Here is a 57,671-nt window from a genome sequence, read left to right as displayed (position 1 = left end):
TACCACAAAATCGGCTCCTTGTTGTTTACACCAATCAATAGTTTCAGGGCGTGATGCCGTTGCGATAACCGTTAATCCTGCAATTTTCTTCGCCAGCTGAATCGCAATCGAACCTACTCCGCCGGCGCCTCCAATAATTAAGATGGATTTTCCTTTGTCTTTCTCTGCATTAATTCTGATTCGGTCAAACAAAATTTCCCAAGCCGTTAAAGCCGTTAACGGAATTACAGCCGATTCTTCAATGGATAATGATTTTGGCTTTCTGCCTACAATTCGTTCATCAATAATCTGATATTCGGCATTGCTTCCTTGTTTGGTGATATCTCCGGCGTAATATACTAAGTCACCCACTTCAAATAAAGTGACTTTCTCTCCTACCGCCTGCACAATTCCGACAGCATCCCAGCCGATAATTTTCGGAGTTTCCAAAACGGTATCTTTCGCCGAACTCTGACGAACTTTAAAATCGACCGGATTTACGGAAATCGCATCGATTTTCACTAATAAATCGTGTGCTCCGGGTATTGGTTTCGCAGTTTCAAATTCAATGAAACTGTCTTTTTCTTCTATAGATAATGAGGTTTTAAATCCTATTGCTTTCATTGTTTTAAATTTTTAGTTTAAAATATAGTAACAAAGATAGTTGCTGTTTGGATTTTAATGTTGGTATAAATTGGGACTAAATCTGTATATTTTTTTCAAAGATACTATGAGGCTAAGTTGCTAAGAAGCTAAGTTTTTTTTTGTTTCACGCAGATTTAAAAAGATTTAAGCAGATAAGTGCAGACCTTTTTTAATCTACTCAAATCTGTAAAATCTGCGTGAAAAATATATTAAACCAATTAAAAAAAATTGTTCTCCCACAGATTCTGCACATTATACAGATATTTCCAGTAGTAATCTGCTCAAATCTGCAAAATCTGCGTGAAAAATATATTAAACCAATTAAAAAAAAATGTTCTCCCACAGATTCTGCACATTATACAGATATTCCCAGTAGTAATCTGCTCAAATCTGTAAAATCTGCGTGAAAAATATATTAACCCAATTAAAAAAAAATGTTCTCACGCAGATTTAGCGGATTATGCAGATATTTCCAGTAGTAATCTGCTCAAATCTGCAAAATCTGCGTGAAAAATATATTAACCCAATTAGAAAAATTTTGCTCTCCCGCAGATTTAGCGAATTATGCAGATATTTTCAGTATTAATCTGCTCAAATCTGCAGAATCTGCGTGAAAAATATATTAAACCAATTTAAAAAAAAATTCTCCCGCAGATTTAGCGTATTATGCAGATATTTCCAGTAGTAATCTGCTCAAATCTGCAGAATCTGCGTGAAAAATATATTAACCCAATTAAAAAAAAATGTTCTCCCTCAGATTTAGCGGATTATGCAGATATTTCAAGTATTAATCTGCTCAAATCTGCAAAATCTGCGTGAAAAATATATTAACCCAATTAGAAAAATTTTGCTCTCCCGCAGATTTAGCGGATTCTGCAGATATTTTCAGTATTAATCTGCTAAATCTGCAAAATCTGCGTGAAAAATATATTAACCCAATTAAAAAAAATGTTCTCACGCAGATTTAGTGGATTCTGCAGATATTTTCAGTATTAATCTGCTAAATCTGCAGAATCTGAGAGAGAAAAATATTTAAATAAAGTAAATTTGTTTTATCAAAATTTCCTAAAATGAATATCAGAAAAGCCAAAAAATCCGATTCCAAATATATTACACCTATATTATTATTAGCAATGGAAGATATTGTCTATAAATTTTTGGCTAAGAAAGATTACGCTTCCGCGAAAGACTTTCTGGAATATTTCATCGAAAGAGAAAACAATCAATACTCTTATCAAAATTGTTTTGTGGCTGAGGAAAATGACGAAATCATTGGTGCAGTGAATGTTTACAATGGTTCTGATATAGAAACCTTACGAAATCCGATTGTGGAATATGTGAGATCGCATTATAATCCTGAATTTGATCCGGAGTTTGAAACACGTGCTGGTGAATTTTATATCGATTCATTAGGCGTAAATCCAAATCATCAGGGAAAAGGAATTGGTTCTAAACTACTTGTTTTTCTGATTAATGAATATGTCCATCAAAACCAACAAACTTTAGGATTATTGGTAGAAGAAGATAATCCGTTGGCAAAAAACCTTTATTTGAAACTCGGATTTAAAATTGTGGGCGAAAAAACTTTGGTTGGCAAAAAACTGGAACATCTTCAAATAAGTCCCATTTAGTATTCGGCTCTGCCAAAGAAAATCTGTATTTTTAATCCAAAACAAACCACAATGAACCTTAATACTGTATTTGAATCCAATTATAAAAAACTGGGATTTCTGATTCTGAACCAGGAAACAGTCGAAGAAATTAATAGCGACGAATACAAAGCGTATATAAAGGTCTTGTATCTGCCGGAAGAGTATCAGATTACTATCGATTTTAAACAATACCAGACCAAAAGTCCTTCTCTTTTTTTCATCAACAGCAACCAATATCTGCAGATTAATAAGGAAGGAAAAAAGCAGGGTTATTTTATGTACTACAATCGTGATTTCTATTGCGTACAGATTCATGATGCAGAAGTAGCCTGCGACGGACTGTTATTCAATAATATATTCGAAATGCCGATGACCACTTTACCGGATAAAGAGGTTTCGTTTATTGAAGGCATTTTCAATCAGATTCAGGATGAGTTTGTTTCACCCGATTCTTCGCAGGAAGAAATGATTCGAACGTATTTGAAACAGCTGATTATTAAAGCAACCCGAATCTGGAAAATTCAGCAATTGGGTATTTTAAATGAAGAACCTTCAAAAGAAATGGATTTTTTCAGGGACTTCAGCCGATTGGTCGAAATTCATTTCAGAACCAAACATACCGTTGCCGATTATGCAGATATTTTGGGGGTTGCTCCCAAAACACTTTCAAACAAATTCAATCGTCTGAAACTGACACAGCCAAACGATATAATAAAAGACCGCATTATTTTGGAAGCTAAAAGGCTTTTAGGGTATTCTTCTTTAAGTGTAAAAGAGATTGCCTACCAGCTCGGATATGAAGATCCGGCCTATTTTAACCGACTTTTTACCAACAAAGTCGGCGACACTCCGTCGAATTTCAAAAAAAAATACCTTCAAGGGAAAAATGTACAATTAGAATAGACTTTTATCCATTTTAAGAGGCTTATTACCGCCATATCTTTGTCCTATCAAATTATAAATGATAAAACAATAAAGATATGAAACGTAAAGCACAAGCCGTTTGGAACGGTGACATCAAAACTGGAAAAGGAACTCTTACTACAGACAGTACCGTATTAAACAATACTCAATATTCTTTCAACAGCCGTTTCTCAGATGGTATCGGAACTAATCCTGAAGAATTATTAGCAGCCGCCCACGCTGGCTGTTTTACCATGAAATTGAGCTTAGACTTAACTACAGCTGGATTCTCAGTTGATGAATTATCCACTCAATCTACCATTACATTAAACGACGGAAAAATCACACAATCTCTTTTAGTACTAAATGCTAAAGTTCCTGGGATTTCTCAAGAAGAATTTTTAAAAATCGCTCAGGGCGCCGAAAAAACGTGTCCAATAAGTCAGGCTTTTTCTTTCGAAATTGTTTTACAGGCCAATTTAATCAACTAAACATCAAAATCTTATAACAAATAACATACATTATGAAAACAATACAATCAATACAAAGAGGTATATTTATAGTTACATTATTAACTCTAAATACAATAGCTATGGCACAAGAAAGACCATATAAAGGACAAAATGACCCAAAAATATTTACAGAGGTCCGCAGCTTTTTAAATGCATTAAACTCAGGTGACGGAAAACCATTAGAACAATTATCTGTCGCAGATGCCAGAAATGTTTTAGTAGGTGCTCAGAAATCAGTTGAAGTGAATTATTCTGGTATCGAAGAAACTGAAAAAGTAATTTCACAAAACGGCTTAAAAGTAAAAATTCATATCACGAAACCTAAAGGAGCAAAAGCAAATGCGCCAGTATTCATCTTCATCCATGGCGGCGGATGGGTTTTAGGAGATTATCCTACTCATAGAAGATTAGTGAGAGATTTGGTTGTAGAAAGTGGTGCTGTTGCAGTTTTCCCAGATTATACGCCATCTCCAGAAGCTAAATATCCCGTTGCGATTAACGAAATTTATGCCACAACACAATGGGTAGCTGAAAATGGAAAAGAAATTGGCGTAGACGGTAAAAACCTAGCCGTTGTTGGAAACAGTGTGGGTGGAAATATGACAGCTGCAATTACTTTAATGGCTAAAGATAAAAAAGGCCCAAATATTAAATTACAAGTTTTATTATGGCCCGTAACAGATGCAAATTTTGAAACTGAATCTTATAATTTATATGCCAACGGACGTTTCTTGACTAAAAACATGATGAAATGGTTTTGGGACAATTACCTTCCTGATACTGCTAAAAGAACAGAGAAATATGCTTCTCCTCTGCAAGCAAGTTTAGCAGAATTAAAAGGCTTACCTCCTGCTCTAGTTCAAACTGCTGAAAATGATGTTTTAAGAGATGAAGGAGAAGCTTATGCCAGAAAGCTTAATGAAGCTGGGGTTCCTGTAACCTTAACCAGATACAACGGTTTGATTCACGATTACGGACTTTTAAATCCGATTGCCCATGTACCAGCAATTCAAACAGCCGTACAACAAGCAGCCATTGTAATCAAAACGACACTGAAATAAGAATTTCAAAACAAATTAAAAAAGGGATAGACGGCCATCTATCTCTTTTTTATGCATTTTGTCGTTTATTTCAAACAATTTGGCGATGATTCTGTCGTTATTAAAAAAACAACTTGACGATTTTTATCCTTATTAAGATAAAATTTGCTTAAGAAAATTGCAATAAAAATTAATGATCAGAATGAAAAACATCACCATATTAGAAGCAGGTTTAATTTTAAGAATAGTTTTAGCCATCACAATGCTTTCGGCCGTAGCAGACCGATTTGGAGTTTGGGGCGCACCAGGTTCTCACCAAGTCGCTTGGGGAAATTGGGATAATTTTGTTTCCTATACGCAAACACTCAACCCTTATGCAAACCAAGCCACTGCTGAAATTTTAGGAGGAATTGCCACTTTCTTTGAGGTTTTACTTAGCCTTCTTCTTTTATTTGGATTCAAAACCAGACTTGCCGCTTTGGGAACTGCTTTTTTATTGTTCTTTTTTGGATTTGCTATGGCCGTTTCCATTTCTGTAAAAGCGCCTTTTGATTATTCAGTTTGGACGAGCGTTGCAGCCGCACTTTTACTTGCTAATATTGGGAAAACTGCTTTTGCGGTTGACAATCGCATATAATTTTTGCTCTATTCAACTTTGTCAAAGTTTAAACTTTGACAAAGCTTCCAGCCAACCCAAAAACACAAACCCAAAACAACAAACATTTTTAAGGTATATTTAAGGTCATAAAGCTGTTTCGAACAAATTTGTATTCGTAAATTAGCAAATACAAAAACACACTTTAAATGACAATACTTACCTTTACCCTGATTATGATTCTAGGTGCTTTTTTAGCAGGCTTTATCGGTTCATTATCAGGCTTAGGAGGTGGAATTATAATCATTCCCCTTCTTACTATTCTACTCGGAGTCGATATTCATTATGCCATTGGAGCCGCTTTGGTTTCGGTAATTGCAACTTCTTCCGGCTCTGCCGCTGCTTATGTAAAAGAAGGTATTACGAATATGAGAATGGGAATTTTTCTTGAAATTGCCACTACAATTGGTGCAGTTTGTGGTGCATTACTTTCTACCGTTGCCCCTACTTCGTTTATTGCCGTTTTATTTGGACTAACATTGATTTTCTCGGCAATCAATTCGCTTCGTAAAAAAGAAGAACATATCGTTTTAGAATCTAGTCCATTGGCAAAAAAACTAAAATTAGATGGAACTTATCCTGCTCATAATGGGGAAATCATTAAATACGGAACCAAAAATGTGATTGGCGGTTTCAGCATGATGGGCGTTGCCGGAATGATGTCTGGTTTACTCGGAATTGGTTCTGGTGCCTTTAAAGTAATTGCAATGGACAATATTATGCGTGTTCCATTTAAAGTATCTACAACAACCAGTAATTTTATGATGGGAGTTACCGCAATGGCAAGCTCTGTAATTTATATTCAGAAAGGATATATCGAACCTGGAATTTGTATGCCGGTTGTAATTGGCGTTTTGTTTGGAGCTATGGCTGGTGCCAAAATATTAGTACGAACAAACCCGAAAAAATTGAGAATCTTTTTTGCCTGCTTGATTTTTGTTTTGGCAGTAAATATGATTTATAACGGACTAAATGGAAAAATCTAATATGGTACAAGAAGAAAAATTTGGAGAAAAGGACTTTCAAACTATCATCGGGAACTTACTTCGTTATGGCGTTTGGATTTCATTATCGGTAGCTTTTATTGGAGGAATTGTTTATTTAATGAACCACGGAAGCCAGATTGAAGATTATTCTGTTTTTAAAGAAAATGACCGAAATATATTTGAAGTCATCGCTGCAGTTTACAACGGAGCCATTAGCGGAGACGGCGCATCTTTAATCTTTACAGGGATTATTTTTCTGTTTTTAACTCCGGTATTACGTGTTTTACTATCACTTTTTTCATTTTTATTGGAGAAAGATTATTTATATGTAGGCATTACTTTAATCGTGATTGTCATTATCATCATCAGTATCTCATTCGGTTTTTCTCATTAGAGAATTGTGGATTTTACATTGATATTGACATTGAAATTTTATAGCATTTATGGAAATAGGAATAGACAGTTTTGCTTCGGCAATGTATGGCGATAACAACACGCTAAGCAGTGTTGATGCCATGGAGCAGTTATTGCAGAGAATCGAATTTGCAGATCAGGCTGGTCTTGATGTTTTTGGAATTGGAGAACATCATAAAAAGGAGTTTCTAGATTCTGCAACTGCGGTTATTTTGAGCGCTGCAGCGGCAAGAACAAAAAACATTCGTTTAGCAAGTGCTGTAACCGTTTTAAGCGCAGCCGATCCTGTTCGGGTTTATCAAAGTTTTGCCACGCTAGATTTGATTTCGAAAGGAAGAACGGAAATTGTTGTTGGTCGTGGATCTGCTATTGAAGCTTATCCCCTTTTCGGATATGATTTGAGAGATTATGATGCTCTTTTTAAAGAAAAACTGGAATTGCTTTTACAAATTAGAGATAATGAGTTTGTAACTTGGGAAGGAAAATTTCGTCCTGCTCTAAATGATCTGCCAGTTTATCCAAGAGCTTTACAGGAAAAAATGCCAATCTGGCTTGGTGTGGGCGGAACGCCAGAATCTTTTATAAGAGCGGGTTCGCTTGGTCTTCCTTTAATGGTTGCTGTTATTGGCGGGCAAACCCATCGTTTTAAACCATTAATAGATTTATACAGAGAAGCAGGAAAAGCGGCAGGTTATAAACCTAATGAATTAAAAGTAGGATTACACTCGCCTGGTTATGTTGGAACAACAACAGAAAGTGCAATTGAAGAATATTATCCCGGTTATGCTGAATTGTGGACGAAATTAGGATATGAAAGAGGCTGGCCACCTGTAACAAAAGGTAAATTTGACGGATTAATCGACGATTTAGGCGTTTTGATTGTTGGAAGTCCGGAAAGAGCTGCTGAAAAAATCCTTCGCCACAGTGAAGCACTTGGAGGCGTTGACCGTTTTACCTTCCAAATGGACAACGCAGGATTGACACATAAACAATTGATGAGCGCCATAGAATTAATTGGAACAAAACTGATTCCGTTGATTAAAAGAGGATAAAAAAATCTCGCAAAGTCGTAGAAACGCAGAGAAAATTAAACCATATAAGTCATATAAGTTCATTTTAGACTAATGTTAAATTATCTTATCTGCTTATGGTAAAAAACTCTGAAGCTTTGCCTCTTTGAACCTTTGTACCTAAAAAAAAGCATCTGCCATATATATTGACAGATGCTTTTTTGTATTTTGTATTTTTTCAGCTAAACTAAATTTACTTAGAGTTTATAAGTTACACCTACTCTAAAGTTTCTTCCCGGTTCAGCCTGCCAGTAGTAAGCTTGCAACCACTCATAATAAGAACCGCTGTATAGATATTTATCCAAAATATTAAATACATTTGCCGTAACTTTTACTTTTCCGATTTCGTAAGATAGGCCTCCATCTAACTTAAAGTAAGAAGGTAATCTTTCAAGGCCTTCGCTCCAAGTATCTGTCTCACGCCCATCAAGGAAAGTTCCTCCAATTGAAGCTCCTAATCCTTTTATTTTACCAGATTGAACAGTGTAATTCAACCATGCATTTGCTGTATGTTTCGAATATCCGGGAACAACATCACCTACATTAATTCCACTTACATTAGATTTCGTGACAGTAGATTCTGTAAAGGCATAATTTGCGATCAAGTTAAGACCACCAAATATTTTTCCTCTTAAATCAAATTCAAAACCTTGAGCTCTTTTTTCTCCTAAAACAATTTTAGTTGGAAATTGTGGAGTACTCTGTGGATCTGATGTTAATTCATTTTTCTTTATAATATTATAAACGGATAAGGTAGTATTCCATGAACCATCAAACCAATCTTTTTTGATACCAAATTCGATGTTGTTACCTGTCAATGGTTTTAATTCTCCATCTCTTACAACTCCTGATTGAGGTGTAAAAGCTTGATCATATAATCCGTAAACCGCAAAATCATTAGTAATAGAATAACTTAAACCTGCACGAGGTGTTATATGGCTGTCCTCGTTTGGTTCTGTCTCATAGCTGCTAGTCTGGCTAATCCATGTATACCTTGCTGCAAGAGTTAATCTTAATTTATTATCAAAAAAACCAAGTTCATCCTGAATGTAACCGGCTGCATATTTTGTACCATAAAGTCCTACAACTCTTTGGCTAAGTGGCGTATCATGATCAAATTGTGGGAAACCGTTTGATGGAGTTCCGTAATTTGGGTTATAAATATTAAAAGGATTAGCAGCCGTATCAAGATCATGAGATTGTCCCCAATCTGCAGCATAATCTTTATCTCCTAAATCTATTCCTCCTAAAACTTTATGACTTACCGCTCCAGTACTAAATTTACCATTTACAAAAATCTGTCCTAAAAACATATTACTATCCGCATCCCAGATACCCACATTCCTAATAATTTCTCCGTTTGCAATATCTCCATTTGCAGTCGTTGCCGGTCCTACGGCTGATGGCCATGAACTGTATCCCTGTTGAATATATTTGAAGTAAGAAGTTTGTGCTGTTAGTTTCCAGTTATCATCAAATTTATGTTCAAATTGTAAATAACCACTATGATCTTGAATATTGGTATCAGGCAAACCTGGTGCTGTCATTGTAAAATTACGTGGCATAGTAGCGTAGCCACCTGCTTTTGGTCCAAATACATAATAAGAACCAACCTCAGTCATATTTGCATATTGAAAGTTATATTCAAATGTCAATTTTGTTTTGTCATCGAATTGGTATGAAATTACCGGTGCAATTACATAACGGTCATTATGTTCGTAAGGACGGAACGAACCTTTCTTTTGCGCAGCTCCGTTAAAACGATATAATAATTTTCCTTTTTTATCTAATTTCCCATCAAGATCTAAACTTACTCTGTAGAAATCATAACTTCCTACAATAGCACTGACCTCACCTTTTGTTATTCCCGTTGGTTTTTTAGTAACCACATTATAAAGTCCGCTTGGATCACCGCTTGAAAGCATGAAACCTGCTGGTCCTTTTACAAATTCTATATGATCTACAAAGCTCATGTCTTCAGTTAATGGTCCCCAATAAGAAGAAACTACGTTAAAACCATTTCTAAACGCCTGAATTTGAGAACCACGCATCGTAATATTAGTATACAAATCTCCCCAGTGCTCTAAACGAACCGCACCACTCACGTTACGAATAACTCCATCACTCATACTTGTAATCTGCTGATCCTTTAAGGTTTGACCACTAACAATCTGTACGTTTTGAGGAATCTCCAATACTGGAGTCTGAAGACGCAGTGACATTGAAGGTTTGTCTTGTTTATATTTATTTTTTGTAATAACTACCTCATTAAGATCTTCCTGGCTTTCAGAAAGCGAAAAGTTTTTACTCGTAGTTTTTTGTGAAGTAACAACAACCTTATCTTCTAATGCCTGAATACCAACACCACTGATTACAATTGTATAAGTACCCGGTTTCACTCTTGTAATTTCATATTGACCAGAAACTGTTGTAACATCTGAATATTTTGTTCCTTTTAATGCAACAGCAATATTTTCTGCGGGCTTATTACCACTTAAAGTAATTTTTCCTGCCACTTTTCCAAACTCTTGTGCCATCATGTTAAATGAAGTCAAAAGCAAGGCAAAAAAATACACTTTTTTATTAAAAACTATTTTCATTTTGGTTTATTTTAAATTAAAGTCCAAAAGTATATTCAAATCTTATCTTTTTCAAATTATTTTTAATCATTCTAAATAAATATAACAATTTATATGCATTTGACACGAAAAACTCTTTTACGTACCATTTTTTAAAGTTATTTCATCATAATATTAATCTACATTAAGCGGTATAACGAATTCTCTTTCTATCTTTATATTCCAAAATCAAAAACAGATTTAACTAATAATTTACTGATATGAAACAAGATACAATAAGAAAAGTAGCTATTGTAGGTTACAATAGAATTCCGTTTGCACGCGCCAATACCGCTTACGCAAATGTTGGAAATCAAGAAATGATGACAGCCGCTCTTAACGGACTTATTGACAAATACAATCTAAAAGGTAAATTATTAGGAGAAGTCGCTGGAGGTGCTGTAATAAAACACACCTACGACAATAACTTAATTCGCGAATGTGTAATGAAAACAAGCCTTGATCCTGCAACTCCTGCGTGCGATTTGCAGCAAGCATGCGATACAGGAATTGAAAGCGCCGTTTATATTGCCAATAAAATTGCTTTAGGACAAATTGAATCTGGAATTGCTGGTGGTGTAGACTCCATCAGTGATATGCCGATTGCCGTGAGTGAAAAACTTAGAAAAATTTTGTTGGAAGCCAGACAAGCCAAATCGCTGGGTGGAAAAATTAAAACCTTTTTAAAACTTCGTCCAAAAGATTTAAGTCCGTTGGTTCCAAAAAATGAAGAATCCCAGACAGGACTTTCAATGGGCGGTCATACTGAAATTACAGCAAAACACTATAAAATTTCAAGAGAAGATCAAGATGAATTCGCATTAAAAAGTCATTTGAATATGGCAAAAGCATATGATGAAGGCTTTTTTGATGATATGATTACTCCTTTTAACGGATTAGAAAAAGACAATAACTTAAGAAAAGATTCTACGATTGAAAAATTAGCCAAACTAAAACCCGCTTTCGATAAGGTAAATGGTACTTTGACAGCAGGAAACTCTACTCCTCTTACAGATGGGGCTTCTTGTATTCTGCTAGCCAGTGAAGAATGGGCAAAAGAACAGGGACTTCCTATTTTGGCTTATATTACTTTTGCAGAAATCGCAGCTATAGAATACGTTAAAAATCAGCAGAATTTGTTATTGGCTCCTGTATTTGCTGTTTCTAGAATGCTGGAAAAAGCAGGTTTAGCGCTTCAGGATTTTGATTATTATGAAATTCATGAAGCTTTTGCCGCACAGGTTTTAGCGACTTTAAAAATTTGGGAAAGCCCAGAACTCAGTGAATCTATCGGTCTAAAGAAAACGTTAGGCACTATCGACAGAGAAAAACTGAACGTAAAAGGAAGCAGTTTAGCAGCTGCGCATCCGTTTGCGGCAACTGGAGGTCGAATTATTGGTGTAATGGCCAAACTACTAAATGAAAAAGGTTCAGGAAGAGGATTAGTTTCTATTTGTGCTGCCGGTGGTCAAGGTGTCACCATGATAATTGAAAAATAAAATAAAGTCGATTAAATTTTATAAATCTGTTGAATCTGCTAAATCTGCGAGCAAAAATTACTCTCGCAGATTTAGCAAATTAGCAGATTTTTTTTCACAAGAAACCCGACAGGTTTTTGAAACCTGTCGGGTTTAAATACGTAAAAATATCTAAATCCTAAAAAGCAAATTCCTCAACAGAAGACAAGGCCTTTGGTAATGCATTTGCTGCGAAATCTGGAATTGCTGTTCCTTCTACACGGAAAGTTGTAACATCTGTCATTCCTAAAAAACCTAAAACAGCTCTTAAATAAGATTCTGAAAAATCATAGCTTTTGTAAGGCCCCTCAGAAAATATAGCTCCCGAAGCAATAGAAAGATATACTTTTTTATTGGTGACCAAACCTTTCGGACTTCCATCTGCATAACTAAATGTTTTTCCTGCTCTTGCTACCTGATCAATCCATCCTTTTAAAACCGCTGGAATTCCAAAATTGTACAACGGCACACCAATTACAATTATGTCCGATTCTAATAGCGTTTGTATCGCATCATCTGAATGCTTTAAGACTTCTGTTTGTTCTTGAGTATGAGCTTCTAATGGTGTATAAACGGCATTAATATGAGAATTGGTTAAATATGGTAATGGTGTTTTAGTCAAATCAAGTGTCTTTACTTCTGTATCAGAATGAATTACAGCTAACTTTTCAATAATTGCATTGGACAATTGATTGCTGTAAGAGTTCTCTCCGTTGGTACTTGTAATTATTTGTAGAATTTTTTGGCTCATAATTTACTATTGTTTGTTTTACGATACAAACTTATCTACATTTGCTATCTATTTTATAGTACTATCCTCAAGGATAGCGCTATCCTTGAGGATAGTAACAGTATATATATGAAAACAAAAAGCGAATTAACAAAAGAAATGGACTGTCAGCCAGAAGAATGTCTTGCTGCATTACTACCAGTAAGAGATGCTTTGGAGGTTTTAAGCGGCAGATGGAAACTCCCAATTTTGATTGCTTTATCAAACAGACCGAAACGATTTAAGGAAATTTCTAAAGATATAAACGGAATTACAGACAAAATGCTCTCCAAAGAACTTAAAGATTTGGAGATAAACAAATTAGTTATAAGAACTGTTTATGATACATTCCCACCCACTGTAGAATATGCCAGAACAGAACACAGTCACACCTTATACAAAGTCATTAGTGCATTAAACGAATGGGGCACTTTACATCGTAAGGAAATTATCGGAAAATAAAAAAACTCCAAGCTTATAATGCTTGGAGTTTTTTTGTTTTATAAAATTCTGGTACTTAATCTTTCTTATAGATTCTTTCCTGTCCATCACGATAGATTCTTTTAATTGCAGTAACTGTGTTATTTTCGAAAACAATTTTTATACGGTAATCATCAGTTCCATCTACTATAAATAAATCAGATTCCAATGGTGTCAGCAAAAGTGTGATGATGTTGTTCCACCTAAAATAGAGATTATTATTTTCAAAAACCAATTCAGATTTTCCAAATTTACCCTCATAAGACTTTAAAAGTGTACTATCAATAACAAAAGGTTTCTGTCTATTTTTGACAACTGGAACAAACCAATTAAGATCATTTGCATTATCTTTATTTTGTTCTGATACATTTTTCAATGCTAATAAATGAGCAGTGCTTATCGCTTCTTCACTTTTACATAACACATCGGGCATAACTCCTTTTCCTTCAAAGTCGTTATTAGTAATTGGGTCTTTGACCTCTCCAAACGGAATATTTACAGAAAAGCCGTTAGCCAATACCGTTCTGGTGATAGGATGGGCACCTCCAGCCGTTTTTTCGCCAACAATAGTAACGCGTTTTAAATTTTGAAGAGAATAACTCATCCATTCGGCGGCAGAAAAAGTACCGCCACTTGTTAAAATATAAATTGGAACTGCATCTAATCGTTTTCCAGGAACAGATGGCAATAACCACATTTCTCTTTCCACTTTCTTTCTGTTTTCTTCAAAATAATAGTATTTATAAAGCGGTAATTCTTTGTTTGAGAAAAAATAACTGCTGATGAATTGTCCCATTTCCATAGCGCCGCCGTTATTTTTACGTAAGTCAATTAATAATGCATCTGTATTATTAAGGAATTGCATTAATGAAGCAGCAGTTTCACTTGCAATTGCCGGATCTTCAAAATAATTAAACTCCAAATAACCAATATTCCCTTCCAAAATTCTAGCTTGCATAAAGCCAAAATTCTTCTTTTTAGCTTCGATTAATTCTGTTGCTTTAATCTTTTCCTGTGTCTCTTTTTCTTTGATTTTTTGCTGGCTTTCTGCCCAAGCAGGTTCATACATAACCCTAAAATGCAAATCTTTACTCGCTTCTATTAAATCCGCACTAAGCTTTGAAGCAAATTCATTTGGAAGCAAAATATTTTTATAGTTTCCTTTTTTTAAATTTTCATTCAGTTTTTTACTGATTTCTCCAATTGTTTTGGGTCTTATGTAAAATTCTTCCAGTTTTTTAGATAATGAATCTATAACCTGCTTTTTATCTAAATCTGATAAATTGATTTCTTTCTTTTGAGCTGTTGCATTTTCTGAATATAAACCAATCAAAAATACAAACAACAACAGTGTAATATTTTTTTTCATTTTTATGAAGTTTTACAATTTGAAATTATTTTATGAAGAATTCGATCAAGCTGTTCAATTTCTTCCGCAGACAAACCATCGAGTGCCGTTTTCCGGTTTAAATTAAAGACAGGAGTCAGCAAATCTATTGTATGCAAACCTTTTTCGGTAATTACAAGCTTTGATTTTCTTTTATCTAATTCATTTTCTTCTCTAACCAGATAATCTTTTTTAACCATTAATTCAATAATTCTAGTAACAGAAGCATTGTCCTTAAAAATGAGTCTTGCCATCTCGATTTGAGAAATATTTGAATTATCATTCAGGATAATTAATACCAAACACTGATCAACTGTAATATCACTCACTATTTTTTGAATGTTTTTCTGGCAAATTTTCCTGTACTCCTTTATAGTCTGTTCAATAGTATAAAGTACGGTACCAGTTGGTGTTTTCTTCTTCATTTTTATGCAATTAATTGATATATCAAATATAATTATTTATTTGATATATCAAACAAATAAAATAAACAATTGCACAAAATAGATTAAGCACTTCAAAGATTTTTCATTTTTACTGAGACTTTTTAGAGCATTTGAAGTACAATCAAAACACTACAAAAACTTTACAGAAAAATTATAACTATCAAGTATTCTTGAATGCAGCAATGCCATCATTTTGTCATTATTGAAACATAACACCTGAATAACAAACAATTACGCACAAAAGAATTAAATTTGAGTACCCAAATCAAAAAAATCCTGAATAAATATGAAAAAAAATCTACTACTTAGAATCCAAAAACTACTTAGGCAATTATTACTTATTGTAATATTATTTATTTCCTCACTATCCTACTCACAATATATTACCCAAAACCTTGCTCCTACTGCAGTAATAAGAGAAGGACTCGCTTTGGAACAATCTTCTGATGGAAGAATTTTTATAGCAGAAAGAGGCGGTATCGTAAAAGTATTCCAGAATAGTGTGGTTTCAACTGTGTTTACCGTGACAACTGTAACTGACAACGAACAAGGTTTACTCGGACTTACATTACATCCGAATTTCACTTCGAACGGATACATTTATGTTTTTTATTCTATAAATGATGCCAATGTAATTCGTCATAGAATTGAACGAATTAAGATTGATGCCAACAATCAGGTTGTTAGCAGGCAAGAAATCTTGCTTTTGGAGCCAATTGGTGGCGGATTTCATAATGGCGGTGACTTAAAATTCTTTAATGGTTACCTATATGTCACTGTTGGTGACAGTCAGCTGAATACCAATTCTCAGAACTTAGATACTTATAAAGGAAAAATTCTTCGTCTGACAGAGGACGGAGAACCTGCTCCTGGAAATCCTTACTATGGAAGCGGTTCTATACAAAGACAAAGCATCTGGGTATATGGCTTTAGAAATCCGTGGAGATTAGTTGCTAATGAAACTGCCAACAAACTTTTTGTTTTAGATGTAGGAACTTCATGGGAAGAAGTAAATGAAATCAGTAATCCCACTATTCGTAATTATGCCTGGGGACATCCGCAGGGAGGCGACGGAAAACAAACCGAAACCAATTTATTTACGAATCCAATCTTTACATACGCAACTGGAAGTATTGGAAATGCCTTGACTAATGGCGTACTTTATAATCCAACTATATCACGTTATCCAAATCTTCAGGGAAAATTTATCATTAAAGATTTTGTCCGAACAGAAATCAGATCATTTGACCCAAATATTGCCGATCCAGTTTCAACCGTCTTTTTTACCGCTCCACAACAGCAGGCGTTGGGAATGATGTTAGGAAACGATGGATACATTTATTATTGTGCTTATGGAAACAACGGTTCCTTAATCAAACTCGACTATATTGAAACTGCTGCCCCAACAATAGTAAACCATCCACTCTCTCAGTCTATAATGGAAACCAATCCTGTAACTTTTACAGTTTCGGCAAGTGGAACTGGTTTAACTTATCAATGGCAGTTTAACAATGTTACTATTAACGGAGCAACTGGGGCAAGTTATACCATTCCAAACGTGACCAATTCAAATGCTGGAAATTACAGAGTTGTGGTGACCAATTCAGCAGGAAATGTAACAAGTAATCAGGCTATTTTAACTGTAACCCCATTTAGCAATGTTCCAACAGTATCCATAATTTCTCCATTACCAACATTAAAATGGAATGCTGACGATATTGTTTATTTTGAAGCCACAGCAAACGATATTGAAGACGGAGTACTTCCCGCAAGCGCATTTTCATGGAGCATGGATCTTTTTCACGAAGACATTCCGGGAGCAGGACATTCCCATCCAGGAGCAAGTCCGCAAGGTGTGAAATCTGGAAATTTCACTGCTTCCAATCAAGGCGAAAAAACGCCAAATGTCTGGTATCGTTTTACCGTAAAAGTAACTGACAGTAATGGATTAACCGCAACAAGTTTTGTGGATATTAAACCTAATTTGGTTGATGTAACGACAACAAGTTCTCCAGTTCCTCTGAATTTAGAATTCAATCAAAAACCTGTTACCGCGCCTTCTACAAAACAAGTTGTAGCCAATGCTGCTTTACAAACGTTAAATGCACCAACTCCTCAGTATGTAGGCAATATTCGCTACGATTTCGATCATTGGAGTCAAGGCGGAACTGCTAATCAAACTTTTAAAGCGCCAGCGACAGGAACAATAACTTACACTGCATTTTACACTCCAACTGTACTTCAAAATGCTCCTTACCAAGGAATAATTGCTCAAATACCAGGTATTATCGAAGCTGAAAACTATGATATTGGTCCAGAGGCAATTTTCGATATAAATGCCGGCGGTGACACTGCCTACAGACCGGGCGACCGAGTTGGAACTGAAGCCTGCAACGAAGGTGGATTTAATCTGGCGTATGTTGTAAAAGATGAATGGTTGAAATATACTGCGAAAGTAAATACGACAGGAAATTATACTATAAATCTGAGAATTGCTACTCCCTACAATACAAGAAAACTACATTTAAAAGTAGATGGCATAAATGCAACCGGAACTGTCAATATACCTAATACAGGAGGTTTTCAGAACTGGCAGACGGTTGCAATTCCAAATATCCCATTGACACAAGGAACTCATGTAATTATGTTATACTTTGAAGAAAATGACATCAATGTAAATAAAATGGAGTTCGTACTTTCTGGAAGTACCACTGCTCCTATTGCCGATTTTGAATTCAGTCCGCAAATGGGCTGTTTAAATACTGCTGTAAATTTCACATCGGTTTCTGTTGGTACTGTTGATTCTTATTCCTGGAATTTTGGCGCAGGCGCACAACCACAAACTGCAACGGGAAATGGTCCTCATGCTGTTATTTTTTCTACTGAAGGAACTAGAAACGTATCATTAACTGTAACAAATTCAAATGGTAACAATACGAAAACGGTTGCTTATATGGTAGAAAACTGCAATTTAGGCGTTGAAAATCCGAATGAAGAATCTAACGAAATTATAGTTTATCCCAATCCGTCAAAAGGAATATTTCATTTGTCAAAGGAATTGGAATGGACTATTTATTCTGTCACAGGGAGTAAAATTAAAGAAGGCACAGGAAATGTTATTTCCATTTCTGAACATCCTTCCGGAATCTATTTCATAAAATCAGACGCAAGCAATAAAGCCATGATAATCAGCAAACAATAATTTTATTTTATAAGATTTTTATAGTATATTAGAGTCTCTAAAGTATAATTGCTTTTTAAAGTTTTGTATCCATTCATTTTAAAACAATAAAAATGATGAAATCAAAAATACCTGAAGGACCTCTTTCTGAAAAATGGAGTACTTATAAAGCGAAAGCCAAACTGGTAAATCCGGCAAATCGAAAAAAGCTTACTATTATAGTCGTTGGTACAGGTCTTGCAGGTGCTTCATGTGCGGCATCTCTGGCAGAACAAGGCTATAATATTAAGTCTTTTTGTTTTCAAGACTCTCCCAGACGTGCCCATTCTGTCGCTGCACAAGGTGGTGTAAATGCAGCTAAGAACTACAAAAACGATGGAGACAGCACTTTCAGAATGTTTTACGATACCATTAAAGGCGGTGATTTCAGATCGCGTGAAGCCAATGTCTATCGTTTAGCCGAATGTTCTGCTCATCTTATTGATCATGCTGTAGCGCAGGGCGTTCCTTTTGCAAGAGAATATGCTGGTTATTTAAACAATCGATCCTTTGGAGGCGTTCAGGTTTCCCGAACCTTTTATGCAAGAGGACAAACCGGACAACAGCTTTTATTGGGCGCTTATCAGGCTCTGGAAAGACAGGTTGCTTTAGGAAAAGTGGCACTGTATACTCGCCACGAAATGCTTGAATTAGTTGTTATTGATGGCAAAGCCAAAGGCATAATAGCGCGAAATCTCGAAACAGGAAAACTAGAACGTCATGTGGCTGATGCCGTTGTACTGGCTTCTGGTGGTTACGGAAAAGTCTATTATTTGTCTACTCTGGCAATGGGCTGTAATAGTTCTGCTGTTTGGAGAGCACACAAAAAAGGGGCTTATATGGCTGGTGTGAGCTGGATTCAGTTTCATCCTACTTCACTCCCGCAGCATGGTGAAAATCAGTCCAAACTGACTTTAATGTCAGAATCACTTCGAAATGACGGACGCATTTGGGTTCCTAAAAGAGCAAATGATGAAAGAACTGCCAATTCCATTCCCGAAGAAGAACGAGATTATTATTTAGAACGCCGTTATCCTTCTTTTGGAAATCTAGCGCCAAGAGATATTTCTTCCCGTGCCGCCAAAGAAAGAATCGATGCTGGACATGGCGTGGGTCCAATGAAAAATGCTATTTATCTCGATTTCTCTGATGCCATAAAAGCTCAGGGAAAAGATAAAATCGAAGCTAAGTACAGTAACCTTTTTACCATGTATGAAAAGATTACTGGAATAAACGCTTATAAAGAACCAATGTTAATCTCTCCTTCTGCACACTTTACAATGGGCGGATTATGGGTCGATTATGAATTAATGACCACAATTCCAGGTTTATTTGCTTTAGGCGAAGCCAATTTTGCCGATCATGGTGCCAATCGTCTTGGTGCAAATTCATTGCTTCAGGCTTGTGTCGACGGTTATTTTATTGCACCTTACACGATTCCAAATTATTTAGCTGGCGAATTAAACGCAACAAAATTTGATATTTCACATCCTGCTTTTGAAGAAGCTGAAAATACTGTCAGAAGACAATTAGATCGTTTTTTGCATACCAACGGAACACTTTCAGCAGATTATTTTCATAAAAAAATCGGTCGTCTTCTCTACGAAAAATGTGGTCTTTCCAGAAACAGAAAAAATCTCGAAGAAGCCATAATTGAAATTAAAGAATTGAAAGCTTCATTTGAAAAAGACCTCAGAATTACAGGCGATAACACTTTAAACAGTGAACTGGAAAAAGCTGGCCGAATTGCCGATTACATAGAATTAGCCGAATTAATGTGCTACGATGCCTTACAACGTGAAGAATCCTGTGGCGCACATTTCAGAGAAGAATACCAAACTACAGATGGAGAAGCCGTAAGAAATGATGAAGAATTCTGTTACGTTTCGGCTTGGGAATGGAAAGGACAAAATAAAGAACCAGAACTTCATAAAGAACCTTTAGTCTTCGAAGCGGTAGAACTTGCGGTTAGAAGTTATAAATAAGTTAGGAGTTAAGGGTTAAGAGTTATAAAGAACTAAGGGCAACAACAAACAACAAACATAAGTACCATGAAACTTTATCTAAAAATTTGGCGACAGTTTGATACTTCATCAAAAGGAGAAATGACAGATTATGAAATTGATGGAGTTTCAGAACATATGTCTTTTCTTGAGATGTTGGATCTCCTAAACGAAAACCTAATTCAGCAAGGCGAACGAGTTATCGAATTCGATCACGATTGCCGGGAAGGAATTTGCGGACAATGCGGTGTTATGATTAATGGAAGAGCACATGGGCCTTTAAGAAATACCACAACCTGTCAGCTTCATATGCGAAGTTTTAAAGATGGTGATACAATTTATATTGAACCCTTTCGCGCCAAAGCTTTTCCCGTTTTACGCGATTTAAAGATTGACCGAAAAGCATTTGATACTATTATTGCTTCAGGAGGTTTTATAGGAGCCTCGACAGGACAAGCACCGGAAGCCAACAGTATTCCTATTTCTTATGAAACCGCAGAAGAAGCTTTTGATGCCGCTGCCTGTATTGGTTGTGGCGCCTGTGTAGCTTCCTGCAAAAATGCCAGCGCCGCTTTGTTCGTAGGAGCCAAAATAACGCATTTGGCTTTGCTGCCACAAGGAAAAGTAGAAGCTCCCAAACGTGCTCTTAACATGGTCAAACAAATGGATCTTCAAGGTTTTGGAAACTGCTCCGATACAAGAGCCTGTGAAATTGAATGTCCACAGGGAATTTCGGTTCTCTCTATTGCCCGAATGAATTTGGAATATATGAAAGCTTTGACTTTTAGGAAATAGCTATGTATGATTTGTCATTTCGACTGAAAGGAGACCCGAGCAATAGCGAATAGGCGAAGCAAATCACACCAGAAACTCTACAAAGATTGGCGATTCTCTTTGTGTAAATACGAGTGTGATTTCTCCTTTCAGTCGAAATGACAAAAATATGAGAAAAAAAAATTTGTGTCTTCGTGCCTTCGTGGCAAAAAAACTACACTGTAAAATAAGGTGTCAAAATATCTTCAAAATTATACAATCCTTTTTCCTTCTCTTTAATATTTTCGGCAACAAAAATAACTCCGTTTCCAAAAGCTTCTCTCGAAATAGATTCGTGAATTAAACGTACGGTCTGAAAAGGGAATCCAAAAATAACCTCATGTTTTCCAACAATTCCACCCGCTCTAACCGAATTGATATTTTCTTTATCAATATCTAAAGCTTCAGCAATTTTTACCGCTGTTCCAGAGGTTCCCTGCTTGGTTTTAAAATGTTCTTCATTTACTTCGATATCTACCCAAGGCGCTATTTTCTTTAAAAATTTAGATGCAAACAATAAAAAATTAACTCCTAAAGTAATGTTCGGCGACCAAAATACGGTTGTTTTCTTGGCCAGTTTCTTTAAAAACGCCAATTCTTTGTCTTTATAATGTGAAATAGCCGAAATGATTTTTACATTTTTCTTTGCTGCAACTTCTCCATAAGTATAAATTCCTTCACTAGAAGAAAAATCAATAATAACATCGACAGGGTGTTTTTCCAATAACTCATCAATAGAAGTTTTGGAACTAGAATAGATTAAGCCGGGTTCGTCTGACTGCACTCCAAAAAATTCTGGAACTGATCTATGTTCTAAAACGGTACTTTGTCTTAAAACCCATTCCAAGCAGAATTTTTTATTTTCCAATAATATTGAAGCTACTGATTTTCCAGTTTTTCCGAATCCGATTAATCCTATTTTCATAAGCATTTGTTTTTTAAGTGAGCGTATTTTGCTCGTTAGAAAATTGATATCTAAGTGGTAAATATCATTTGAAATTTTAATTCATGACAGCAGTTTTCAAACTACCTGTCTAGTAAAAATAGGAAAATCATAACAGAATTACGAATTAAAACTATATTTTATAACATAAAAATCAATTCTTAGTACGATTTTTTCTATTAAAGCATAATTATTATCGAAAAACTTCTCTTATAATATATAATCTATTTTGTTAGAATTTAGTCTCAAATTTCCAATAATTCTTTTGTAACTTTTTGGTTGAAAACACTGTTAAAAAAAAGAATTTCATACTATACAAGTAAATATATTTTCAGTAGATTTATCACCTGATAGCCCCCAAAAATATCAGTAAGTAATGGCCTACAACAACAATGAACTGCTTCGTTTTTTAGATGCGCAGAACAAATTATATCTGACCGCTCTAGACGAAATTAAAAATGGTAAAAAAGAATCTCCTTGGATGTGGTTTGTATTTCCTCAGATAAAAGGAATGGGTTCCAGCGACACCTCTAAATTTTACGAAATCAAAAATGCAGACGAAGCAATTGCTTTTCTCGAACATCCCATTTTAGGAAAACATCTGGTTGAAATCACTTCCGAATTAATCAAAAAAGAAGAAACAGTCGAGGAAATTTTTGTAACTGATGATATTGAAAAACTAAAATCTTCGATGACTTTATTTGCCAGTGTCCAGAACAGTGAACCGCTTTTTCAGGAAGTTTTGCACAAATATTTTGATGGATCTTCTGACTTTCATACTTTGCAATTATTATACAATAACCTGTAAAATGGGCATGAAATAAGAGTTTACGAATAAACTTTTCAAAAAAATAAAGTTGGTTTTAGAATATTTCAAAATCAGATATCTATCTTTGCAACACTGTTGCGTTTTTAATGCCACTAAAAAACCAGCTGTTTATTTGGAGTGAAGAAGCGATTTTTAATTATCAATTTCCTTATGTCTATTGTAGTATTGTCCGCAATGCTATTTCAGACTATGCATTCCTATGAACATGTTTTTAAACAGTTTGCAGAAAAACCTTGTGAGCATCATACCAATGCCAATCAAAAAGAAATTACGCATAGCCACGATGTAGATAGTAAATGTCATGTTTGTCATTTTGCATTCAGCATTTATATTCCGAATACATTTGAAGCTGTAATTGTTCAGAAAATACAAATTGAAACCAAAGCTGTATTAGCTTTCACTCAAGCTGTCTCTGCATTCTTCAAAGGCAGTTTATTTGCATTAAGAGCGCCTCCTGCTGTTCTAGGTTTACTTTGATTTATACATTTTGTAAAAACTCTCTTTTTATTCCGTTTGTTTGAAAAAGAGTTATTAATGCATTTACGCTTTAGCGAATAAACCGATGTAAACCTCCATTCAAATCTCAAATTCTTTTGATGCACTTTAGACATGCGTCATGAAATACTTTTATTTAAAAAAATTAATCCAAATACGAAAATATGCTTACAGCTGAAAATCTCACCAAAAAATATGGTGATTATACTGCTTTAAATGCCCTAAATTTAACGATTAAAGAAGGCGAAATATTTGCTCTTTTAGGACAAAATGGCGCTGGAAAAACCACTACAATTAATTTATTTCTAGGTTTTATAGAACCTTCTGAAGGAACTTTAACCATCAATAATATTCCGGTTACCTTAAACGCAAAAACTACCAAAGAATTTGTGGCTTACATTCCGGAAACCGTCATGCTTTATCCAAACTTATCCGGTTTAGAAAACCTTAAATTTTTCTCTTCGCTGGCAGGTTTTAAATACTCAAAAGGAGAACTGACTTATTTCTTAAACAAAGCAGGTTTACAAGTTAAAGCTCATGATCAAAATTTGGGCGGTTATTCTAAAGGAATGCGTCAAAAAGTGGGAATCGCGATTGCTATTGCTAAAAGAGCTAAAGTACTTTTGCTGGACGAACCTACAAGTGGTTTAGATCCAAAAGCTTCCAACGAATTCTCTCAGATTTTAAAAGAACTTTCGGCAGACGGAACGGCTATTTTAATGGCCACTCACGATATTTTTAGAGCCCGTGAAGTGGCTTCACATATCGGAATTATGAAACAGGGAAATCTTGTAACGGTTATCGAAGCGGATAAAATTTCGGCCAACGAACTGGAAGATTTGTATTTACAAACCGTTTAGAAATGAAAAACACACTTTCTTTACTTTTTATAGTAAGTACCATTTCCGTTGTAAAAGCACAAAACGGCGGAAAAGTAAGAGACAGCATTTCTAAAGATTCTTTGGTATTAGAATCCAAAAGAAATGAATTGCAGACTGTTGAAATTATTGGGCGCTCAACGCGAAAGTACAACAGCGATTATTCTTTTTCTGCAACCAAAACAGCAACATTAAACAAAGATATTCCGCAGTCCATTTCGACCATAACCAAAGAATTAATTGCCGATAAAAATGCCATTTATCTCGCTGATGTTGTAAAAATGACAAGCGGTGTAATTCCGGCGAGTTATTACAATCAATATACCATTCGAGGCATCAGCCAGAATGAAGAAGGACAGATTATTAACGGAATGCGAACAAGACAATATTATTTCCTACAGCCCTTAACGAGTAATATTGAACGTGTTGAAGTTATCAAAGGGCCTTCGAGCGCCACATTTTCGTCTGTAGATCCTGGAGGAAGTATCAATATGGTGACCAAAAAACCTTTAGCAACTGATCGAAAAGAAGTCAGTCTTTCTGTTGGAAGTTTTAGCACTTTACGCGGAACTTTAGATTTTACAGGACCTATAAATGAGTCCAAAACACTTTTGTATCGTGTAAACGGAGCGTATCAGGAAGCAAAATCGTATCGTGATTTGGTGAACAATAAATCGTTCCTGTTTTCGCCTTCCTTCAGTTATATTCCAAATGAAAAAACGGCTATCAATACCGAATTAATTTTGAGCAACATGACTGGAGTTTTAGATCGCGGACAACCTATTTTCGGCGCTGTAGCCGGAAAAACAGATTTAAACAAAACGCCAATCAGTTTAAATTTGGGAGCTTCAGGAGATTTTTTCAAATCAAAAGAAATGATTTTGATGACCAATTTTGCGCATAAATTTTCTTCGAAAGTGGGTTTCAATGCTTCTTATATGAAACAGACTTGGACAGAAGATCTTCAAGAACACCGCACCACAAATGCTTTTGCCGTTGATATAAACAATCAGCCTGTGACAAGTCTTGCGATGATGCAATATGTACAGCGCCATCAATATTGGGATATTGACAATTTAAGTGCTTATTTAAATTTTGATTTTAAGACCGGAAAGCTCAATCATAAACTATTGACAGGATATGATCTCAGCAGCTGGAATAAAAACAAAGGAGGCGGACAAAATGCAGCAAGAGGTTATTTGTTAAACGATGGTACTGTAGCTAATTCTTTTGTTCCTGCAAATGCCTCTAATTATCAAACCGTAACTGTTAATGGTGTTGTACTGCCAAAACCAAATGTCAATTTCTTTGATTTAAACAATCCGTCTTATGCTTTACGAAATACGCAGGATTATATTTTAAATGTTCGTACAGCACTTCCATCAGCATTAACTACAACAAATGCTGTGTACATTCAGGATCAGATTCAGTGGAATAAATTCATTTTTTTATTGGGATTAAGAAACGAATGGTTCGAAGACATTACGAATTATGAAACTAATAATGAATTAACTGTTAAAAAAACGGCATTACTTCCAAGAATTGGGATTACTTATGCAATAAACGAGGCAATTAACTTTTACACGACCTATCTTGAAGGTTATCAACCACAGTCTAATACAGTCACTTTAATGCCTCAAACAGGAAGTCTGCCTGGAGGAAGTTTATTTAAACCATTGAAAAGTGATTTAAAAGAGTTTGGTATGAAAGCCGTTTTCTTCAATAAAAAAGTAAGTTTTAACGCAGCCGTTTACGAGATTAATCAGCGAAATATTTTAATGAATGCCAATGATCCTGTAAACCCTGACTTACTGGTTACAAGAGGTTCCGAAAGAAGCCGTGGTTTTGAATGCGATCTAGCAGGATATATTACTCCAGACTGGCAGATAAATGCCTCTTACAGCTATATTGATGCTGAAATTACCAATGATGCCAATGTTGCATTAATTGGACAGAGAAAACAAAATACGCCAAAAAACAGTGCTAATCTCTGGACACGCTACAACTTTAATTCTGATTCGATTTTGGATGATTTCGGAATTGGTTTTGGAATGCAGTATCAAAGCAGTAAAGTGCCTTGGTTTACAAGAGATTTTACGCTTCCCGATTTTACCATTTTTGATGCCGCTATTTATTATAAACCAAACGGAAGCAATATGCAGATTGCCTTAAACGCCGGAAATCTTCTAAACAAAACCTATTGGCTGGGCGCACAAAATTATTTGAGATTGTTTCCGGGAAGTCCGCGAAACGTAAATCTTACCGTAACTTATAGATTTTAATTGATATGAAAATAGTACAATCAGAAATCCTGATAGCCAGACATTTTAGAAAATCTATTTTTAAAAATCCTGCTATCTATATCATAACTGCTTTCATTGGCATTTTGCTTTTATATGCGGCTTTTACAGGCTGGGACAATTACAAAAGCCAAAATGAAACGAGCGAAAAATACCAACACGAATCTCGTGAAGACTGGTTAAAAAATCCAGATAAGAATCCGCATCGAATGGCGCATTACGGCAATTTTGCCTTTAGAAAAAGCACGCCTTTGAGTGTTTTCGAATTCGGAATGGAACCTTTTTTCGGAAATGCTATTTTCCTTGAAGCGCACAAACAAAATACTGCCAATTTCTCTGAAGCCGGTTTTTCAAACAGCATGCTTCGTTTCGGAGAAATCAGTATTGCGATGGTTTTACAGGTTTTATTACCGTTGCTAATTTTCTTTTTAGGTTTTAATGCCATTGCTTACGAACGTGAAAACGGAACTTTAAAAATTCTTTTAACGCAGGGAATCAACTGGAAACAGCTTTTAATTGGAAAAACTTTAGGAATTGCCAGCGTAATCATGCTGCTCTTTGTTCCAACCATTATCGTTTTAGTTTTGGTCTGGCTGTTTTTACAAAACTTTTCTATTACAGCAGACGAAACAGTAAAAATGCTTTTGTTCATCCTTTTTCATTTGGCTTATCTCCTATTCTTCTGTGTGATTGCGGTTTTAGTTTCGGCGATAAGCAAAACTTCTAAAAAAGCATTGATTACGCTTATTGGAATTTGGCTGTTATTTACCGTTATTCTGCCAAGAACTACACAGGCAATCGGCGCTTATATTTATGAAGCTCCTTCTAAAATCCAGTTCAACAGTGATATCGAAAAAGATATTTTAAAAGAAGGCGACAGTCATAACCCGAATGATCCGCATTATAAAGCGATTAAAGATTCCTTGCTTTTGGTTTATAAAGTCGATTCGGTACAGCAACTTCCGTTCAATTATTCGGGATTTATTATGACCGAAGGCGAAAAAATAAGCTCGAGAATTTATAACGAACATTTAGCGGCACTTCTAAAGATTTATAAAAAGCAAAATAGCTTTTCTAAAACCGTTTCTTTTTTGAATCCGTACATCGCCATCAAAAATCTATCGATGGGATTATCGAATACCGATTACGAATCGTATATCGATTTCCAAAAACAAGCCGAAGATTATCGTTATGCAATGGCTCAGAAAATGAATGCTTTGCAGATCAAATACATCAGCAATACAAAATCGGATAAACCAAAAATTATAGGAAAAGAACATTGGGCAGAAGTCGATGAATTTCATTATGAACCAGAAAAAATTGGAACGGTTCTCAAAAACGAAATTGTCTCTATCATTTCAACTCTGCTGTGGATTGCTGCACTTTTTATTTTGATTAGAATCGCGTCCCATAAACTTAAAGCTATTTAATTATGTTGTCATTATTATTCAAAAATTTCATTCGGTCAAAAGGGACTAAAATTGGATTGCTTTTTCTGTTATGCATAGGTTTTATAAGTCTTTTAATTGGAAAACAGTTTCAGGATAAGCAAGAAAAAAGTATTCAGGAAGCAACGATTTATCAGAAAGAACATATTGCCAGAAATGCAGCGTTTCATAAGGACGAAATAGGACTTTTGTTATATTATATTAAGTTCTCTTTAGTCAATAACACATTCCCCATAAACAGTTTAGCCATTGGCCAGCGCGATGTTAATCCTTCCATTCAAAATGTTACCATTCGTGGTTTAGAAGGTCAGAAATACGATACAGAACTTAATAATCCGAACAATCTTTTGTCTGGAAATATCGATTTTAGTTTTGTATTGGTCTATTTATTTCCGTTGCTGATTATTGCTTTTTCTTATAATGTTATTTCCGAAGAAAAAGAAAGCGGTACTTGGAAAATTGTGGCAACGCAGAGTCAGAATACTTTCAAATATATTCTGCAATTGTTTTATGTTAGGATTTTGAGCTTGATTGCTTTGTTTACGGTTTTGCTATTTACTGCTGTTTTGTTCTTAAACATTCCGTTAGATCAATCTTTTTTTGTTTTCTTCGGAATCGGAATTCTTTATATATTATTTTGGTTTGTGGTTTGTTTTTTCATTGTTTCGCTGCAAATGCATTCTAATGTTAATGCTGTTTCATTGCTTACCATCTGGCTGTTTTTAATCATTATTGTTCCAGCAGGAATTAATGCTTTTATCGTAAATAAATACAAAATTCCAGAAGCTTTAGAACTAACTATAACACAGCGAAATGCTTACCACGAAAAATGGGATACAGATAAAAATGAAACTATGGAGAAGTTTTATAAACATTATCCGCAGTTTAGAACCTACAAATTGGATGAAAAAGCAGAATTTACCTGGCTTTGGTATTACGCCATGCAGCAAATGGGCGACGACGAATCGGCAGTGCAGTCTAAGGAATTGGAAACTAAGTTGGAACAACGAAACCGCACCAGTGAATTGATTGCGCAGTTTATTCCAACGCTTCATACGCAGATTCAGTTAAACGAAATTGCCAAATCGGATTTACATAACCAGCTTTTGTTTTTGAAAAAAACGACTCAATTCCATGAAAAACTTCGTTTGCATTTTTATCCAAAAATTTTTAAAAATGAAGCGGTTGATCAGCAAAAATGGGAGAATTATAAAGTTGAAACATTTAAAGATGCAACAGAAATCAGCTTTTTAAAAGCGTTTATGCCTTTATTGCTTTTCATTTTTGTATTGATTGGTTTCGGATGGAGGAATTTTAATCGTCTAGCTGCTTAATTTTTTTACCGCAAAGTTTTTTTTTAACCGCAAAGAGCGCAAAGGTTAACGCAAAGGTCGCTAAGTTTTTCTTTTAGGCTTTGTTAATAAACTTTGTTTTGAGAGTTCGCAAAGATGGTAAAACATAGCCAATGGTTTCAACCATTGGAACGCAAATATTTTTTTCTTTTCCTATTATTTTAGCCACAGATTTCACAGATTAACACAGATTTAAATCATTTTAATCCTTTAATCTGTGGCTAAAAAAATTCGCAAAGTTTTCTACACAAAGCTTTGCATCCCGATAGCTATCGGGATTACGTTTTTATAAAACCCAACATATCAAAAAAAACTTGCTCCCGATAGCTATCGGGATTGCGATAAAAATCAACGTAACACAATTTTAGTCACAGATTTGTCATTTCGACCATAGGGAGAAATCACACTAGAAATTCCGTTGCTATTGTCGCCAATCTTTATAGATATACGTGTGCGATTTCTCCTTCGTCGAAATGACAAAACTTTATCTTAATTGATACTTTCTAAACCTATTCTGAATAAAATTTCTTCAAACATTCATTAATTTTATTTTATTTAGAATTAATATAAATAAACTTTTATATTTGCCACTTTCTTAGCAGATACAAGTAGTTTTTAAAATTTACTTAATATTGCTTTTTCTAAGTAAATTTCGTTTAATGAACCAAAATAACAGTTTCGAATTAAATCTTTTCAAGTCCTTTAAAGAAGGCGACGAGACTGCTTATACTTTTTTTTACGATAAATATTTTAGAAGAATCCAATCGTTCAGCGTTCAGTTTATTTATGACCAAGACGAAGCTGAAAATCTCGCTCAGGAAGCCCTGTTACACTTATGGCAAAACAAAGAAAACGTTGAATCGCTTAACGGAATTCAGGCTTTCTTGTTTACCTACGCCAAATCGAAATGCTTGAATTTAATTCGTCACAATAAAGTGAAAAACAAATTCAAGAATGACCTCCTTAACCACAAAGAAAGAGAATTGGATATCGAAGTTTTAAATTCTCTTCAATTTGACACTCTAGAATTAACAGAATTAGAACGTATTATTCTGGAATCTATCAGCGAACTGCCTCCAAAAACCCGCGAAGTTTTTATTAAAAAACGCTTCGAGAATAAAAAAAATGCAGAAATCGCCGAAGAAATGGAAGTGACTTTAAAAGCCGTAGAAGCCCATATGACAAAGGCTTTGAAGATTTTAAAGACCAAATTATCCGATTATTTATTCCTGATTTTTATCCTTATTTACAATAATTAAGAATAAAAGGTAGGGTATTTTAATTCTGAAGTGTACTAATAATAGCGAGAAATTTAAAAACGCATTTATGACATCGGAACTCATTTATAAATACTTATCTAATGAAGCTTCAGAACAAGAAGTTGAACAACTTTTTGAATGGATTGAAGCCTCAGAAGAAAACAAAAAGCAATTTATAATTTTAAAAAAGACTTGGGCCTTAACAGCACTTTCTGGAACGATTTCACGTGAAGTTCCTGTTGTTGCATTACAACCAAAAAATAAAATAAGAACGTATTTTAAATACGCGGCCATTCTTGTTGTTTTATTTGGTTTAGGAAAACTAGCTTTTTATTTTAATGAAAGAACAACTGTTTCTAAAGAAATTGTTCTGGAATTAGGCGATGGCCGTTTAGAATTTTTTACCGAAAAAAATCTGAATACATTGGTAAATGATAAAGGCGAACTGGTTGCCAGAAAATTTCCCGATCAGATTGTTTATTTCGGAAAAGTTCAGGACAAAGACGTTTTATACAATACCTTAAAAATTCCGTACGGAAAAACTTTTAAACTTAAACTTTCAGATGGCACTCTGGTAAGTTTAAATTCCGGCACTACTTTACGTTACCCTGAACAATTTGGAATAAATGGAAAAAGAAATGTTTATTTAACCGGTGAAGCATTTTTTGAAGTTGCTAAAGACAAGCAACATCCATTTATTGTACATTCTGATCAGACAGAAATTGAAGTTCTTGGAACGCGTTTTAATGTAAGTGCTTATCCTGAAGACAAAACCGTAAGCAGTGTTTTGGTTGAAGGAAGCATTAAAATGTCTGAAAAAGAAAATCCTTTAAATACTGTTTTGCTAAAGCCTTCCCAAATGGCTATATGGCAGAATCAGTCTAAGAAAATTACAACGAAGAACGTTGAAACTTCTTTTTACGAAGCTTGGACACAAGGTGAACTTGCCTTCAACAACACCCCATTTTCTACGATTACAAAAATAATTGAGCGTACCTACGACGTTGAAATCATCAACGAAAATGCTGTTTTGGCCAAACAGAATTTTACCGGCTCAATTAAAATCAGTGAGTCTAGTGTCGAGAACATTTTAGATCTTCTAAAACGTGACACGCCTTTTAATTATTCTATTGAACAAAAAACAATAACCATTACACCTATTTTCCATAACTAAATAAAACATGACTTTAATGATACCTAATAACTTAAGAAAAATTCTGTTTTTCTTAGCCCTCCTTATATCCAGTTTTAAAGGTTTTGCGCAAAACAAAACGATTACTTTACATGTCAAAAACAAACCTATAAGCCAAATTATCAAATCGATTGAAGCGCAAACTGATTTTAGAATCATTTATAATGCTAAAAAAATAGATGCAGAGCAATTAGCCGATATTGATGTGGATAATGCTTCGTTGGAAACGACTTTAAAAAAGTTATTAAAAGGCACAAATATCTCCTATTACATTCAGAAAAAGCAAGTTTTATTAACCGATGCTACGCCTGTTGACCGATCGAATGCGGATGTTCAGGAAACCGATCGAATTATAAAAGGAACCGTTTACAGCGCAAAAGACAGACAGCCGCTTCCGGGAGCCACAATCCGTATCAAAGGAACCGGAATGGGCGCTATAACTGATTATAACGGAAAATTTGCTTATGAATTAAAAGGAAACAACATTAAAGATCAGGTTCTTGAAGTTGGTTTTTTAGGAATGGAAACGCAGTCTATAAAGGCAGAATATAAAAAAGATTTTGTTTTCTACCTTCAGGAAGTAACCGATGAATTGAATCCTGTTATAGTTACTTCTTCTTATGGTACCACAAAACTAAAAGAAGAAATTGTGGGAAGTATTTCTACGCTGCAAGCCAAAGACATTGCTGTAGAACAAGCTTCTGAAAGTTTTGACAAAATGATTACTGGTCAAATTGCGGGTGTATTAGTTGAAAATACTTCTGGAGTTGGTGGTCCTGTTAAAATTAATATTCGTGGACAAGGTACTTTATCCTCTCTTAATGGTGCTATTACAGGTACTTCCTCTCAGCCCTTAATTATTGTTGATGGTGTTGTAATGAGTGAAGAATACGCTATTGACAGCGGTGATTTTGACGGAAGCGGTATGTATTCTGAAAATCTAGCCAATCCTTTAATGAAAATTGCACCAGAAAACATTGAAACTATTTCTATTTTAAAAGATGCCGCTGCCGTAGGTATTTATGGTGCTGATGGTGCAAATGGTGTAATTTTAATTACAACCAAAAAAGGGAGAAAAGGGAAAACACAATTTGGTTTCTCAAATCAGTTAGGGGTTTCTTCTGCTGTTAACCAAATTAAATACTTAAATGGTGAACAATATACTGAAATAAGAAACGAATACTTAAAAAACACCACTACAAATTATGCTCCAATAACTTACAATGGTGTTAATACAGATTGGTTTAACTTATTGAATAAATCAGGTATTTACAACAAATACAATTTTAACGTTTCAGGTTCTACATCAAAATTTTCATACCGAACAAATGTCAGCTATACCAAAATTGATGAGCCACAGCTTGGTAACGAGACCAAACAGTTAAATGCTGGAATTAATTTAGGATACAGCTCTGGAAAATGGGATATTAATTTAATGCTGAATCCAAGCTTTGTACAAAAAGATGCGCCAAATATTTTTTACAGCTTTGCTTATCTGCCAACCATTTCACCTTATAATGCAGATGGCTCCTACTCAAATATGGGATTAATTGCTTCAACTGGAGGAAATCCGCTGGCGGCGATCGAGCAGAATAAAAATGAAACTCAGACTTTTGGTCTTTTAGGTAGTTTAAATTTATCTTATAAACTGAATAACAATATTAGATTTTCTACTCTTTTTGGTATAGATTACAGCGATAAGGATCAAGATCGTTACTTTTCTGGAGCAAATGAAAGTGGTCAGTTTACTGGTTCTTTTACGCTTAATGGAATTTTATACCCTGCTTGGGGACGCCGACTTCTAAACGAAAGAAATTCAACAAAATGGAACTGGCAGGGACAAGCGTTGTTTAATAAAGATATTACAGAAAATCATGCTGTAGACGGTGTTGTTGGTTTTGAATTAAGTGAAGATAAAACCAATTTTCATTACTCGTCTGGGGTTGGATTCGTAAATCCGGCGACCATCAATAAAATTACAGATGCTATTCGAGATGATAATCCTGCTACGCCAAATGTTGATGAATCTAAAGCTGGACAATCCTATAGAAGTGAAATTAGTTATAACTCTAGAGTTTCAATGTTTTCTCAGATAAATTATAATTATAAAAAACGTTATTATTTACTAGCTAACTATCGTCGTGATCAGAGTTCTGTTTTTGGTGACGATACAGATGTTGCCAACAATGGTGGTCTTGGTGCTGGATGGATTATCAGCAACGAGAATTTTCTTAAATCTAACTCATGGATTGATTTCTTAAAACTAAAGGCCAGCTACGGAACTACAGGTAACTCTAGAATTGGTTCTTATAGATCTAAAGGATTGTATAATGTGGTGCAAAACAGATACAATGGAGGAATTGGAGCCACACCTACTGAAGCTCCAAATGGTCATTTGAGCTGGGAAAAAAACACAAAATTCAACGCTGGATTTGATTTTAATATTTTCAATAGAATTGAACTAACAGTAGAATATTATTATGACGACAAAAGCGATTTAATTACGACAAGAGATATTCCTACTGAAACTGGATACAGCTCTGTACAATTGAACGCGGCAAGCATGTACAATAAAGGTTTTGAATTGACTACAAGAATTAAATGGGTAAAAAGCAATGCTTTTAAATGGACAACAGCGTTCAACATTTCTACTGTAGACAGTAAAGTAACAGATTTGAAAGGTTTGGGAAGCGACTATTCACTAGCCAATTTAGCTTTAGCACAAAAAATTGGTTTCAGCAACAGTACTATTTGGGGAATCAAATGGGTTGGGGTTGATCCTGCAACTGGTCGAGACCTTATCGAAAAAAATGGCAAAATATACGATGCTAAAACATACAATGACACGTATACGATTGCTGACTGGGTGCCAATTGGAGACAAACAAGCTGATGCGTATGGAGGTTTCTTCAACAACTTTACATTTTTTAATAATTTAAGTTTATCTATTAGAGGGGATTATCAAATTGGTGGTGATTTCTTAGTTTCTGATGTTTTGATCGATAAATATTCTAATACATTAAACAGAAACCTTTCTGTAAATGCTTATGATCATTGGAGAAATCCAGGAGATATTGTATCACAATCTGCTGTAACGTCATCTCCTATTTTACCTAATTTAAGCAAATATGTTTATGACGCTACGTATATCAAAATCAGCAATATTAATTTAAGCTATAATGTACCGCTAAAAAATACTTTCCTAGACAATCTTTCTGTTTTTGCTGATGCTACGAATGTGGCCTATTGGTACAAAGAGAAAGCTCCGAAAGGAATGAACGGAATTCGAGAATACCGCTTTACTTATCCGCAGGCAAGAACAATCTCATTAGGAGTTAATGCTAAATTTTAAGACCATGAAATATTCAAAATATCTATCTCTATTTTTCCTGATCTTCTCATTACAAAGCTGTAGTGACTTTTTGGAACAAGAACCTGGAACACAAACTTCTATAGACGAACTTTTACAAAACAAAAAAGGCGTTTTACAAGCTTTGACAGGACTTTATACAGAACTTGAAGCCAATTTACGTGGCGAACGTTATGCGGCTTATGCCGACTTACAAGGAGGAAATATAAAATTTACCCCAACAATATCTGGAGGCAACAGAGGCCAGATTTCTCCGCCAGCAAATCTTGAGCAGGTTTATTCTTTTGATGACTTGGCTTTGACTAGTAATTTCAGGCCATTCTACGACGGAAGTTATGATATTATCAATCAGGCGAACTTGATTTTAGAATACACTCCTCGATTAAACGATGCAACAGATGAAGAGAAAAATCAAATTATGGCCGAAGCATTAACGATTAGAGCTTATGCACATTTTCTGTTATCACTAGTTTACAGTCAGGATTATAAATATACTCCAGATGCTTCTCATTTAGGAATCGTTTACAATACAGAATCTATTAAAGCTGGAATCCAATATCCATCCAGAAAAACTGTTGCTGAAGTATACACGTTAATTATAAAAGATTTGGAAACCGCAATTACTGATTATTCATCAGCATCTCTTCTACCAGGAGCGGCTTATTCCTTATTTAATCGTAATAGTACAAAAGCTTTATTGGCTAGAGTTTATCTTCAAAAAGGCGATTGGAATAATGCTTATAATGTTGCAAACGATGTGATTACAACTTCTGGTGTTGCTTTATCTGCTTCCGCAGATTATGTAGCGCAATGGGCGCAGGCTGATCTTCCTATTTCTGAAATTTTACTGGAGTTTTCTACTCCAAAAGATACAGAAGGCGCTGCCTCATCTTCAATGTCACAAGTTTTTGGATATACCTCTGCTACAAGTTACCAAAAGTATGTTGCCTCAAATGATTTGATTAATTTATACGAAAAAAACGATTTAAGAAAACAATTATTCCTTACGCAATCCTTACAAACTCTGGTAAATGGTATGCTTACAGGTGTTAATTACAATTTCACAAGAAAGTATCAAAACAACGCTGGTTACGTAGCCTTTAGATTAAGCGAAATGTATTTAATCCGTGCAGAAGCCGCTTTAGAAACCAACAGAGCAGATTTAGCAATGGCCGATATTAATACCATCAGAGCTCGTTCAAATGCAAGTTTATTAACCAATACAACCAATCTAAAAGAGAATATCTTTTTAGAAAGAAGAAAAGAATTATGTTTTGAAGGCTTTTTGTTTTTTGATATTGCCCGAAATCATAGAGACATTTCTAGGAATGACGGCTGTATTGCTAATGTATGTAGTTTGACTTATCCGTCATTAAAATATGTACTGCCAATACCAACTTATAATACCAACCTTAACCCTAATTTAAAACAAAATGAATCTTATTAAGACATTCGCAATAGTAATTACCGCATCTTTATTAGCGTCTTGTTCAAAAGACGATTATAAATTAGGTTCTGAAATTGATCCGTTTATCCGTTTTAATTTTTTGGTAAAAACAGATAATACACCTTTAGAATATCCTGCTGTAAATGGTTCTTTGGTGCCCCAATCCACCTATACAAACAACTCTGTCAAAACATTAAAAATCCCTGTAGCCTTAACAGCGCAGTCATTAAAAAATGCCGTGACTGCCAATTTTAGTGCTGTTTCGTCAACTGGTGATAACGAAAGTTTTACTGTAAACCCTGTTAATCAATTAACATTTCAAGGGACTAAACTAACAGATACTATTGCAGTTTCTTTTGATAAAAGATGGTCGGCAAAACAAAGTATTACCTTAAAATTAGAAACAGTATCAGATCCTGAAATTCATATTGGAAATCGAAACACAGAATATCTTAATGATACTTTTAAAATTGAACTAGGAACGATTGCTACCAATTATACTTTTCCAGTAAACCAATATGTTGTAAAAGGTGAAGTTGGCGAAACAATCGATTTTAAAGTGAATTTTCCAAATGGATTCTTTCCTGAAGAAATTGAAAAAGTCTCGATCTTCAAATTTCAAAATGGTTTTGAGTATTCTTTGACTCATGATGATTACGGAGATAACAGAAGTTCTATAACGTACCATTTAACTTTATTGGAAGACATTCAAAACGACGATGCACGTTATGAATCAAAGATTACTTTGGTCAATACAACCAATTACAATGCAACAGGTAATCTTACCTTGACTGTTGTAAAACCAATAAAATCACCAAGAGATATTCAAGCAAATCCGGCTTCTAAATTTACAGACCCAACAAATGCTTTTTATTTGACTTATGGAGAACATTGGTTTAATAATAACGGAAATTGTACATGGCAGACTTTTAACGCTCTGACTTTTCCAGTTGTAGTGACGAAAGACAATGAAAATGCTATTTTGTACAGCGACAAAGGAACAGCAAATCCAAATGATGATGTGTATCATGATGCTTTTAAAATTGGTTTTAACGTTGCGAGCGGCACCAATACTGTAAACTCTTTTGGTTTAAAAAGATGGTTTTCTAACGAAAGTAACTCGGCAGCCATTTCGCCTGGTTTTAATATCACTTCGGCTTTAGAATTTTTCCCAGCAAACGGAACAAGCAAAACTGAAGGAACTGTATTAGTAATTCCACAAGATATTACAATTGGATCTAGTGCTACAAATACTCATGTCATTGCAATTTCTGGCGAAGGAACCTACAAAGAAATCAGTACTGGTTTGTATGAAATCTCATTTGAACTAAAATTAACCAACGAAAAACTTTTTGGAGGAACAGTATCGACACAATACAGAATGTACAACAATAGAACTTATCCTAAACCGGCTGCTTTAAGCATTTCGTGTCCTAAAGAAGTTACGCTTTAGTGATCAGTGATCAGTGATCAGTTATCAGTATTCAGTCGCAGTTGACAGTCTGGAACTTTTCAAACTTTGTTAAAGTTTTTAGACTTTGACAAAGCTTTTAGCATAAAAAAAATGTTTCAGGTTTCAGGTTTCAAGTTTCACGTTCTGTTGCAACTTGAAACCTGAAACCTGAAACTTCAAACAAATCAAAAAAAACAAAAGAATTGAAAAAACTAATCCTTCCACTCCTATTCCTTTTAGGATTATCGGCATATAATGTGGCTGAAGGCCCTGATTATACCGATATTCAGGAATTACGAAAACTGTATTCCAGCGGAGATGCTTCAAAATGGCCAACCGCTGAACTGCATGAAAGTATTGATAAATCTAAATTTCAGGATATTGGCGTACTTCCTGCGGTGCCTTATCCTGCTTATAATCCCTATTCAAAAGAAAAAGAGAGTTTGGGAAAAATCTTGTTCTTTGATCCAAGGTTATCGCGAAGCGGCCAAATTGCCTGCGCTTCCTGTCATAACCCAGAATTGGGATGGACAGATAATTTAACGCGTTCATTTGGACACGATCGCCAGACAGGAAAACGCAATTCTATGACCATTTTAAATTCGGCCTATGCTACTTCCCTATTTTGGGACGGACGCGCTTCAAGTCTCGAAGATCAAGCACAATTTCCTGTTGCTGATCCTTTAGAAATGAACGAAAAATTGACGATTGCTGTAGATAAAATTGCTAAGATTAAAGGTTATAATTCTTTATTTACAGCGGCTTTCGGCGATAAAAAAGTGACATTAGAACGAATTCAATATGCCATTGCGACTTTCGAAAGATCAATCAACAGTCCGAAAAGTAAATTTGACCAGTTTGTAAGCGGAAAATCAGAGATTTATACTGATCAGCAGGTAAAAGGACTTCATTTGTTTCGAACTAAAGCGCAGTGTATCAATTGCCATAACACGCCATATTTCAGCGATAATCAGTTTCATAATGACGGACAGACTTTATTTGGCACCAAAAACGAAGATTTCGGTCGTTATAATGTTACTAAAGATGTAAAAGATATTGGTAAATTCAGAACGCCGACACTTCGCGAAGTGGTAAACACCAAACCTTGGATGCATCACGGACATTTTCCAACTTTATTGGATGTTGTGGAATTGTACAACTTAGGAAATCCTTCTCCTGTTCAGAAAAAATATCTGGGGACAGCAAGAGATTCTTTAATTCCAAAATCAGATCCGATGCTAAAAAAACTGGATTTGAGTAAAGAAGAAATAAGTGATTTATTGGCATTTATTGAAACTTTAAGTACGCCGACAAGAAGAATTATTTATCCTGAAATGCCGAAATAATTTAGTCAAAATTTGATTTTTATTTTGCCCCAACAATTTTGCAAATTTCTTAAGCCCTTTTCATTTTTGAAAAGGGCTTTTCTATTTATAAAACACAACTCTTCCATACTTTTTCATTATACTTTTATTAAAGCTTAGAATACTTTAGTAATCTAAATAAAAACTTCATTTTTTAAATTTGTTTGAAACAAAAAGAAGTATTCATTCTTCTAAAAAAATACCATTATGAAATTAGAACACATACAAATTCAGACCAGCAATATTCAAAAAACAGCTGCTTTTTATCAAGATATTCTAGAACTTCCCATCATAGAAAAAACTATAGGTTCAGTTAGGAAATTCCATTTTAAAATTCATTGAAGAACCTAGCTTTCAATCTATTTATCATTTTGCTTTTAATATTCCCGAAAACAAACTCAATGAAGCGATTGAATGGTGTCGAAACAAAGTAGATTTAATTGTAATTGAAGATCAAGATGTTATTACCAATTTTGAGAACTGGAATGCTCATGCTGTCTATTTTTATGATAACAGCGGTAATTTATTAGAGTTCATCGCCAGACATGATCTTGACAATTCAGAGAACAAAGCATTCAGTTCTCAATCTATTTTAAATATCAGTGAAATCGGAATTGTAAATGAAAATCCATTGGAATTAGGAAATGAATTAATCTCTAAATATGATTTAAACTTCTTTTCTAAAAACACAAATAGTGAAGCTTTTGCAGCAATTGGAGACGATCAAGCTTTACTGATTATGGTAAGGCCAAATCGAAATTGGTATCCAACTCAGATTCCATCAGAAAGTAATCCTGTAAAAATTACTTTGGAAAATGATGAAAATACAATTGATTTGAAATTTTAATTCCAAAATCTGCTTTAATCTGCTAAATCTGCGAGAAAATTATTTTGTTTGCTTTGTAATTTTATTTCACGCAGATTTCAAAAGTTTATTATTATTAAAATCAATATTAAATCTGCTTTAATCTGCTTTAATCTGCTAAATCTGCGTGAAAAACCTTTTTTGTCTCCCGCAGATTTAGCAGATTTAGGTGATTTTTACCTTACATTGTTTTTTTTAAAACCTCATCTTCTGAATTCGACCGGAATTCAAAAATCCGTGGAATCAGCGATAAAATATTTTTCGAACTTTATAATTTTATTCACGCAGATTATTATTTATTAAAATCAATATTAAATCTGCCAAATCTGCTAAATCTGCGAGAAAATTATTTTGTTTGCTTTGTAATTTTATTTCACGCAGATTTCAAAAGTTTATTATTATTAAAATCAATATTAAATCTGCCAAATCTGCTAAATCTGCGAGAAAATTATCTTGTTTGCTTTGTAATTTTATTTCATGCAGATTATTATTATTAAAATCAATATTAAATCTGCTTTAATCTGCTAAATCTGCGTGAAAAACCTTTTTTGTCTCCCACAGATTCGGCAGATTTAGGGGATTTTTACCTCACATTGGTTTTTTAAAACCTCATCTTCTGAATTCGAACCGCATTCAAAATCGCCAACAACGCCACGCCAACATCAGCAAAAACAGCTTCCCACATCGTGGCGAGTCCACCAGCGCCTAGAATTAATACAAACGCTTTTACCACAAAAGCCAAAGTAATATTCTGCCAGACAATCTTTTTGGTTTGTTTTCCGATATTGATTGCCATTGCAATTTTGCTTGGTTTATCGTCCTGAATCACCACATCGGCGGTTTCGATCGCCGCATCGCTTCCTAAACCTCCCATTGCAATTCCGACAGTGCTTAAAGCAATTACAGGCGCATCATTTACTCCGTCGCCTACAAAAGCAATTGTTTCGTTCTGAGCCTTAATTTCGTTTACTTTATGGACCTTATCTTCCGGAAGCAAATCTCCAAACGCTTTTGTGATTCCGAGTTTCTCAGCTACAAACTGAACCACATTGGTTTTATCACCGCTCAACATTGTTAATTTTACTCCCAACGATTTCAGTTTAGAAACGGTTTCTTTTGCGTCTTCTTTAATTTCGTCTGCAATGGTTAAATAACCTGCAAACTTTCCATCATACGCAATGGCAATCGTGGTGTAAACTATTGACGAAGGATCAATATCATATGGAATATTAAATTTATCTAGAAGCTTAAAATTCCCTACATACAGTTCTTTTCCGTTAAAAATAGCTTTTAATCCGTGTCCTGAAATTTCTTCGATTTCTTTCAGTTCAACCGAAGGATCAATTTTCCCTACGTGATTATGAATCGCAGTAGCAACAGGATGTGTGCTTCGGCTTTCTAAAGCATTAACCAGTTTTAGGATTTCTTCTTTATCAAATTCTGGTTTTATAAAGACTTCCTGAACTTTAAAAACACCTTCGGTCATGGTTCCCGTTTTATCCACCACAACATTCTGAATGGTTGAAATGCTGTCCAGAAAATTACTGCCTTTAAACAGAATTCCGTTTTTACTTGCAGCCCCAATTCCGCCAAAATAACCTAACGGAATACTAATCACCAAGGCACACGGACAAGAAATTACTAGAAAAACCAAAGCTCTGTACAGCCAGTCTGAAAAAACATAATGATCTACAAAAAGCATTGGAACCAAACAAATCGCAATGGCCAAATACACCACAATTGGCGTGTAGATTTTTGCAAATTTTCTAATAAATAATTCCGCAGGTGCTTTTTTGGTTGTGGCATTTTGAACCAATTCAAGAATTTTAGACAATTTACTATCGTTATAGGCGGTTGTTACTTTTACTACTGCAATCGTATTTCCGTTAATCATTCCAGCCAGCACCGTTTCGCCTTTCTTTTTCGTATCTGGTTTGCTTTCGCCAGTTAAAGCTGCCGTATTAAACGAAGCCGAATCGGATACTAATTCGCCGTCCAAAGCCAGTTTTTCACCTGCTTTAAGCTGGACGATCGCTCCAATCTGAACGTCTTTTGCCTTTACTTTTACAGTAGCATTATTCTCTAAAACATTTACCTCATCCGGGCGTGAATCTAAAAGACTTTTTATGTTTGATTTTGCTCTGCTGACTGCCATTCCTTGGAAAGTTTCTCCAATCGTATAAAACAGCATAACCGCTACACCTTCTGGATATTCGCCAATAGCAAATGCACCGATTGTGGCAATGCTCATTAAGAAAAACTCAGAGAAAACATCGCCTTTTACAATACTTTCGTAAGCTTCTTTCATTACTGGAAAACCAACCGGAAGATAAGCAACCACGTACCAAACTATTCTAACAATTCCGGTAAACCAACTTTGCGGAAAATAATTATCAAACCCAATTCCGATTAGCAGTAAAACAAACGAAATGATAGATGGCAAAAACAGCTGAAACAAACTGCCTTCAGCATTATGTTCGTGGTCATGTCCGTGATTGTGTCCATCGTTTTCAGAATGTACTGGTTCGTCATGCGAACAGCAGCAGGAAGGTTTCGGTTTATTTTTTATATTTTTTACTTCTTTATCTTGATGTATCATTCTTTTAGTTTCAGGTTTCAGGTTTCAGGTTGGAGTTTCTCTGAAACTTGGTTTTAATAATGCCCTAAATTTACACCTTTTGTTTTAAAGTTTTATGCCACAAAGACCCTATTTTTTCTGCCGCAAAGACGCTAAGACGCAAAGTTTTTTTACATATAGAATAAAATGAATTATTTGTCATTTCTCTAGTTCGTTTATTCTTTAATTTGAAAAACTTTGCGTCTTAGCGACTTTGCGAGATTCCTTTAATAAAAACTTTGTGGCTTAGTGACTTCGTGTCCAATCATTCCTAAAACTGCGCATTAACCCTTATAGAAGCTTTTACTAAAGCCAGCGCTTTAATACTGCTTACTGGAAATTCTACCGTTTGATGATTTGGGTTTTGGGAAACAAATTCTATATAAGACTCTTTCTTAGATTTATTTAAAAAACGGGTTAAAAAAAACTCGTTTCCATCGTTATTTACATAAACCAGATACATTTCGCCCCAAATTATATTGTTTTCAGGAGTATTAATCTTTTTAAAAATAACAATATCACCGTTGTTTAATAACGGATACATACTATCACCCGCTACATACAAAGCGCCATCGCATTCAGAAATCTCAGGAATGCTGATATAATTTACCGGTACCTGATTTTGGTTTTCGCCAAATAAATCTACAATGCCACTAATGCTGTGTACATTATAAAGAGGAATATTTCGACTGCCTACCTCCTGCTCTACTGCTATAAAAGGATTAACAGCAGCTAAACGCTGTCCTTTAAACATAGTACCATTTCCCGTTAAGAGCCATTCTGGGTCTACATCTGTATATTTTCTTAAGATATTTTCTAATTTATCTACTCCGATCGTCTTATTATTTTTAAGCTGGCTGGCAAAAGAACCATTGGACATGCCTACTTCACGCTCTAAAGTACTCACTTTAATACCTTTTGCATCTATGTATTGCTTAATCCTCTGTAGCGTATTCTCTGTCATAAAGCAACTTTTTAGAAAAAATCTTACTTTTATATATTTGTTTTAAGATATATCTTATTATATTTGTCCCGTTCTTAATACAAAATGAACAATAGACAAAAATATGAAAACAAAGTCGAGTTACAATCAAGATGTTCTAAAGATTATCCACGACCGTTACGGATATTCTTACGACTACATTCGAAAGGCCATTCGTGGCGATCGGGTTGGTCCTATGAGCGACACCTTAAAAGCCGAATACAACAAACTCAACAACGAAGCTTTAAAAGCCATACAAGACAAGGCTACCAAACTATAAGCTTTCTGCTTTTTTCCAAGAGTTTCCAATACCACTTCCGGAAACCAATTCAAAGCCTTACTTCCTCCCAAGCTAAAAACAAGTTGCAAATGAAATTTTCCTTTTAGGAGAATTTAAAAACATTTACTAACAAACTTTTAATTTAAAATTTTATGAAAACGCATGTACTGCTGACACTATTTTTATGGTGCACAGCAACAGTTACGTATTCTCAGGTAGGAATGACAACTAACAACCCAAACAAAGATGCTGTTTTGGATTTAAACAATTCTGATGGTACCAATACGAAAGGTTTATTGCTGCCAAAAGTAGCACTTATAGAAACAACCGATCCCTCTCCATTTAGTACTCATATAGCAGGCATGAAAGTATACAATACCAATACATTCTCATGGATTACTCCTTCTGCAGCAGTAACACCTGGTGTGTATTATAACGATGGCACTAAGTGGGTACGTGAAGCATCATCCTCTTCAGCATGGGTTCTTCCTGGAAATACGGGTACAAATGCAACTACCAACAGAGTTGGAACACTTGATGCTGTCGATTTTGTAACGAGAACAAATAACGTTGAACGAACAAGGGTTAATTCTTCGGGACAGCTTATGATTGGTACTCCATCTGTACTCACAGGTGGTTCTGGCACAAAAATGATGGTTAACAACGGGACTACAGCAGGAGCCTTGCAATTACGCGATGGTACACAGGCAGCCGGCAAAGTCCTTACCTCTGATGCAAATGGACTGGCAACCTGGCAGACTCCTGTACCCGATATATTTGATGAGCCTACTTTTGGAACAACCGCAACAGCAGGCGCTGTAATACCAGCCTCACCAGATAATGTTTACTATTATACCGGCAGTAGTGTAACTCTTCCACCAGGCAAATGGGCAGTAAGTATTTCTGCTCTTATAGGAAAAACTGATGGATCATGGACTGCAGCAAATGAAATGTGGTGGATTCGTTCTACTTTTAGCAATAGTCCCACCACACTTACAATGTCTGGAGACGTTACAAATGTAAGACAACTATCCGGTTTGTTACCTGGTAATTGCCTTTATTCCATGATAACGGGAATAATTACAATAAATAATACTTCAACAGCTGATAAAACCTATTATTATATAGCTGGAAATCCTTACACATCTAGAACCACAGGAACTGTAACATTCCCAAAAGCTGGAGCCGGTGAAAATAGACTTGTAGCAGAGAGGGTTAATTTTTAATTAAAAGAGAAAACTACTTCTAAAAAGTAAACGAAATGAAAAATTACTTCAAAATAGCAGGGCTAGTGTTGTTTTCTGCCCATTGTATGGCACAAACAGGAATCATCAATAATAATCCCGATAAAAATGCAGTGGTTGATTTAAATCCAGGCGGTTCGATAACCAATACAAAAGGACTTCGTCTGCCTAATGTGAAATTAAAATCAACAGATCTTCCTGCACCGCTCTCTACCCATGTAAGTGGTATGATGGTCTATAATAATGCAACTGACGGAACAAGCCTCAAACAGGTTACTCCCGGGGTGTATTGCAACGATGGTACGCAATGGATTAGGGTTGACTCTGGAAACAGCCTATGGGGATTGTCAGGAAATTATGATACAGCACCAGCCACAGATTTTATAGGTACTACAGACGCTGTCGATTTTGTAACCCGTACCAATAATACGGAACGTATGAGAGTTACTGCTGCAGGAAAAACATTAGTAGGCACAACAACGGTACCCACTGGCGGTGCCAATTCAAAATTAATCATTGCTGGCAGCACAACAGGAGCACTGCAAATTAAAGATGGTACGCAAGGCACAAAAAAAGCGTTGACATCAGATGCAAATGGTGTAGGAACTTGGCAATCACAGACCTCCAGTAATTTAACAAAGCAGCCTTTTTCAACTATTTCTGGAATTAGTATTCCTGCTACCTTAACTAGTGGTTCCTATATTTACACTGGAAGCTATATTACACTCGGTCCTGGTAAATGGTTAGTATCTGCTAATATATTATTGACAAAATACAGCGTAATGACTAACTCAGTTGAAAGTTGGTGGGTCAGATCCTCCTTTAGTGACAGCAGTACTGCTTTAGATTTTAGCCCAGATATAGTTGGTGGTAAATTAATTAGTGGAGTTTTACCTCCATCATGTGGTTATTCATTTTTGAATGGTTCCATTATTATTAATAACACTTCGGGAGCCAATAAAAAATATTACTATATGGCTTGCTGGGTAAACACTGTAAATGGAGTTGGAACTATAGAAAAATTTGCCGCCTCCGTTTTTGAAGAAAATTATATTACATCGCAAAAGATACAATAATTGTATCTCTCAAAATCTGAAGACAAGACTGCTTTTTTAAAAATAATAAAAAATGAAAAAATCTTATATAACATTATTACTCTATTTTTTCTTTGTTTTACAAGGACAATCTCAAGTGGGTATTCCTAGTAATAATCCTAACAAAAATGCGATACTGGACTTAAACCAGACAGATGGTACTAATATAAAAGGATTGTTATTGCCAAAAATAGATCTAAATGCTACAAATAGTACTCTTCCCATGAGTGAGCATAGCGCCGGAATGTACATTTACAATACAGCTGACAGAGGAAGCACAACTACTCTGGTGAAGCCAGGGCCTTATTTTAATACTGGTACAGAATGGTATTCTTTATTTTCTATTAATAATGGCTGGTCAACAAAAGGAAATGCAGCCACCAATGCCACTTCCAATTTTATAGGAACTACAGATGCCGTTGATTTCGTAACCAAAACAGCAGGAATTGAACGCTATCGAATGACCAGTTCTGGTCAATGGTTATTAAACACAACCACAGTACCTACTGGAGGAACCAATGCAAAAGTCATTATAAACAGTAGTGCTTCCGGGGCTTTACAACTAAAAGACGGTACAGAAGGTCTAGGTTATGTATTAACATCTGATGCGAATGGAGTGGCAACCTGGAGAGAAAAAGAATTAGTACTGAACTATGCTACCATACCTCCAAGCGGGGTTAATGTCTTGGCTACACCATTAAATACCTGGTATTATAGCAATATAAACATCACACTCCCGCCTGGCAAATGGCTAGTATCTGTCACTATGTTATTAAATAAAGGATCGAGTACAGCAGTAACAGCTGCTAATGAATTCTGGAGTGTAAGCTCAAGTTTTAGCAATAGTGCTACCACTTTAGCTATTTCCCCAGATATTCAAACGAACAAAATGCTTATTACTGGTATGTTATTTCCCGGCTGTATTTATAATTTCATGAAAGGTTCTGTTATTATTACTAATTCAACTGCTGCTAATAAAACCTACTATTATATGGCAAGAGCAACTGGCAGAAATATGACAGGTCAAATAGCAAATTTTGGAGGACCTTGGGCAGAAAATGTGATCACTTGGAGATCGATGCCATAACAAAGTACATAAAAAGTATAACCAGATTGCGCGGAAATTAAACACAGCGATAGCGCGGATTTGCAACCTTACCCGCAACGATAAGACACAAAGCAAAAAAGCTGTAAACTTAAAATTTACAGCTTTTTTTATGTTTAAATATTTGCTTTTTGATTTAGGGTCTGGATTAAAAATCGGAGTTATAGCATCTTCGGGGTTTTGAATATAGCTCGCGATTTCAACCCAAAATTTGAAAACATAGCCTGCGGTTTCAACCGCAGGATCGCAACGTGAATATACAACCACCAATACCATACGGAAATTCTAGTGTGATTTCTCCTTACGTCGAAATGACAAATAGTACGTTTATTCCATGTAAAAAACTTTCCAATGTTGCTCCCCATATCTATCGGGATTGCGAGATTCCTCTAATAAAACTTAAAAAAAAACTTTGCGCCTTTGCGCCTTTGTGGCAAAACCACTTTTTAGTGCGAATGTTCTCCCCCGCCCTTCATTGCCGACAATAAATAAAAAGCGCCTTTGGTAACAATTTTTGCTTGCGGCCCAATATTATCCACAAACTTAATTTCGGTAAAACCTAAATCTGTGGTTCCGGGCATTACTTCAACGGCTTTAAAATGAATTTCTTTTTCGTGAGCTTCTTCTTTTTCGCCTGCCGCGTGTTCGTGTTTTTCTTCTGCGTGCGCTTCTTCTTGAACAAAAACAAAGTATTTATCAGCATTTTTGACCACTGCGTCTTTTGGAAGCGCCGGAACTGTAGCATTCGTAATATTAATGTTAGCCGAAACATACATTCCCGGAATTAAACCTTTAGCATCGGCTGGATCAATTTTAGCGTGTACAGCAACGGTTTTGCTTTCATTGGAAAACGATTTATTGATTCCGAAGATTTTTCCTTTAATCGATTTATTGGACTGATTCGTCAATACAAAATCAATTACCTGACCAATAGAAATTGAACCCAAATCTTTTTCATACACATTTAAGTCCAAATGCATCTGACTGTTGTCTACCACTTCAAACAAAGAAACGCCTGTATTGGCGAAAGCGCCTTTGGCAATATTGATTTTCCCAACATAACCATTTATCGGCGCAACAATAGGAACTAAAGACGAACTTCCTTTTGCTCCAACATGCAAAGCATCTAATTTGTTTTTTGCCGCCTGAGCACGAGCTCTTTCGGCTGCCAATTTGGCTTTTACTTCCTGAAATATCTTTCTCGGATTTACATTTTCGTCGCTCAAGGTTTTCTGGCGATTGTATTCTAACTGCAGATATTCAACATTTGCCGTTGCCGACTGGTATTCTTCCTGCATTTCAATCACTTCCAGATTTTGGATTGTTGCCAAAACTTTTCCTTTATTGACATAAGTTCCTTCTAGAACAAAAATATCCTTTACTGTTCCTCCTATTAAAGTCGAAACTTCCGCAGAATTTTGAGGTGGCACTGTGGTGTAACCATTGGCTTTAATAATTTTATTCAGATTTCGGTCTTCTACAAATCCTGTTTCAATACCGACTGTTTTGTATTGCGATTCTGTTAAGGCAACTTCTGTACTTGATTTTTCTTCTTCGTTTGGTTCTTCAGTTTTCTTTTCATTGCATGCAATTAATGTAACCGCAAAGCACGCAAAGACAAAGCGCAAGGCACGCAAGGAAATTAAACTTTGCGCTCTTTGCGAAACCTTTGCGCCCTTTGCGGTTAAATAATTAAGTATACTTTTCATGATTAATTGTTTTTGATGGTTGGGAATTGGAGTTCGATTGCACTTTGATTGTAGCTATGTGTTGCTTCTGCATATTGTTTTTTAATATCAATTGCCTGATTCAAAAAACTGATATAAGACCAGTAACTCATATCGCCATTAGCATAACTTTTCTGTGCCGTTTCAATGATTTGATTCGCATATTGCAATCCTTCGTTTTGATAATAATTTAGATTCTTCTGCTGTTTTTTGAAGTTGTTTTGCAACTCTTCTTTTTGCAAATTCAAAATCATTTTGTTTTTATCTAAAGCCAATTGCGACTGCGAAATACCAATTTCTGCTGCTTTGGCTTTCGTTGTATTCACTCCTCCAAACAACGGAATCTGTAATCCAGCCGTAAAACCCTGAAACAAAGATTCTGTATTAATAGTTTGGGCAAAATATCCCAATCCAACTTTTGGCGTTCTCAAGGCTTTAAATGTTCCAGCTTCTTTTTGATAAACCGAAATTTGCTGTTGAGATAATTCTGTTATCAAGTTTTCTGCTTTTGAATTTTGTTCATTTTCAACAAAAACATATTGCAAAGCCGTATTTGGATCGGGAACAATATTTTCGTTCGTCTGAATAAAAAACTGAAGCTGTTTTTGATAAATCGCCAAATCGTATTCTAGCTGCGTTTTCTGGGTTTCAATTTCTTTGACTTTTGCTTTCGCAGAAATCACTTCGATATTCCCGCTTTCTCCTGTTTTGAATCGGAGTTCGGCATTTTTTAGGAATTTGGTATAAATTTCATTCAATTCTGAGTTTAACTTCTGAATTGAAACGCCATACAGATATTGGTAATAGGCTAATGTTACCGCTTTTTCTATTTCATAAGCTGATAACGCTTTTCGTTTTTCGGCCAATTTTGCCAATTCTTCTTGTAATTGTCGGTTGGCTTTTGTGATATTTCCCAAAGGAAAAAACTGTTGTACAGAAACATTATGATCAAAATCGACACTATTGAATTGTCCGCCTTGATACTGTACTTGCAAAGGATCTGGCTGGAAAGCTGCTTTTTTTAGAACGGTTTGTTTCTCGATTTCTTTATCGGCTATTTTTAAGTCGATGTTGTTGGATTTGGCGAGTTCTATAGCTTTTTCTAGGCTGATAGAATGTTGTGCAAATGTTGCTGTACTTGCCAATAGAAACGTAATTAACCACAAAGTACGCAAAGGAAGCGCGAAGTACGCAAAGAATTTTATGTTGACTTTATATTGTGTTTTCATCATTTTTTATTTTTATTTCACGCAGATTTTAAAAGATTTTAGCAGATAAACGCAGATTATTTTTTTAATTAAAATCTGTAGAATCTGCTTAAATCTGCAGAATCTGCGTAAAAATCTTTTTGTCTCTCGCAGATTGAGCAGATTTTTTGATTCTATTTTTTAATCCGCCATATCTGCGTAATCTGCGAGAGATTCTTTTAAATTGATAATTTAGTTCACGCAGATCTAAAAAGATTTTAGCAGATAAACGCAGATTATTTTTTTAATTAAAATCTGCAGAATCTGCTTAAATCTGCAGAATCTGCGTGAAAATCTTTTTGTCTCTCGCAGATTGAGCAGATTGAGCAGATTTTTTGATTCTATTTTTTAATCCGCCATATCTGCGTAATCTGCGAGAGATTCTTTTAAATTGATAATTTAGTTCACGCAGATCTAAAAAGATTTGAGCAGATTAGCGCAGATTATTTTTTTTAATTTAAATCTGCAGAATCTGCTAAAATCTGCAGAATCTGCGTGAAAATCTTTTTTTGTCTCTCGCAGATTGAGCAGATTTTTTTTCTCTTTTACTAATCTGCCATATCTGCGTAATCTGCGAGAGATTCTTTTAAATTGATAATTTAGTTCACGCAGATCTAAAAAAATCTAAGCAGATTAGCGCAGATTATTTTTTTTAATTTAAATCTGCAGAATCTGCTAAAATCTGCAGAATCTGCGTGAAAATCTTTTTTTGTCTCTCGCAGATTGAGCAGATTCTTTTTTCTCATTTTATTAATCTGCCAAATCTGCGTAATCTGCGAGAGATTCTTTTAAATTGATAATTTAGTTCACGTAGATCTAAAAAGATTTAAGCAGATTAGCGCAGATTATTTTTTTTAATTTAAATCTGCAGAATCTGCTAAAATCTGCAGAATCTGCGTGAAAATCTTTTTTTGTCTCTCTCAGATTTGGCAGATTGAGCAGATTTTTTTGATTCTTTTTAAATCATCTGCATAATCTGCATAATCTGCGAGAGAAATTTATTTTCTACACGCAGTAAAATATTATCTAATTATCTAATGTTCTCATTTTCTAATTAAATCTTTGCGGTTAAATCTCTCCAACAATAAATACAAAATTGGCAGAACGATTAAGGTCAATAAAGTTGCTGAGACTAAACCACCAATTACTACGGTTGCTAGAGGTTTTTGAACTTCTGCCCCACCGCTTGTCGATAATGCCATTGGCAAGAAACCTAATGAAGCAACTGCAGCCGTCATTAAAACGGGACGCAATCTGGTTTTGGTTCCGATGATGATTCTTTGGAACGGATCTGAAATACCTTCTGCTTTTAATTGATTGAAATAGGAAATCAATACGATTCCATTTAGAACGGCAATTCCGAATAAAGCAATAAAACCAATTCCGGCAGAAATACTGAACGGCATTCCTCTCAGCGAAAGCGCAAAAACGCCCCCAATCGCCGATAACGGAATCGCAGTAAAAATCAGTAAAGCTTGTTTGATGCTTTTGAAAGTAAAATACAATAAGACCAAAATCAGTCCTAACGCAATTGGCAAGGCAACTGAAAGTCTTTTGGAAGCTTCGATTAAATTTTCAAACTGTCCGCCATACGTCACATAATAACCCGCAGGAAGTTTAAAACTTTTATCCAGTTTTGCCTGAATTTCTTCAACCACGCTTTTAATATCTCGTCCGCGGACATTTAAACCGACAGTAATTCTTCGTTTTCCGTCTTCGCGGATGACCTGCACCGGACCTTGTTCATAATCAACAGAAGCGACTTGAGAAAGCGGTACCTGCTGTCCGTTTGGAAGCGGAATAAACAAATTACTCACATCGGTAATATCAGCACGATTGTTTTCATCCATTCGCACTACAACATCAAATCTTTTGCTTTCGTCGTAGATTTTACCAGCACTTTCTCCAGCAAATGACGAACGGATAATTTGATTGATATCGGAAATATTCAATCCGTAAAGAGCAATTTTGTCGTAATCGTATTTTACCGTAATCTGTGGTAGACCTGTGACTTTATCGGCTTTTAAATCGCCGATTCCGTCAATGCCTTTTATTTTCGAAATCAATTCGGTTGCTTTGGCGTCTAGGATTTCCAAATCATCGCCAAAAATCTTAATAGCGATATCAGATCGGCTTCCAGTCATTAATTCGTTAAAACGCATTTGGATTGGCTGAGAAATCTCAATATTAGCGCCCGGAATTACTTCCATTTCTTCTTTCATGGCATTGGCCAACTCTTCCCAGTTATGGTATTTGCCTTTCCATTCTTTTTTGTCTTTTAAAACAATAATCAAATCCCCGCTTTCAATTGGCATTGGATCTGTCGGAATTTCACCACTTCCGATTTTGGTTACAATGGTTTTGATTTCTGGGAATTTGGCTTTCAGAATCTGTTCGTATTTGGTCGCCGTTTCAACCATCTGCGTAAGCGAACTTCCCGTCATAATTGTGGCATTGATGGCCAAATCGCCTTCTTCGATTGTTGGGATAAATTCGCCTCCCATATTTTGGAAAACGACAAAAGCAAAAGCAAATAATCCAACCGCAACAGAAAGCACTACTTTTTTAAATTCTAGCGCTTTTTTTAATAATGGCATATAACGGCTTTCTAACCAAGCAATCATACGGTCGCTGAAGTTTTCTTTGTATTCGGTTTTTTTCGAAAGAAACAAAGCGCTCATCATCGGGATATAAGTCAGCGAAAGAATAAACGCTCCAATAATGGCAAAACCAACTGTCATGGCCATTGGTTTGAACATTTTTCCTTCGGTTCCAATTAAAGCCAAAATCGGCAGATAGACAATCAGAATAATGATTTCTCCAAAGGCGGCGCTGTTTCTAATTTTCGAAGCCGAATTATAGACTTCTTCGTCCATTTCTTCCTGTGTGAGCTCTTTTTTGTTTTTGAATTTCTGTAAATGATGCATCGTGGCTTCCACAATAATCACGGCGCCATCGACTATGATTCCAAAATCTATCGCACCCAAACTCATTAAGTTTCCGCTTACGCCAAAAGCATTCATCAGAATCACTGCAAACAGCATCGCCAGCGGAATAACTGAAGCCACGATTAATCCTGCACGAAGATTTCCTAAAAATAAAATGAGTACAAAAATTACAATTAGAGCTCCTTCTAAAAGGTTCTTTGTAACTGTTTTAATAGAATTATCAACCAGTTTTCCTCTGTCAATAAAGGCTTCGGCAACAACTCCTTCGGGAAGGCTTTTGTTGATTTGTTCCATTTTTTCGTGCACTCTTTTTACAACGGCACTGGAATTTTCTCCTTTTAACATCAGGACCATTCCGGAAACAATTTCTCCTTTTCCGTCTTTGGTAGATGCTCCGTAACGCAAGGCAACACCTTCGCGAACCTGCGCTACATTGCGCACTAAAACAGGGGAACCGTTTCGGTTTTTTACCACAACATTTTCAAGGTCTTTAATCCCTTTTGCCATTCCGACGCCACGGATAAAATAAGTGTATTGATCTTTTTCGATATAAGCACCACCCGTATTTTGATTGTTTTTTTCTAAAGCATCAAAAATCTCGGTAATTGTAACGCCCAGACTATTGAGCATATTTGGATTTACGGCGATTTCATATTGTTTTAATTTTCCACCCCAGGCGCTTACATCGGCAACACCTCGAATTCCCTGCAATTGCGGAATAATAATCCAATCCTGAATTGTTCTTAATTCTATTGCGCTATATTTGTTTTCGTAGCCTTTTTTGGCATAAACATCATATTGGTAAATTTCACCTAGACCAGTTGAAATTGGCGCCAACTCGGGAGAATTGACATAATCCGGAATGTTTTCTTCGGCTTGTTTGAGACGCTGGAAAATCTGCTCGCGCGCCCAGTAAATATCAACATCATCTTCAAAAACAACGGTCACAACCGATAATCCAAAACGGGAAATACTGCGGAGTTCTATAATATCCGGAACTGTTTTTACCGCTCTTTCCAGCGGATAGGTAATTAACTGCTCGACTTCCTGACTTGCCAATGTCGGTGCAGTCGTGATAATCTGTACCTGATTATTGGTGACATCGGGAAGGGCATCTAGTGGTAATTTTTTAAGCGAATAGCTTCCCCAAGCTATCAAGACAAGGGTAAATAATAGTATAACGAATTTATTTCGTATACTAAACTGAATGATTTTATCTAGCATTTGAAATATATAATGACATGAGAAATGAGACAACTAATTGTCTTTAAACGTGCGGAATGTCCACAACTCTCCCGCCCATTTCCCGTTTTACAGGATGGGCACAATCATTATGCTATTTGAGGGGGTTGCCAAATACTTCCGTAGAAATCGGAAATAAAAACAGAATGGTAATTGGGTAAAGAAACTGTAATTAAGCTGTAAGGTACAGGAAATTCAAAATTTAAAGGAGTCTGATAACTTAAAACCTGAGCACCACAACAGTTGCAGGCGCAAAATGGTGAACACAAATCATTTTCTTTATCGTGAGAATGATTGTCCTCTGAGGCAAATTGTGCTGTTTTATGCATAGCGCTATTCACTTCCATATCTGCACAGGGCATATTTGAAAGTGCCATCAAATAAATTGACATTACAATTGCTATCCATTTCATGAGTGTAAAAATAATAATTTATTGTTTTCCTTTTCAAAAAAAACATAATCGACTGACAACTAGATACATTTCTTAAAATTTTATACTTAACAAAAGAATTTTTAGTTAACTTTAACACTAATTACCACATATTCTACACTCCAGTAAAGCAAAAGATAAGCCGAAATTCCTTCAGAATACATTAGTGCACTATTATTTCAAGCAGTTTTATTTAATCAATTTAAACACCTCTAGTCAATGAAATGTAAAAAACTAATATCAGCCTTTTTCTTATTATGCAGCATTCCATTTTTTGGTCAGGTTTACACTGACAAAATCGTAGGAGAAAAAAATCAGCAATTAAAAGACAGTTTAAAAACAGAAGAATATCCATACGCACTACCCATTTGGGGAGAAAAAGTAGCTCAAAAGGGATACAAACTTCCTTATTCTGCCGGATTATCCATCAACTATTTTTGGCAGGATTCTCAAATCAACATCAGTGATCTTAACGTTGGCTTTAATAACGGACCGCAATTTAATCTGGACGAAATTGTTCGTTTTGATAAATCCTCTGTAGAAGCGGGTGCCTTGACCATCCGACCAGATATCTGGCTTCTTCCCTTCTTAAATATTTACGGAATCTTTGGAAAAGCTAATACCGCAACCAAAATCAACGCCGGAATCTGGGTTCCGGACGCCGATAATAATTGGTCGCAGGTAGCTTCCTTCAGTACAAAAGCTAATTTTAACGCTACTACTTTTGGTTTCGGTATGACACCAACCATCGGAATTGGCGGAGGCTGGCTGGCACTAGACATGAATATGGCATGGACAGATATTAGTTCGCTGGACAAACCTGCTTTTTCGTATGTTTTTGGGCCGAGATTAGGTAAAACTTTTAAGTTTCATAAACCAGAACAAAACATCGCGGTTTGGGTTGGTGCATTCAGGGTGCATATTTCTGGAGATACTAACGGAAATATTCCTCTGTCTGATATTTTTGATCTTACCAACGCACAGCAAAAAGTGGATGATGGATTGACAAAAGTAAACGAAAATCAAACCAAAGTTGATGATTGGTGGAATGGCTTGACTCCCGCGCAACAGGCAAATCCGGTAAATAAAGCAAAACATGAAACTGCCAACCGTGCCTTGGACCGAGCAGGAACGTTTTTAACGCATTTGGATGGCGCTTTAAGTACAGCAGGATCTTCCTCTGTGCAATATTCACTGCAAAAAGCGCCAAAAGACATGTGGAATTTTATCGTTGGTTCACAATTTCAATATAACAAACATATCATGTTTCGTTTTGAAGCTGGTTTCTTAGGAAGCCGTACACAGTTTCTAGGTGGCCTTCAATATCGATTTGGACTTTAAAACCTATTTTATGAAAAAAGGTTTATGTATAATTCTCGCTTTATTCTTTATAAATCAGGCAAAATCCCAGGTTTTGATATCCTTAATTTTTGGAGATAAACTGAATTCTCCTTTTCTCGAATTTGGTCTGGAAGGTGGCATCAATCTTTCGGATATTTCTAATTTGGAAAGTTCAGGATTAAATCCTGGGTTCAATCTTGGTTTTTATTTTGATATTCGTTCCAAAAAAAATCCCGCATGGATGATTAATACTGGGGTTATTGTGAAATCGCCAATGGGTGCGCGACATATTCCGGTGTATTCTTTAGACGATGAAAACCTTGATAATACTTTTGAAGGCGGTACTGTCAATCGGGAAATTCGATATTTTAATGTTCCTATCTTACTTAAATACCAATTCAAAAACAGAATTTATGTCAAAGTCGGCCCACAATTCGGACTTCTGGCTTCTGCTTTTGATGAATTTACCAATGAAATCAATAAAAATGATGTTACGTACAAGAAAAAAATCAGAGACGAAATTCGGGTTATTGATGCCGGAATTGCTTTTGGAACGGGTTATCACATGAATGTCGGCAACGGATTAAACATCACGATTCAATATTATTACGGTTTAGTTCCTGTTATGAAAGGTGACGGGCCAAATGTTTACAATAGGTCTTTATACCTAACAGCGGGAATTCCGATTGGAAAAGGCAAAGCGGCGCAAAAAAGAGCAGAAAAAGATGCTGAAATGAATAAGGTTATTTTGCCTGAAGATGAGAAATAATAAGTTATATACTTTGGGTATATTTTTAAACACATAGAAACATAGTTTTTATTTGTCGATAAAAGGCGTTTCACTTGCGATAAAACACATAGCTATGTGTTTAAAAAGTTTAGCCACAGATTATAAAGATTAAAAGGATTTATAAAAATCTGCTAAATGTATAGAGATAAATAAGCCACGAATTTCACCAATTTCCACAAATTATAATTCGGGAAAATTGGTGCAATTTGTGGCAAAAGATTAAACATATAGTCTCTATGTGTTCAAATCTAGATTTGTTCTCTTCTCTTTTTACAGATTTAAAAAAGTCTATGTTTCTATGTGTTTAAAAAGTTTAGCC

General features: G+C 35.4%; 45 protein-coding genes (1 of these 45 running past the window's edge). 33 read left to right on the top strand and 12 right to left on the bottom strand.

What is annotated here, in order from left to right:
• Positions 1 to 603, bottom strand: partial view of a zinc-binding alcohol dehydrogenase family protein gene (locus BM289_RS15105; RefSeq protein WP_091495012.1) — the 5' portion only. Its footprint begins 411 nt before the window's first position; 603 of the gene's 1,014 nt are visible here — the first part of the coding sequence; it begins with the start codon at positions 601 to 603; the stop codon falls past the left edge of the window.
• Positions 604 to 1,694: 1,091 nt separating this feature from the next.
• Between BM289_RS15105 and BM289_RS15100 the strand changes: the two genes are divergently transcribed.
• From BM289_RS15100 to BM289_RS15065, 8 genes are all read left to right on the top strand, one after another.
• Positions 1,695 to 2,255: a GNAT family N-acetyltransferase gene (locus BM289_RS15100; protein WP_091495010.1), complete on the top strand. Its 561-nt coding sequence runs from the start codon at positions 1,695 to 1,697 to the stop codon at positions 2,253 to 2,255.
• Positions 2,256 to 2,306: 51 nt separating this feature from the next.
• Positions 2,307 to 3,179 (top strand): helix-turn-helix domain-containing protein, encoded by an 873-nt coding sequence (locus BM289_RS15095; protein WP_091495008.1) that lies wholly within the window; start codon positions 2,307 to 2,309, stop codon positions 3,177 to 3,179.
• Between the two features lie 77 nt (positions 3,180 to 3,256).
• On the top strand, positions 3,257 to 3,670 hold the full coding sequence (locus BM289_RS15090; protein ID WP_091495006.1) for an OsmC family protein: 414 nt from the start codon (positions 3,257 to 3,259) through the stop codon (positions 3,668 to 3,670).
• 32 nt (positions 3,671 to 3,702) lie between these two features.
• Positions 3,703 to 4,752 (top strand): alpha/beta hydrolase, encoded by a 1,050-nt coding sequence (locus BM289_RS15085; protein WP_091495004.1) that lies wholly within the window; start codon positions 3,703 to 3,705, stop codon positions 4,750 to 4,752.
• 181 nt (positions 4,753 to 4,933) lie between these two features.
• Positions 4,934 to 5,368 carry a DoxX family membrane protein gene (locus BM289_RS15080; RefSeq protein ID WP_091495395.1) on the top strand — a complete coding sequence of 145 codons (435 nt, stop codon included), beginning with the start codon at positions 4,934 to 4,936 and terminating at the stop codon, positions 5,366 to 5,368.
• A gap of 167 nt (positions 5,369 to 5,535) precedes the next feature.
• Complete coding sequence (locus BM289_RS15075; RefSeq protein ID WP_091495002.1) at positions 5,536 to 6,372, top strand: sulfite exporter TauE/SafE family protein; 837 nt, start codon at positions 5,536 to 5,538, stop codon at positions 6,370 to 6,372.
• A complete protein-coding gene (locus BM289_RS15070) occupies positions 6,359 to 6,766 on the top strand; it encodes a DUF1634 domain-containing protein (protein WP_091495000.1) in 408 nt (135 codons plus the stop codon). Before BM289_RS15075 ends, BM289_RS15070 begins: the two co-directional genes overlap by 14 nt.
• Positions 6,767 to 6,815: 49 nt before the next feature.
• Complete coding sequence (locus BM289_RS15065; RefSeq protein WP_091494998.1) at positions 6,816 to 7,838, top strand: LLM class flavin-dependent oxidoreductase; 1,023 nt, start codon at positions 6,816 to 6,818, stop codon at positions 7,836 to 7,838.
• Positions 7,839 to 8,053: 215 nt separating this feature from the next.
• Here BM289_RS15065 and BM289_RS15060 read toward each other — a convergent pair whose 3' ends face one another.
• The gene (locus BM289_RS15060; RefSeq protein WP_091494996.1) at positions 8,054 to 10,456 is read right to left on the bottom strand and encodes a TonB-dependent receptor; all 2,403 of its coding nucleotides are present in this window, start codon (positions 10,454 to 10,456) and stop codon (positions 8,054 to 8,056) included.
• 239 nt (positions 10,457 to 10,695) lie between these two features.
• Between BM289_RS15060 and BM289_RS15055 the strand changes: the two genes are divergently transcribed.
• Positions 10,696 to 11,973 carry an acetyl-CoA C-acetyltransferase gene (locus BM289_RS15055; RefSeq protein WP_091494994.1) on the top strand — a complete coding sequence of 426 codons (1,278 nt, stop codon included), beginning with the start codon at positions 10,696 to 10,698 and terminating at the stop codon, positions 11,971 to 11,973.
• 157 nt (positions 11,974 to 12,130) lie between these two features.
• Here BM289_RS15055 and BM289_RS15050 read toward each other — a convergent pair whose 3' ends face one another.
• Entirely contained in the window at positions 12,131 to 12,742 is a 612-nt protein-coding gene (locus tag BM289_RS15050; RefSeq protein ID WP_091494992.1) for an FMN-dependent NADH-azoreductase, read from the bottom strand.
• 108 nt (positions 12,743 to 12,850) lie between these two features.
• Between BM289_RS15050 and BM289_RS15045 the strand changes: the two genes are divergently transcribed.
• Positions 12,851 to 13,222: a winged helix-turn-helix transcriptional regulator gene (locus BM289_RS15045; protein ID WP_091494990.1), complete on the top strand. Its 372-nt coding sequence runs from the start codon at positions 12,851 to 12,853 to the stop codon at positions 13,220 to 13,222.
• A gap of 55 nt (positions 13,223 to 13,277) precedes the next feature.
• Here BM289_RS15045 and BM289_RS15040 read toward each other — a convergent pair whose 3' ends face one another.
• Together BM289_RS15040 and BM289_RS15035 are read right to left on the bottom strand one after the other, a co-directional pair.
• Positions 13,278 to 14,609 carry a S41 family peptidase gene (locus BM289_RS15040; protein ID WP_091494987.1) on the bottom strand — a complete coding sequence of 444 codons (1,332 nt, stop codon included), beginning with the start codon at positions 14,607 to 14,609 and terminating at the stop codon, positions 13,278 to 13,280.
• A gap of 2 nt (positions 14,610 to 14,611) precedes the next feature.
• The gene (locus BM289_RS15035; protein ID WP_091494985.1) at positions 14,612 to 15,052 is read right to left on the bottom strand and encodes a MarR family winged helix-turn-helix transcriptional regulator; all 441 of its coding nucleotides are present in this window, start codon (positions 15,050 to 15,052) and stop codon (positions 14,612 to 14,614) included.
• Positions 15,053 to 15,359: 307 nt separating this feature from the next.
• Between BM289_RS15035 and BM289_RS15030 the strand changes: the two genes are divergently transcribed.
• From BM289_RS15030 to BM289_RS15020, 3 genes are all read left to right on the top strand, one after another.
• A complete protein-coding gene (locus BM289_RS15030) occupies positions 15,360 to 18,275 on the top strand; it encodes a PQQ-dependent sugar dehydrogenase (RefSeq protein ID WP_091494983.1) in 2,916 nt (971 codons plus the stop codon).
• A 92-nt stretch (positions 18,276 to 18,367) separates the two neighbouring features.
• Positions 18,368 to 20,278, top strand: a complete 1,911-nt coding sequence (locus tag BM289_RS15025) for a fumarate reductase/succinate dehydrogenase flavoprotein subunit (RefSeq protein WP_091494981.1) — start codon at positions 18,368 to 18,370, stop codon at positions 20,276 to 20,278.
• Positions 20,279 to 20,344: 66 nt separating this feature from the next.
• Positions 20,345 to 21,091, top strand: a complete 747-nt coding sequence (locus tag BM289_RS15020; protein ID WP_091494979.1) for a succinate dehydrogenase/fumarate reductase iron-sulfur subunit — start codon at positions 20,345 to 20,347, stop codon at positions 21,089 to 21,091.
• Between the two features lie 193 nt (positions 21,092 to 21,284).
• Here the strand turns inward: BM289_RS15020 and BM289_RS15015 are convergent, their stop codons facing one another.
• Positions 21,285 to 22,034, bottom strand: coding sequence for a 4-hydroxy-tetrahydrodipicolinate reductase (locus BM289_RS15015; RefSeq protein ID WP_091495394.1), 750 nt, complete (start codon positions 22,032 to 22,034; stop codon positions 21,285 to 21,287).
• A gap of 394 nt (positions 22,035 to 22,428) precedes the next feature.
• Here BM289_RS15015 and BM289_RS15010 point away from each other — a divergent pair, with 394 nt between their 5' ends.
• The 14 genes from BM289_RS15010 to BM289_RS25660 all read left to right on the top strand — a co-directional run bounded on the left by BM289_RS15010 (position 22,429) and on the right by BM289_RS25660 (position 40,286).
• A complete protein-coding gene (locus BM289_RS15010; protein ID WP_091494977.1) occupies positions 22,429 to 22,860 on the top strand; it encodes a DUF1810 domain-containing protein in 432 nt (143 codons plus the stop codon).
• Positions 22,861 to 23,031: 171 nt separating this feature from the next.
• The gene (locus BM289_RS15005) at positions 23,032 to 23,358 is read left to right on the top strand and encodes a hypothetical protein (RefSeq protein WP_091494975.1); all 327 of its coding nucleotides are present in this window, start codon (positions 23,032 to 23,034) and stop codon (positions 23,356 to 23,358) included.
• Between the two features lie 182 nt (positions 23,359 to 23,540).
• Positions 23,541 to 24,236 (top strand): ABC transporter ATP-binding protein, encoded by a 696-nt coding sequence (locus BM289_RS15000; RefSeq protein WP_091494971.1) that lies wholly within the window; start codon positions 23,541 to 23,543, stop codon positions 24,234 to 24,236.
• Between the two features lie 2 nt (positions 24,237 to 24,238).
• The gene (locus tag BM289_RS14995; RefSeq protein WP_091494969.1) at positions 24,239 to 26,536 is read left to right on the top strand and encodes a TonB-dependent siderophore receptor; all 2,298 of its coding nucleotides are present in this window, start codon (positions 24,239 to 24,241) and stop codon (positions 26,534 to 26,536) included.
• A 5-nt stretch (positions 26,537 to 26,541) separates the two neighbouring features.
• Positions 26,542 to 27,984: an ABC transporter permease gene (locus BM289_RS14990; RefSeq protein ID WP_091494967.1), complete on the top strand. Its 1,443-nt coding sequence runs from the start codon at positions 26,542 to 26,544 to the stop codon at positions 27,982 to 27,984.
• A 2-nt stretch (positions 27,985 to 27,986) separates the two neighbouring features.
• Positions 27,987 to 29,336 carry a DUF3526 domain-containing protein gene (locus tag BM289_RS14985; protein ID WP_091494965.1) on the top strand — a complete coding sequence of 450 codons (1,350 nt, stop codon included), beginning with the start codon at positions 27,987 to 27,989 and terminating at the stop codon, positions 29,334 to 29,336.
• Positions 29,337 to 30,013: 677 nt separating this feature from the next.
• The gene (locus BM289_RS14980; RefSeq protein ID WP_091494963.1) at positions 30,014 to 30,613 is read left to right on the top strand and encodes an RNA polymerase sigma-70 factor; all 600 of its coding nucleotides are present in this window, start codon (positions 30,014 to 30,016) and stop codon (positions 30,611 to 30,613) included.
• Between the two features lie 67 nt (positions 30,614 to 30,680).
• A complete protein-coding gene (locus BM289_RS14975; RefSeq protein ID WP_091494961.1) occupies positions 30,681 to 31,787 on the top strand; it encodes a FecR family protein in 1,107 nt (368 codons plus the stop codon).
• A 16-nt stretch (positions 31,788 to 31,803) separates the two neighbouring features.
• On the top strand, positions 31,804 to 35,157 hold the full coding sequence (locus BM289_RS14970; RefSeq protein ID WP_244165384.1) for a SusC/RagA family TonB-linked outer membrane protein: 3,354 nt from the start codon (positions 31,804 to 31,806) through the stop codon (positions 35,155 to 35,157).
• Positions 35,158 to 35,161: 4 nt separating this feature from the next.
• Complete coding sequence (locus tag BM289_RS14965; protein ID WP_244165383.1) at positions 35,162 to 36,622, top strand: RagB/SusD family nutrient uptake outer membrane protein; 1,461 nt, start codon at positions 35,162 to 35,164, stop codon at positions 36,620 to 36,622.
• On the top strand, positions 36,609 to 38,075 hold the full coding sequence (locus BM289_RS14960; protein WP_091494955.1) for a hypothetical protein: 1,467 nt from the start codon (positions 36,609 to 36,611) through the stop codon (positions 38,073 to 38,075). The genes BM289_RS14965 and BM289_RS14960 overlap by 14 nt, the downstream gene beginning before the upstream one ends.
• A 203-nt stretch (positions 38,076 to 38,278) precedes the next feature.
• Positions 38,279 to 39,421 (top strand): cytochrome-c peroxidase, encoded by a 1,143-nt coding sequence (locus BM289_RS14955; protein ID WP_091494953.1) that lies wholly within the window; start codon positions 38,279 to 38,281, stop codon positions 39,419 to 39,421.
• Between the two features lie 225 nt (positions 39,422 to 39,646).
• A complete protein-coding gene (locus BM289_RS25860) occupies positions 39,647 to 39,781 on the top strand; it encodes a VOC family protein (RefSeq protein ID WP_394332981.1) in 135 nt (44 codons plus the stop codon).
• Positions 39,782 to 40,070: 289 nt separating this feature from the next.
• Complete coding sequence (locus BM289_RS25660) at positions 40,071 to 40,286, top strand: hypothetical protein (protein WP_244165382.1); 216 nt, start codon at positions 40,071 to 40,073, stop codon at positions 40,284 to 40,286.
• A 619-nt stretch (positions 40,287 to 40,905) separates the two neighbouring features.
• On the opposite strand, the gene BM289_RS14940 is transcribed toward BM289_RS25660, so the two are convergent.
• Entirely contained in the window at positions 40,906 to 42,903 is a 1,998-nt protein-coding gene (locus BM289_RS14940; RefSeq protein ID WP_091494949.1) for a heavy metal translocating P-type ATPase, read from the bottom strand.
• A 289-nt stretch (positions 42,904 to 43,192) separates the two neighbouring features.
• Entirely contained in the window at positions 43,193 to 43,885 is a 693-nt protein-coding gene (locus BM289_RS14935; RefSeq protein ID WP_091494947.1) for a LexA family transcriptional regulator, read from the bottom strand.
• Between the two features lie 103 nt (positions 43,886 to 43,988).
• Between BM289_RS14935 and BM289_RS25340 the strand changes: the two genes are divergently transcribed.
• The 4 genes from BM289_RS25340 (at position 43,989) to BM289_RS14915 (ending at position 47,608) form a co-directional block, all read left to right on the top strand.
• Entirely contained in the window at positions 43,989 to 44,183 is a 195-nt protein-coding gene (locus BM289_RS25340) for a hypothetical protein (protein ID WP_143102088.1), read from the top strand.
• 152 nt (positions 44,184 to 44,335) lie between these two features.
• Positions 44,336 to 45,409, top strand: a complete 1,074-nt coding sequence (locus BM289_RS14925) for a hypothetical protein (protein ID WP_091494943.1) — start codon at positions 44,336 to 44,338, stop codon at positions 45,407 to 45,409.
• 35 nt (positions 45,410 to 45,444) lie between these two features.
• Complete coding sequence (locus tag BM289_RS14920) at positions 45,445 to 46,503, top strand: hypothetical protein (RefSeq protein WP_143102087.1); 1,059 nt, start codon at positions 45,445 to 45,447, stop codon at positions 46,501 to 46,503.
• A gap of 52 nt (positions 46,504 to 46,555) precedes the next feature.
• Complete coding sequence (locus tag BM289_RS14915) at positions 46,556 to 47,608, top strand: hypothetical protein (protein ID WP_091494938.1); 1,053 nt, start codon at positions 46,556 to 46,558, stop codon at positions 47,606 to 47,608.
• 464 nt (positions 47,609 to 48,072) lie between these two features.
• Here BM289_RS14915 and BM289_RS14910 read toward each other — a convergent pair whose 3' ends face one another.
• From BM289_RS14910 to BM289_RS14895, 4 genes are all read right to left on the bottom strand, one after another.
• Positions 48,073 to 49,335 carry an efflux RND transporter periplasmic adaptor subunit gene (locus BM289_RS14910; protein WP_091494936.1) on the bottom strand — a complete coding sequence of 421 codons (1,263 nt, stop codon included), beginning with the start codon at positions 49,333 to 49,335 and terminating at the stop codon, positions 48,073 to 48,075.
• A 2-nt stretch (positions 49,336 to 49,337) separates the two neighbouring features.
• Entirely contained in the window at positions 49,338 to 50,585 is a 1,248-nt protein-coding gene (locus BM289_RS14905; RefSeq protein WP_091494934.1) for a TolC family protein, read from the bottom strand.
• 1,058 nt (positions 50,586 to 51,643) lie between these two features.
• Positions 51,644 to 54,772 (bottom strand): efflux RND transporter permease subunit, encoded by a 3,129-nt coding sequence (locus BM289_RS14900; protein ID WP_091494932.1) that lies wholly within the window; start codon positions 54,770 to 54,772, stop codon positions 51,644 to 51,646.
• Between the two features lie 107 nt (positions 54,773 to 54,879).
• Complete coding sequence (locus BM289_RS14895) at positions 54,880 to 55,203, bottom strand: DUF6660 family protein (protein WP_244165381.1); 324 nt, start codon at positions 55,201 to 55,203, stop codon at positions 54,880 to 54,882.
• Between the two features lie 237 nt (positions 55,204 to 55,440).
• Between BM289_RS14895 and BM289_RS14890 the strand changes: the two genes are divergently transcribed.
• Together BM289_RS14890 and BM289_RS14885 are read left to right on the top strand one after the other, a co-directional pair.
• Positions 55,441 to 56,562 carry a hypothetical protein gene (locus BM289_RS14890; protein ID WP_091494930.1) on the top strand — a complete coding sequence of 374 codons (1,122 nt, stop codon included), beginning with the start codon at positions 55,441 to 55,443 and terminating at the stop codon, positions 56,560 to 56,562.
• A gap of 10 nt (positions 56,563 to 56,572) precedes the next feature.
• Positions 56,573 to 57,331 carry a porin family protein gene (locus BM289_RS14885; protein ID WP_091494927.1) on the top strand — a complete coding sequence of 253 codons (759 nt, stop codon included), beginning with the start codon at positions 56,573 to 56,575 and terminating at the stop codon, positions 57,329 to 57,331.
• Positions 57,332 to 57,671 lie beyond the last annotated feature (340 nt).

This window comes from Flavobacterium phragmitis, from assembly GCF_900112575.1.
GTDB classification, from domain to species: Bacteria; Bacteroidota; Bacteroidia; order Flavobacteriales; family Flavobacteriaceae; genus Flavobacterium; species Flavobacterium phragmitis.
This window is presented reverse-complemented; position numbering and strand designations above follow the sequence as displayed.

Coding starts and splice junctions, on each gene's coding strand:
- BM289_RS15100 (WP_091495010.1), top strand. CDS start 1,695: ATGAATATCAGAAAAGCCAAAAAATCCGATTCCAAATATATTACACCT.
- BM289_RS15095 (WP_091495008.1), top strand. CDS start 2,307: ATGAACCTTAATACTGTATTTGAATCCAATTATAAAAAACTGGGATTT.
- BM289_RS15090 (WP_091495006.1), top strand. CDS start 3,257: ATGAAACGTAAAGCACAAGCCGTTTGGAACGGTGACATCAAAACTGGA.
- BM289_RS15085 (WP_091495004.1), top strand. CDS start 3,703: ATGAAAACAATACAATCAATACAAAGAGGTATATTTATAGTTACATTA.
- BM289_RS15080 (WP_091495395.1), top strand. CDS start 4,934: ATGAAAAACATCACCATATTAGAAGCAGGTTTAATTTTAAGAATAGTT.
- BM289_RS15075 (WP_091495002.1), top strand. CDS start 5,536: ATGACAATACTTACCTTTACCCTGATTATGATTCTAGGTGCTTTTTTA.
- BM289_RS15070 (WP_091495000.1), top strand. CDS start 6,359: ATGGAAAAATCTAATATGGTACAAGAAGAAAAATTTGGAGAAAAGGAC.
- BM289_RS15065 (WP_091494998.1), top strand. CDS start 6,816: ATGGAAATAGGAATAGACAGTTTTGCTTCGGCAATGTATGGCGATAAC.
- BM289_RS15060 (WP_091494996.1), bottom strand. CDS start 10,456: ATGAAAATAGTTTTTAATAAAAAAGTGTATTTTTTTGCCTTGCTTTTG.
- BM289_RS15055 (WP_091494994.1), top strand. CDS start 10,696: ATGAAACAAGATACAATAAGAAAAGTAGCTATTGTAGGTTACAATAGA.
- BM289_RS15050 (WP_091494992.1), bottom strand. CDS start 12,742: ATGAGCCAAAAAATTCTACAAATAATTACAAGTACCAACGGAGAGAAC.
- BM289_RS15045 (WP_091494990.1), top strand. CDS start 12,851: ATGAAAACAAAAAGCGAATTAACAAAAGAAATGGACTGTCAGCCAGAA.
- BM289_RS15040 (WP_091494987.1), bottom strand. CDS start 14,609: ATGAAAAAAAATATTACACTGTTGTTGTTTGTATTTTTGATTGGTTTA.
- BM289_RS15035 (WP_091494985.1), bottom strand. CDS start 15,052: ATGAAGAAGAAAACACCAACTGGTACCGTACTTTATACTATTGAACAG.
- BM289_RS15030 (WP_091494983.1), top strand. CDS start 15,360: ATGAAAAAAAATCTACTACTTAGAATCCAAAAACTACTTAGGCAATTA.
- BM289_RS15025 (WP_091494981.1), top strand. CDS start 18,368: ATGATGAAATCAAAAATACCTGAAGGACCTCTTTCTGAAAAATGGAGT.
- BM289_RS15020 (WP_091494979.1), top strand. CDS start 20,345: ATGAAACTTTATCTAAAAATTTGGCGACAGTTTGATACTTCATCAAAA.
- BM289_RS15015 (WP_091495394.1), bottom strand. CDS start 22,034: ATGAAAATAGGATTAATCGGATTCGGAAAAACTGGAAAATCAGTAGCT.
- BM289_RS15010 (WP_091494977.1), top strand. CDS start 22,429: ATGGCCTACAACAACAATGAACTGCTTCGTTTTTTAGATGCGCAGAAC.
- BM289_RS15005 (WP_091494975.1), top strand. CDS start 23,032: ATGTCTATTGTAGTATTGTCCGCAATGCTATTTCAGACTATGCATTCC.
- BM289_RS15000 (WP_091494971.1), top strand. CDS start 23,541: ATGCTTACAGCTGAAAATCTCACCAAAAAATATGGTGATTATACTGCT.
- BM289_RS14995 (WP_091494969.1), top strand. CDS start 24,239: ATGAAAAACACACTTTCTTTACTTTTTATAGTAAGTACCATTTCCGTT.
- BM289_RS14990 (WP_091494967.1), top strand. CDS start 26,542: ATGAAAATAGTACAATCAGAAATCCTGATAGCCAGACATTTTAGAAAA.
- BM289_RS14985 (WP_091494965.1), top strand. CDS start 27,987: ATGTTGTCATTATTATTCAAAAATTTCATTCGGTCAAAAGGGACTAAA.
- BM289_RS14980 (WP_091494963.1), top strand. CDS start 30,014: ATGAACCAAAATAACAGTTTCGAATTAAATCTTTTCAAGTCCTTTAAA.
- BM289_RS14975 (WP_091494961.1), top strand. CDS start 30,681: ATGACATCGGAACTCATTTATAAATACTTATCTAATGAAGCTTCAGAA.
- BM289_RS14970 (WP_244165384.1), top strand. CDS start 31,804: ATGATACCTAATAACTTAAGAAAAATTCTGTTTTTCTTAGCCCTCCTT.
- BM289_RS14965 (WP_244165383.1), top strand. CDS start 35,162: ATGAAATATTCAAAATATCTATCTCTATTTTTCCTGATCTTCTCATTA.
- BM289_RS14960 (WP_091494955.1), top strand. CDS start 36,609: ATGAATCTTATTAAGACATTCGCAATAGTAATTACCGCATCTTTATTA.
- BM289_RS25860 (WP_394332981.1), top strand. CDS start 39,647: ATGAAATTAGAACACATACAAATTCAGACCAGCAATATTCAAAAAACA.
- BM289_RS14940 (WP_091494949.1), bottom strand. CDS start 42,903: ATGATACATCAAGATAAAGAAGTAAAAAATATAAAAAATAAACCGAAA.
- BM289_RS14935 (WP_091494947.1), bottom strand. CDS start 43,885: ATGACAGAGAATACGCTACAGAGGATTAAGCAATACATAGATGCAAAA.
- BM289_RS25340 (WP_143102088.1), top strand. CDS start 43,989: ATGAAAACAAAGTCGAGTTACAATCAAGATGTTCTAAAGATTATCCAC.
- BM289_RS14925 (WP_091494943.1), top strand. CDS start 44,336: ATGAAAACGCATGTACTGCTGACACTATTTTTATGGTGCACAGCAACA.
- BM289_RS14920 (WP_143102087.1), top strand. CDS start 45,445: ATGAAAAATTACTTCAAAATAGCAGGGCTAGTGTTGTTTTCTGCCCAT.
- BM289_RS14915 (WP_091494938.1), top strand. CDS start 46,556: ATGAAAAAATCTTATATAACATTATTACTCTATTTTTTCTTTGTTTTA.
- BM289_RS14910 (WP_091494936.1), bottom strand. CDS start 49,335: ATGAAAAGTATACTTAATTATTTAACCGCAAAGGGCGCAAAGGTTTCG.
- BM289_RS14905 (WP_091494934.1), bottom strand. CDS start 50,585: ATGATGAAAACACAATATAAAGTCAACATAAAATTCTTTGCGTACTTC.
- BM289_RS14900 (WP_091494932.1), bottom strand. CDS start 54,772: ATGCTAGATAAAATCATTCAGTTTAGTATACGAAATAAATTCGTTATA.
- BM289_RS14895 (WP_244165381.1), bottom strand. CDS start 55,203: ATGAAATGGATAGCAATTGTAATGTCAATTTATTTGATGGCACTTTCA.
- BM289_RS14890 (WP_091494930.1), top strand. CDS start 55,441: ATGAAATGTAAAAAACTAATATCAGCCTTTTTCTTATTATGCAGCATT.
- BM289_RS14885 (WP_091494927.1), top strand. CDS start 56,573: ATGAAAAAAGGTTTATGTATAATTCTCGCTTTATTCTTTATAAATCAG.